At 53.2% G+C, this 57,671-nt stretch carries 52 protein-coding genes and 2 pseudogenes (1 of these 54 running past the window's edge); 29 read left to right on the top strand and 25 right to left on the bottom strand.

Features of this window, described 5'->3' with window-relative positions:
- The 3 genes in view from HDC30_RS23025 to HDC30_RS23015 are tightly spaced (each overlapping or abutting the next) and all read right to left on the bottom strand, a layout consistent with a single transcriptional unit that may run on beyond the window.
- Positions 1 to 778 carry the 5' portion of a rhomboid family intramembrane serine protease gene (locus HDC30_RS23025; protein WP_135295536.1) on the bottom strand. It extends 92 nt beyond the left edge of the window, so 778 of the gene's 870 nt are visible here — the first part of the coding sequence; it begins with the start codon at positions 776 to 778; the stop codon falls past the left edge of the window.
- A complete protein-coding gene (locus tag HDC30_RS23020) occupies positions 775 to 1,749 on the bottom strand; it encodes a metallophosphoesterase (protein WP_372241222.1) in 975 nt (324 codons plus the stop codon). Before HDC30_RS23020 ends, HDC30_RS23025 begins: the two co-directional genes overlap by 4 nt.
- On the bottom strand, positions 1,746 to 2,636 hold the full coding sequence (locus tag HDC30_RS23015; RefSeq protein ID WP_003224174.1) for an NAD(+) kinase: 891 nt from the start codon (positions 2,634 to 2,636) through the stop codon (positions 1,746 to 1,748). Before HDC30_RS23015 ends, HDC30_RS23020 begins: the two co-directional genes overlap by 4 nt.
- Positions 2,637 to 2,751: 115 nt before the next feature.
- On the opposite strand from HDC30_RS23015, the gene HDC30_RS23010 reads away from it, so the two are divergent.
- A complete protein-coding gene (locus HDC30_RS23010; RefSeq protein WP_183785141.1) occupies positions 2,752 to 3,702 on the top strand; it encodes a DUF1853 family protein in 951 nt (316 codons plus the stop codon).
- 130 nt (positions 3,703 to 3,832) lie between these two features.
- Here the strand turns inward: HDC30_RS23010 and HDC30_RS23005 are convergent, their stop codons facing one another.
- Positions 3,833 to 5,116: an arsenic transporter gene (locus tag HDC30_RS23005; RefSeq protein ID WP_183785139.1), complete on the bottom strand. Its 1,284-nt coding sequence runs from the start codon at positions 5,114 to 5,116 to the stop codon at positions 3,833 to 3,835.
- Between the two features lie 160 nt (positions 5,117 to 5,276).
- On the bottom strand, positions 5,277 to 5,834 hold the full coding sequence (locus HDC30_RS23000; RefSeq protein ID WP_183785136.1) for an NADPH-dependent FMN reductase: 558 nt from the start codon (positions 5,832 to 5,834) through the stop codon (positions 5,277 to 5,279).
- Between the two features lie 183 nt (positions 5,835 to 6,017).
- Between HDC30_RS23000 and HDC30_RS22995 the strand changes: the two genes are divergently transcribed.
- On the top strand, positions 6,018 to 6,248 hold the full coding sequence (locus tag HDC30_RS22995; RefSeq protein ID WP_007965845.1) for a hypothetical protein: 231 nt from the start codon (positions 6,018 to 6,020) through the stop codon (positions 6,246 to 6,248).
- A gap of 85 nt (positions 6,249 to 6,333) precedes the next feature.
- The gene (locus HDC30_RS22990) at positions 6,334 to 7,227 is read left to right on the top strand and encodes a LysR substrate-binding domain-containing protein (RefSeq protein WP_183785134.1); all 894 of its coding nucleotides are present in this window, start codon (positions 6,334 to 6,336) and stop codon (positions 7,225 to 7,227) included.
- Here the strand turns inward: HDC30_RS22990 and HDC30_RS22985 are convergent.
- The 3 genes from HDC30_RS22985 to dnaQ form a co-directional block, all read right to left on the bottom strand.
- Positions 7,193 to 7,807 (bottom strand): GNAT family N-acetyltransferase, encoded by a 615-nt coding sequence (locus HDC30_RS22985; RefSeq protein WP_096795963.1) that lies wholly within the window; start codon positions 7,805 to 7,807, stop codon positions 7,193 to 7,195. The genes HDC30_RS22990 and HDC30_RS22985 overlap by 35 nt on opposite strands.
- 14 nt (positions 7,808 to 7,821) lie before the next feature.
- Positions 7,822 to 10,077 carry an Orn/Lys/Arg decarboxylase N-terminal domain-containing protein gene (locus HDC30_RS22980; RefSeq protein ID WP_183785132.1) on the bottom strand — a complete coding sequence of 752 codons (2,256 nt, stop codon included), beginning with the start codon at positions 10,075 to 10,077 and terminating at the stop codon, positions 7,822 to 7,824.
- 244 nt (positions 10,078 to 10,321) lie between these two features.
- Positions 10,322 to 11,080: a DNA polymerase III subunit epsilon gene (dnaQ, locus tag HDC30_RS22975; protein ID WP_183785129.1), complete on the bottom strand. Its 759-nt coding sequence runs from the start codon at positions 11,078 to 11,080 to the stop codon at positions 10,322 to 10,324.
- A 94-nt stretch (positions 11,081 to 11,174) separates the two neighbouring features.
- On the opposite strand from dnaQ, the gene HDC30_RS22970 reads away from it, so the two are divergent.
- The 7 genes from HDC30_RS22970 to HDC30_RS22940 all read left to right on the top strand — a co-directional run bounded on the left by HDC30_RS22970 (position 11,175) and on the right by HDC30_RS22940 (position 19,930).
- Complete coding sequence (locus HDC30_RS22970) at positions 11,175 to 12,428, top strand: site-specific integrase (RefSeq protein ID WP_183785127.1); 1,254 nt, start codon at positions 11,175 to 11,177, stop codon at positions 12,426 to 12,428.
- Positions 12,425 to 14,026 carry a site-specific integrase gene (locus HDC30_RS22965; protein ID WP_183785125.1) on the top strand — a complete coding sequence of 534 codons (1,602 nt, stop codon included), beginning with the start codon at positions 12,425 to 12,427 and terminating at the stop codon, positions 14,024 to 14,026. The genes HDC30_RS22970 and HDC30_RS22965 overlap by 4 nt, the downstream gene beginning before the upstream one ends.
- Before the next feature lies 1 nt (position 14,027).
- A complete protein-coding gene (locus HDC30_RS22960; protein ID WP_183785123.1) occupies positions 14,028 to 16,073 on the top strand; it encodes a hypothetical protein in 2,046 nt (681 codons plus the stop codon).
- Complete coding sequence (locus tag HDC30_RS22955) at positions 16,066 to 16,479, top strand: hypothetical protein (protein ID WP_083366139.1); 414 nt, start codon at positions 16,066 to 16,068, stop codon at positions 16,477 to 16,479. Before HDC30_RS22960 ends, HDC30_RS22955 begins: the two co-directional genes overlap by 8 nt.
- 171 nt (positions 16,480 to 16,650) lie before the next feature.
- A complete protein-coding gene (locus HDC30_RS22950; RefSeq protein WP_183785121.1) occupies positions 16,651 to 17,085 on the top strand; it encodes a hypothetical protein in 435 nt (144 codons plus the stop codon).
- 323 nt (positions 17,086 to 17,408) lie between these two features.
- On the top strand, positions 17,409 to 18,665 hold the full coding sequence (locus HDC30_RS22945; protein ID WP_183785118.1) for a hypothetical protein: 1,257 nt from the start codon (positions 17,409 to 17,411) through the stop codon (positions 18,663 to 18,665).
- A gap of 65 nt (positions 18,666 to 18,730) precedes the next feature.
- Entirely contained in the window at positions 18,731 to 19,930 is a 1,200-nt protein-coding gene (locus tag HDC30_RS22940; RefSeq protein WP_183785116.1) for a trypsin-like serine protease, read from the top strand.
- Positions 19,931 to 20,196: 266 nt separating this feature from the next.
- On the opposite strand, the gene HDC30_RS22935 is transcribed toward HDC30_RS22940, so the two are convergent.
- The gene (locus HDC30_RS22935) at positions 20,197 to 20,892 is read right to left on the bottom strand and encodes an HNH endonuclease (RefSeq protein WP_183785114.1); all 696 of its coding nucleotides are present in this window, start codon (positions 20,890 to 20,892) and stop codon (positions 20,197 to 20,199) included.
- A gap of 702 nt (positions 20,893 to 21,594) precedes the next feature.
- Between HDC30_RS22935 and HDC30_RS22930 the strand changes: the two genes are divergently transcribed.
- Entirely contained in the window at positions 21,595 to 22,722 is a 1,128-nt protein-coding gene (locus HDC30_RS22930) for a ParA family protein (RefSeq protein WP_183785112.1), read from the top strand.
- Between the two features lie 153 nt (positions 22,723 to 22,875).
- Here the strand turns inward: HDC30_RS22930 and HDC30_RS29380 are convergent, their stop codons facing one another.
- Together HDC30_RS29380 and HDC30_RS22920 are read right to left on the bottom strand one after the other, a co-directional pair.
- Entirely contained in the window at positions 22,876 to 25,002 is a 2,127-nt protein-coding gene (locus tag HDC30_RS29380; RefSeq protein ID WP_183785110.1) for a HAMP domain-containing sensor histidine kinase, read from the bottom strand.
- Positions 24,990 to 25,667 carry a response regulator transcription factor gene (locus HDC30_RS22920; RefSeq protein ID WP_183785108.1) on the bottom strand — a complete coding sequence of 226 codons (678 nt, stop codon included), beginning with the start codon at positions 25,665 to 25,667 and terminating at the stop codon, positions 24,990 to 24,992. The genes HDC30_RS29380 and HDC30_RS22920 overlap by 13 nt, the downstream gene beginning before the upstream one ends.
- A gap of 251 nt (positions 25,668 to 25,918) precedes the next feature.
- Between HDC30_RS22920 and HDC30_RS22915 the strand changes: the two genes are divergently transcribed.
- The 5 genes from HDC30_RS22915 to HDC30_RS22895 all read left to right on the top strand — a co-directional run bounded on the left by HDC30_RS22915 (position 25,919) and on the right by HDC30_RS22895 (position 30,856).
- On the top strand, positions 25,919 to 26,929 hold the full coding sequence (locus tag HDC30_RS22915; protein WP_183785106.1) for a CBASS cGAMP-activated phospholipase: 1,011 nt from the start codon (positions 25,919 to 25,921) through the stop codon (positions 26,927 to 26,929).
- On the top strand, positions 26,923 to 28,119 hold the full coding sequence (locus tag HDC30_RS22910) for a CBASS cGAMP synthase (protein WP_183785104.1): 1,197 nt from the start codon (positions 26,923 to 26,925) through the stop codon (positions 28,117 to 28,119). The genes HDC30_RS22915 and HDC30_RS22910 overlap by 7 nt, the downstream gene beginning before the upstream one ends.
- A gap of 1 nt (position 28,120) precedes the next feature.
- Complete coding sequence (locus tag HDC30_RS22905; RefSeq protein WP_183785102.1) at positions 28,121 to 29,839, top strand: ThiF family adenylyltransferase; 1,719 nt, start codon at positions 28,121 to 28,123, stop codon at positions 29,837 to 29,839.
- Between the two features lie 26 nt (positions 29,840 to 29,865).
- Complete coding sequence (locus tag HDC30_RS22900; protein ID WP_183785100.1) at positions 29,866 to 30,297, top strand: Mov34/MPN/PAD-1 family protein; 432 nt, start codon at positions 29,866 to 29,868, stop codon at positions 30,295 to 30,297.
- Positions 30,298 to 30,391: 94 nt separating this feature from the next.
- The gene (locus tag HDC30_RS22895; protein ID WP_183785098.1) at positions 30,392 to 30,856 is read left to right on the top strand and encodes a hypothetical protein; all 465 of its coding nucleotides are present in this window, start codon (positions 30,392 to 30,394) and stop codon (positions 30,854 to 30,856) included.
- A 902-nt stretch (positions 30,857 to 31,758) separates the two neighbouring features.
- Here HDC30_RS22895 and HDC30_RS22890 read toward each other — a convergent pair.
- The 5 genes from HDC30_RS22890 to HDC30_RS22870 all read right to left on the bottom strand — a co-directional run bounded on the left by HDC30_RS22890 (position 31,759) and on the right by HDC30_RS22870 (position 34,263).
- Positions 31,759 to 32,229: a hypothetical protein gene (locus HDC30_RS22890; protein WP_183785096.1), complete on the bottom strand. Its 471-nt coding sequence runs from the start codon at positions 32,227 to 32,229 to the stop codon at positions 31,759 to 31,761.
- On the bottom strand, positions 32,226 to 32,462 hold the full coding sequence (locus tag HDC30_RS22885) for a hypothetical protein (protein WP_183785094.1): 237 nt from the start codon (positions 32,460 to 32,462) through the stop codon (positions 32,226 to 32,228). The genes HDC30_RS22890 and HDC30_RS22885 overlap by 4 nt, the downstream gene beginning before the upstream one ends.
- A 20-nt stretch (positions 32,463 to 32,482) precedes the next feature.
- Complete coding sequence (locus HDC30_RS22880; protein WP_183785091.1) at positions 32,483 to 33,175, bottom strand: ImmA/IrrE family metallo-endopeptidase; 693 nt, start codon at positions 33,173 to 33,175, stop codon at positions 32,483 to 32,485.
- A gap of 418 nt (positions 33,176 to 33,593) precedes the next feature.
- A complete protein-coding gene (locus tag HDC30_RS22875; RefSeq protein WP_183785229.1) occupies positions 33,594 to 33,812 on the bottom strand; it encodes a hypothetical protein in 219 nt (72 codons plus the stop codon).
- Between the two features lie 142 nt (positions 33,813 to 33,954).
- Positions 33,955 to 34,263 (bottom strand): helix-turn-helix domain-containing protein, encoded by a 309-nt coding sequence (locus tag HDC30_RS22870; protein ID WP_183785089.1) that lies wholly within the window; start codon positions 34,261 to 34,263, stop codon positions 33,955 to 33,957.
- Positions 34,264 to 34,383: 120 nt separating this feature from the next.
- On the opposite strand from HDC30_RS22870, the gene HDC30_RS22865 reads away from it, so the two are divergent.
- From HDC30_RS22865 to HDC30_RS22855, 3 genes are all read left to right on the top strand, one after another.
- Positions 34,384 to 34,902, top strand: coding sequence for a hypothetical protein (locus tag HDC30_RS22865; RefSeq protein WP_183785087.1), 519 nt, complete (start codon positions 34,384 to 34,386; stop codon positions 34,900 to 34,902).
- A 385-nt stretch (positions 34,903 to 35,287) separates the two neighbouring features.
- Positions 35,288 to 35,509, top strand: coding sequence for an antitoxin Xre/MbcA/ParS toxin-binding domain-containing protein (locus HDC30_RS22860; RefSeq protein WP_183785085.1), 222 nt, complete (start codon positions 35,288 to 35,290; stop codon positions 35,507 to 35,509).
- A gap of 24 nt (positions 35,510 to 35,533) precedes the next feature.
- Entirely contained in the window at positions 35,534 to 35,713 is a 180-nt protein-coding gene (locus HDC30_RS22855) for a hypothetical protein (RefSeq protein WP_183785083.1), read from the top strand.
- A 15-nt stretch (positions 35,714 to 35,728) separates the two neighbouring features.
- Here HDC30_RS22855 and HDC30_RS22850 read toward each other — a convergent pair whose 3' ends face one another.
- A complete protein-coding gene (locus HDC30_RS22850; RefSeq protein ID WP_183785081.1) occupies positions 35,729 to 35,917 on the bottom strand; it encodes a hypothetical protein in 189 nt (62 codons plus the stop codon).
- Between the two features lie 82 nt (positions 35,918 to 35,999).
- Positions 36,000 to 37,154, bottom strand: a pseudogene (locus HDC30_RS22845) (IS3 family transposase).
- Between the two features lie 55 nt (positions 37,155 to 37,209).
- On the opposite strand from HDC30_RS22845, the pseudogene HDC30_RS22840 reads away from it, so the two are divergent.
- Positions 37,210 to 37,380: pseudogene (locus tag HDC30_RS22840) on the top strand (DUF4113 domain-containing protein); the annotation flags it as partial.
- A 159-nt stretch (positions 37,381 to 37,539) separates the two neighbouring features.
- Here HDC30_RS22840 and HDC30_RS29640 read toward each other — a convergent pair.
- The gene (locus HDC30_RS29640) at positions 37,540 to 37,695 is read right to left on the bottom strand and encodes a hypothetical protein (protein ID WP_221303488.1); all 156 of its coding nucleotides are present in this window, start codon (positions 37,693 to 37,695) and stop codon (positions 37,540 to 37,542) included.
- Between the two features lie 154 nt (positions 37,696 to 37,849).
- Between HDC30_RS29640 and tnpA the strand changes: the two genes are divergently transcribed.
- Genes tnpA through tnpC form a run of 3 tightly spaced genes read left to right on the top strand, consistent with a single transcriptional unit; the run spans position 37,850 to position 40,076 of the window.
- Positions 37,850 to 38,167, top strand: a complete 318-nt coding sequence (gene tnpA, locus HDC30_RS22830) for an IS66-like element accessory protein TnpA (RefSeq protein WP_183785079.1) — start codon at positions 37,850 to 37,852, stop codon at positions 38,165 to 38,167.
- Entirely contained in the window at positions 38,164 to 38,499 is a 336-nt protein-coding gene (gene tnpB, locus HDC30_RS29230) for an IS66 family insertion sequence element accessory protein TnpB (protein ID WP_183785077.1), read from the top strand. Before tnpA ends, tnpB begins: the two co-directional genes overlap by 4 nt.
- A gap of 50 nt (positions 38,500 to 38,549) precedes the next feature.
- Complete coding sequence (gene tnpC, locus HDC30_RS22820; protein WP_183785075.1) at positions 38,550 to 40,076, top strand: IS66 family transposase; 1,527 nt, start codon at positions 38,550 to 38,552, stop codon at positions 40,074 to 40,076.
- A 119-nt stretch (positions 40,077 to 40,195) separates the two neighbouring features.
- Here tnpC and arsN2 read toward each other — a convergent pair whose 3' ends face one another.
- From arsN2 to HDC30_RS22805, 3 genes are all read right to left on the bottom strand, one after another.
- Positions 40,196 to 40,642 carry an arsenic resistance N-acetyltransferase ArsN2 gene (gene arsN2 / locus HDC30_RS22815; protein WP_183785073.1) on the bottom strand — a complete coding sequence of 149 codons (447 nt, stop codon included), beginning with the start codon at positions 40,640 to 40,642 and terminating at the stop codon, positions 40,196 to 40,198.
- A 1,026-nt stretch (positions 40,643 to 41,668) separates the two neighbouring features.
- Positions 41,669 to 43,225, bottom strand: coding sequence for a methyl-accepting chemotaxis protein (locus tag HDC30_RS22810; RefSeq protein ID WP_183785071.1), 1,557 nt, complete (start codon positions 43,223 to 43,225; stop codon positions 41,669 to 41,671).
- Between the two features lie 108 nt (positions 43,226 to 43,333).
- Positions 43,334 to 44,092 (bottom strand): hypothetical protein, encoded by a 759-nt coding sequence (locus tag HDC30_RS22805; protein ID WP_183785069.1) that lies wholly within the window; start codon positions 44,090 to 44,092, stop codon positions 43,334 to 43,336.
- 398 nt (positions 44,093 to 44,490) lie between these two features.
- Here HDC30_RS22805 and HDC30_RS22800 point away from each other — a divergent pair, with 398 nt between their 5' ends.
- From HDC30_RS22800 to HDC30_RS22790, 3 genes are all read left to right on the top strand, one after another.
- Positions 44,491 to 44,667 carry a DUF2897 family protein gene (locus tag HDC30_RS22800; protein WP_183785067.1) on the top strand — a complete coding sequence of 59 codons (177 nt, stop codon included), beginning with the start codon at positions 44,491 to 44,493 and terminating at the stop codon, positions 44,665 to 44,667.
- A gap of 159 nt (positions 44,668 to 44,826) precedes the next feature.
- On the top strand, positions 44,827 to 45,825 hold the full coding sequence (gene moaA / locus HDC30_RS22795) for a GTP 3',8-cyclase MoaA (protein WP_183785225.1): 999 nt from the start codon (positions 44,827 to 44,829) through the stop codon (positions 45,823 to 45,825).
- Between the two features lie 33 nt (positions 45,826 to 45,858).
- Complete coding sequence (locus tag HDC30_RS22790) at positions 45,859 to 46,764, top strand: bestrophin family protein (RefSeq protein ID WP_183785065.1); 906 nt, start codon at positions 45,859 to 45,861, stop codon at positions 46,762 to 46,764.
- Positions 46,765 to 46,879: 115 nt separating this feature from the next.
- On the opposite strand, the gene HDC30_RS22785 is transcribed toward HDC30_RS22790, so the two are convergent.
- The 3 genes from HDC30_RS22785 to HDC30_RS22775 form a co-directional block, all read right to left on the bottom strand.
- Entirely contained in the window at positions 46,880 to 49,645 is a 2,766-nt protein-coding gene (locus HDC30_RS22785) for an AAA family ATPase (protein ID WP_409347923.1), read from the bottom strand.
- A 324-nt stretch (positions 49,646 to 49,969) separates the two neighbouring features.
- Positions 49,970 to 50,911: a Dyp-type peroxidase gene (locus HDC30_RS22780; protein ID WP_183785061.1), complete on the bottom strand. Its 942-nt coding sequence runs from the start codon at positions 50,909 to 50,911 to the stop codon at positions 49,970 to 49,972.
- Between the two features lie 103 nt (positions 50,912 to 51,014).
- Positions 51,015 to 53,288: an FdhF/YdeP family oxidoreductase gene (locus tag HDC30_RS22775; protein WP_183785059.1), complete on the bottom strand. Its 2,274-nt coding sequence runs from the start codon at positions 53,286 to 53,288 to the stop codon at positions 51,015 to 51,017.
- 341 nt (positions 53,289 to 53,629) lie between these two features.
- Here HDC30_RS22775 and HDC30_RS22770 point away from each other — a divergent pair, with 341 nt between their 5' ends.
- The 3 genes from HDC30_RS22770 to HDC30_RS22760 all read left to right on the top strand — a co-directional run bounded on the left by HDC30_RS22770 (position 53,630) and on the right by HDC30_RS22760 (position 57,410).
- Positions 53,630 to 55,036, top strand: a complete 1,407-nt coding sequence (locus HDC30_RS22770) for a cytochrome ubiquinol oxidase subunit I (RefSeq protein WP_183785057.1) — start codon at positions 53,630 to 53,632, stop codon at positions 55,034 to 55,036.
- A 37-nt stretch (positions 55,037 to 55,073) separates the two neighbouring features.
- Positions 55,074 to 56,087: a cytochrome d ubiquinol oxidase subunit II gene (cydB, locus tag HDC30_RS22765; RefSeq protein ID WP_183785056.1), complete on the top strand. Its 1,014-nt coding sequence runs from the start codon at positions 55,074 to 55,076 to the stop codon at positions 56,085 to 56,087.
- Between the two features lie 162 nt (positions 56,088 to 56,249).
- Positions 56,250 to 57,410: an NAD-dependent formate dehydrogenase gene (locus tag HDC30_RS22760; RefSeq protein ID WP_183785055.1), complete on the top strand. Its 1,161-nt coding sequence runs from the start codon at positions 56,250 to 56,252 to the stop codon at positions 57,408 to 57,410.
- The last annotated feature ends 261 nt before the right edge of the window (positions 57,411 to 57,671 follow it).

Below are 57,671 nucleotides of genomic sequence, written 5' to 3'. Positions count from 1 at the left end.
TCTGGCCGAAACCGATCATCGAGACCAGTCCGGACATGCAAATCACCAGCCACACCAGCATCATCACCAGCACGCCTCGCGGCAGGCGATACGCCGGGTTCGGCGCCAGCAACTGGAAAATCCAGCAATGGCCGAGCAAACCGTAGAGCACGCCAGACAAGCCGCCAAACAGGCTCGGGCCGCTCCAGGCAAACTGCGCGTAGTTCGACACCAGGCTGAACAGCAGGGTCAGACCGAGCAGGTTGATGCTGCCCTGACGTGACTCGATGCGCCGCCCCAGTTCCCAGTACCACATGCCGTTCATGGCCAGGTGCAGGATGCCGAAGTGCAGCAGCATCGGCGTGAACAGGCGCCACCACTGCCCCGCCGCCAGGCTGTCGGCCAGCGGCGTGAACTGGATGTACTCGCCGACCACGCGGAAGTCGAGGAAGGTCAGCCAGCGAATGGTCTCGAGGTTGTCGCCCAGATAGGTCAGGCCACCGACCAGCAGGCTCAGCAGCAGGATCAACCCGGTGGCCTTGGCGTGTTTGAGTTGCTCGGCGAAGCTCGGACGCTTGAAAGTCGGCGCCAGCGGGATGTCCAGTTGCTGATCGGGATCGCCGGCCGGGAAGCGCTCGTACAGCGAACGCACGTCCTCGCTGATTTCCGAAGGCGCCCACAGCACCTGCTCGCCCGCCTCTTCGCTGACTCGATGCGGCACCTGCATCCGTTGCAGCAGCTTGACGAAACCGCTCAGATCCACCGCCAACGGCAGACGCAATACCGCTACCGCACTCATTGCAGCACCTCCGGCCGCTCGACATCGACCCAGACAAATTTATGCGGATCCAGACGTGTTTCCTGATCCAGACGATAGGCCACCAGTTTGCCGTAGAGCACCGCGCTGTAATCGAGACACGCGAGGTTCGGGCGGATCGGCGCCGGTTTGCCGCTGCGCCAGTAGTGGCCGACGAACAGCAACGGCTCGTCGATGCCATAGCGCAGCAGATTGTTTTTTTCGCTGGAGGTCAGCGGTTTCTGCGCCACCGGCTCCGGCAATGCATCTGGCTGGAAGACGATGTCGCCGTAGGTTTTCGGGTCGTCTTCCCAGAATTTGGTGCGGAAGAACGAGCGCACCAGACCGTCGCCGCTGGTCATGGTCAAGCCATCCGGCAGGCGCATGTCGGTGCCGCGCAGCAAGCGGTCGAACACGGTGCAGGCGAAACTGCCGGGCACGGCCGACGCCTGGAGAAAGTGCTCGTCGATGCGCGCATCGGGAAACAGCCCGCGCAATGGTTCGATCAGGCTGGCATCCCAACAGGCGTGCACCACACGGAAGCGTCCGGCATCAACCACCAGCGGCAGTTCGTAGAACCAGTTGAGAAAGTCATGCCAGTCGCCCGGATGGTCTTCGAACTGGGTCAGGGTTTCATGCAGCAGGCGCGCGTGCCGCGGCGTGTGCTCACGGACGAACTGCTTGCCGCTGCCCGGCAGCGCCGGCGTGCTCCAGCCCAGTGCGTTGAATTCGTGGTTGCCCATGATGCACAGCGCCTGCCCGGCCTCGACCATGTCGTGGACGATGTGCAGTGCCTCGCGGATTCGCGGGCCACGGTCGATGATGTCGCCGACGAACACGGCCATGCGCGATGGATGCCGCCAGACCCCGCCCTGCTTGTGATAACCGAGACGGTCAAGCAAGTGTTCGAGGGTCAGGGCGCATCCGTGCACGTCACCAATCAAGTCATAACTGCGCGCGGGATCGAGCATCAGTCGCCTCCACCACCCAACTTGCTGCCCCAGCCGAGCTTGGTCCGGCAGACTTCGTAGTAGTTGTGGTCGAGCGGGTGAATCAGCCGCAGCTTCTGGGCTTTCTTGCTGACGGTGATGGTGTCGCCCGGCGCGCAGGTGAAGTGGTTCTGCCCGTCGCAAGAGACCTGCGGGTAGATCTGCATGTTTTTCGACACGACGATTTTCAGCTCACTGTTGCCATCGACCACAATTGGCCGGCTCGACAACATATGGGGGTACATCGGCACGATCACAATGGCGTCGAGCTTGGGATGCATGATCGGGCCACCGGCGGACAGTGCGTACGCGGTGGAGCCGGTCGGGGTAGCGACGATCAGGCCGTCGGCCTTCTGGCTGCAGACAAACTGACCGTCGATGTACAGCTCGAACTCGATCATCCGCGTCGATTTGCCCGGGTGCAGCACCACGTCATTCAGCGCATCGCCCTGGCCAATGGCCTCGGCATGGCGGCGAACTTCGGCTTGCAGCAGGAAGCGGTTTTCCACCAGATAATGGCCGTCGAGCACCTTGGCCACTTCGACTTCCAGCTCATCGGGACGAATGTCGGTGAGAAAACCAAGGCTGCCACGGTTGATCCCCAGCACCGGAATATTGTGCTTGGCCAGCGCCCGCGCGGCGCCGAGCAGGCTGCCGTCACCGCCGACGACGATGACCATGTCGCAGACTTCGCCGAGCATCTTGCGTGACGAGGTTTGCAGGCCATGGCCCGGCAGGACTTCGGCGATGGTGTCTTCGAGAATCACGTGCAGGTGACGATCGAGCAGAAAGCGTTTCAGTCGGCGGACGGTATCCAGCACCTGGGAACTGCCCAGGCGACCGATGATGCCGATATTACGAAATTGCTCCATGGGACCTCTGCGGACAATCGAAAACGCGAAAAACACGATTATGGGCGAAAGCCCGCCATAGACAAAATCCTTTCAGCCTCAAGGGGGCGCGCGTGTTTCAGGCTATGCTCGCAAGATGATCCTGTTTCCCGACCTGCTCCAGTTACCACACCAATTACGCCATCCGGAAGTGCGTGACCTGGCGTGGGTGATTCTCGCCCCTCCGATGCTGGCCGCAACGCCGTGGCCGCAGCGCCATCCGCTGGCCGGCAGCGACTGGGTCAGTGATCCGCAGCGCCTGGAGCACTGGCTGCGGCAACTCGATCGCGACAGTTATGGCTTGTTGCATTGGCTGTCGCAGGCGCGCACGCGGCGGCTGGGCCTGTATTACGAACGGTTGTGGCAGTTTGCCGTGCAGCATGCGCCGGGCATCGAACTGATTGCCGCCAACCTGCCGATCCGCCGCGAAGGCCACACCCTCGGTGAACTCGACATGCTGCTGCGCGACCGCGACGGCGTGCATCACCTGGAACTGGCGATCAAGCTCTACCTCGGCCCGCAGGAAGGCGACGGCCACGACCCGGCGCAATGGCTGGGGCCGGGTTGTCATGATCGACTGGACCGCAAACTGGCGCATCTGGCCGAACATCAACTGCCGATCTCGGCGCGCCCGGAAAGCCGTGAGGTGCTGGCGAAGCTGGATATCGAGGTGTTCAGTGCGCAGTTGTGGCTGGGCGGATACCTGTTGTACCCGTGGCCCGGCACGTCTGCCTCACCGAGCGGCGCGCATCCGCAGCACCTGCGTGGCAGTTGGCTGCATCAGAAGGATTGGCCGGCGTTCGTCGTTCAACGTCCGGCCGGGCGCTGGCAACCCCTGCCCCGCCATGCGTGGCTGGCGCCGGCACACTACCCGGCGGATCAGACCTGGAGTGCTCAACATCTGCAGATGTGGCTGGACGACCTGGAACCGATGGCCCCGGCGCAACTGCTGGTGCGCCTGACCGAGAATGCGCAGGGCGAATGGGAAGAGGCGGAGCGGTTGTTTCTGGTGGCGGATCTTTGGCCGAATGTGCCGGGCCAGGCCTGAAAATTTCAATGCCTGACCCGGCCTCTTCGCGAGCGGGCTCGCTCCCACATTTGGACTGCATTTTCAAATGTAGGGAGAGGCGCCACACTCCCTGTGGGAGCGAGCCTGCTCGCGAATGGGCCGACTCGGTCTAAAGGGATAACCGCAGCGCCAAAGCCGCCAAGGTAATCAACAACACCGGCACCGTCAGGACAATCCCGACCTTGAAGTAATACCCCCAACCAATCCGGATATCCTTGCGCGCCAGCACATGCAGCCAGAGCAAGGTCGCCAGACTGCCGATCGGGGTGATTTTCGGCCCCAGATCGCTGCCGATCACGTTGGCATAGATCATCGCCTCCTTGACCACGCCACTGGCCTGACTCGCATCAATCGACAACAAGCCGATCAGCACTGTCGGCAAGTTGTTCATGATCGACGACAACAGCGCGGTCAGCACCCCGGTGCCCAGCGCCGCACCCCATACGCCGTACCCGGCGAACACATCCAGCCAGCCAGCGAGATACCCGGTCAGCCCGGCATTGCGCAGGCCATACACCACCAGATACATGCCCAGCGAGAAAATCACGATCTGCCACGGCGCCTCTTTCAGCACCTTGCGCGTGGAAATCTTGTGGCCACGGGCGGCGATCCCCAGCAGCAGCGCCGCACAGACCGCCGAGATCGCGCTGATCGGGATGCCCAGCTGTTCGAGGAAGAAACAGCCGATCAACAGAATCACCAGCACTACCCAACCGGCATAGAACGTGGCCTTGTCGTGGATCGCCGTGTGCGGCTGTTCGAGCTGTTCGGGGTGGTAGGCCTTGGGGATGTCGCGGCGAAAGAACCACAGCAGCACGCCCAGGGTCGCGGCCACGCTGACGAAGTTGACCGGCACCATCACCGCGGCGTAGCGGTTGAAGCCGATGTGGAAGAAGTCCGCCGAGACGATGTTGACCAGGTTCGACACCACCAGCGGCAGGCTCGCGGTGTCGGCGATGAAACCGGCGCCCATGACGAACGCCAGGGTCGCCGCCGGGGAAAAGCGCAGCGCCAGCAGCATCGAAATCACGATTGGCGTGAGAATCAGCGCCGCGCCGTCATTGGCGAACAGCGCCGACACCAGCGCGCCGAGCAGCACCATGTAGGCAAACAGCTTGCGCCCACTGCCCCGCCCCCAGCGCGCCACATGCAGCGCGGCCCAGGCGAAGAAACCGGCTTCGTCGAGCAACAGGCTGATGATGATCAGCGCAACGAAGGTGCCGGTGGCGTTCCAGATGATTTGCCACACCAGCGGAATATCGCTCAGGTGCACGACGCCGAAGATCAGCGCCAGCACCGCGCCGAGCGTCGCGCTCCAGCCGACCCCGAGGCCTTTGGGTTGCCAGATGACAAGGGTGATGGTCAGCAGGAAGATCAGTGACGCAGCGAGCATTCGCGACAGCCTTCAATTATTCAATGAGTGGAGATCCAAATGTGGGAGCGGGCTTGCTCGCGAAGGCGGTGTGTCAGATGACAACTTTGTGTCTGACACACCGCCTTCGCGAGCAAGCCCGCTCCCACAGGATCTCTGTTTTATCGCAGCTCTGACCAGATTATTTTTTGTGTTGTTCCACAAATTTCCCATACGCATTGATGAAATTCTGCAGGAACGGTTTGACCGACTCGCTCAACTTGCCCGCCTCGTCAAACGCCGAACCCGCGCCCCCCAGATACGCTTCCGGCTGCTGCATGCACGGCACATCGAGAAACACGAAGGACTGGCGCAAATGCTGGTTGGCGCCAAAACCGCCAATCGCCCCCGGCGACACGCTGATCACCGCACCCGGTTTGCCGCTCCAGACGGCTTTGCCATACGGCCGTGAACCCACGTCAATCGCATTCTTCAAAGGCGCCGGCACCGAGCGGTTATATTCCGGTGTGACGAACAGCACCGCGTCGGAAGAACCGACTTCCTGGCGGAAAGTGCTGTAGGCTGCCGGCGGTGAATCGCCGTCGATGTCTTCGTTATAGAGTGGCAGGTCGCCAATTTCGACAATCTTCAGTTTCAGGTTCGCCGGTGCCAGTTCGGCCAGCGCCAGCGCGACTTTGCGGTTGATCGATGCTCTGCGCAGGCTGCCGACGACTACAGCGACGTTGTAGACATTGCTCATGGAAGACTCTCGACTGTCGGTGGGAAGAGCCAGTAGTTATAGATGATTCGATGACAGTTTCACCAGCGAGCAAGGGAAATTCCTGCGCGCTGATTATTTTTTTCCTGTAGGAAAACTTACAGGGCTTGATGACGGTCTACCAAGCCGCAAATCAAGCGTTTTATCTCCAGAGGTTCTAAGCAGATGGCAGCAGTACTCGTCGGTCAGTTCCATGCAAGAGATGCGGAAGGCCGCGTTTATTCCGTGCATGAGTTCCAGGAATCCACCCCGTCGGCAGACGGTTCCACTGGCTCGGAGCCGATTTACAAACTGGCCATTGGCGATCGCGTCAACAAAGTCAGTGACACCGAGTTTCTCCTGGTTCAGTCAGGTATCACCCTGACCCGCGAGCCTGAGACAACCGTCGCGTCATAACTGGCCGTTATGAGCAGAAGTCATATGCGCAGACTTGGGGTAGGATTCAGCCACTGACCCCACCTGCTGAACATGGACTTCACGCATGCGTTTACGTCATATCGAAGTGATTCAGGCGCTCTTGCAGACCGGTCACCTGGGCACCGCCGCCGAATGGCTACAGCTCCCGGTGACCGAGGTCGAAGAGCGTTTGCGCGAAGCCGAGAGCGAGTTGGGGTTCATGCTGTTCGCCAGCGTACGCGGCCGGCTGCAATCGACGCCTGAAGCGCGGGCGTTGCAGGTGGAAATCGCTCATGTCTATCAGGCACTGGAACCGGTGCAGCGTCTGGCAAGCAGCCTCAAGCAATACCTCGCCCCGCCCCTGCGCATCATCGGCACCCCGCCGCTGGCGCAACAGCTGTTGCCGCAAAGTATCGCGCTGCTGCGCCGGCGGCTGCCCGATGCACCCTGCCGTTTGCTCAGCTCTGCGACTTGCGACATCGTCCGTAGCCTGCTGCTGCGCGAAAGCGATCTGGGCCTGAGCCTGCACGATCCGGAACACCCCGACATCCACTGCCAGCCATTGGCCCACGGCAAGCTGCAACTGCTCGCGCCCCACGGCTGGCTGCAACCGAAGCAGAAATACATTTCCCTGCAGGATCTGGCTGGCCAGGCAATGGTCGGCCTCGAAGGCCACGACCCGTTGAGCCCGGCGCTGGAGAACAAACTCCAGGCCCTGCGCCCGGCACCGAGCATCCAGACCCGAGTGCAAACTCATCAGATGATGCGCAGCATGGTCGAGGCCGGCGAAGGCCTGGCCATCGTCGACCCGTTCACCGCCCTCGGCGCGCGGACGAGCGGACTGGATGTCTGCCCGTTGTCACCGGCGGTGCCCGTCAGCCTGTATGCCCTCACCTACCGGCACAGCGCCACGCCGGCAGCGATTCAGACTCTGTTGACGATTGTCACGGAACAAGCCGAGGCGATGCTGGCGAGCTGAGCGGGTGTTCCAGCGGGTTATCGAACAGTCGATACCAGAACAACGCAATTTCCGCGGTGTTCGGATCAATCCCGCGATAACGCAAATGGTCGATACCGCCAATCTCGTAGCCACAACGCTCATACAAACGGCAGGCGCCGAGGTTGTTGTTCTGGGTTTCGAGCATGATCCCCGGCAGTTTTTTCTTGCGACTCCAGAACTGCGCGACATCCAGCAGCGCCTTGGCCACACCATGCCGGCGCGCCGGTGCGTGTACCGCCAGCTCATCGATATGGGCGAAGCCATTCCAGTTGGTGCTGATCACCAGATGACCGACCGGCTCATCATCGAGATACGCCATGAAAATCGCGCTGTCGGCGGCATCGCGATAGCTGCTGAACTCTTCAGGATCAATGCCGTAGCACTTGCGGTACGGCACGATCGGCGTCACCGCCCAGCGCTCGACCGGTTGACCAATGACGGCGGCACCGTACGCGGCCACCTCGAAACTGAAGTCGCTGCCCCAGATGTACGCCGCGAAACCATCGTCGGCGACGCGCACCGACAGCCCTGGGTATTTCGGATTCATGACCGGTTGCATACTCGGAAAAGTCCTCATTCCTTGACGCAATCGACGGTGTACTGCCGTCCATTGCCCTCGTCTTCATGTTGCAGTCCATGCACATCAGCGACAAAACCGGGGAAGCTGCTATCGAACGTGCGGGCGAACTTCAGGTAGTCAATGATCGAGCGGGTTGCCTCGGTAAAGCGCTCGCCGGGCATGATCAATGGAATTCCCGGTGGATACGGCACCAGCATCACCGCCGCGATCCTTCCTTCCAGCTCATCGATCGGCACCGCCTCGACTTCGCCGCGCACCAGATGATCATAGGCATGGGCCGGCTTCATGGCGATTTCCGGCAGCACCGTGTACATGCGTTTCAGATGTTTGGCGGTGGCGTTGCTGCGGTAACAGGCGTGCAGTTGATCGCACAGGTCACGCAGGCCCATGCCGCGATAGCGCGCGGTGTCTTGCTGCGCCACGCACGGCAGGCAGGTCGCGAGACTGATGTTGGCGTCGTAACTGCGCTTGAACTCCAGCAACTCGGTGAGCAGCGTGCTCCACTTGCCTTTGGTGATGCCCATCGAGAACAGCACCAGGAACGAATACAGCCCGGTCTTCTCCACCACCAGCCCGCGCTCCCAGAGAAACTTGCTGACCACCGCTGCCGGGATGCCCTTCTCGCTCAGCGCGCCACCGGCATTCAACCCGGGCATGACCAGGGTCACTTTGATCGGGTCGAGCAGCACATAGTCGTCACTGACTTCGCCGAAGCCGTGCCAGTCGGCGTCCGGCTGCAGCAGCCAGTCTTCAGTCTGCACCCGGTCGATGCCTTCGACGCCGGGCGGCTGCCAGATCGAGAACCACCAGTCGTCCGCCGCAATGTGCTGGCGCAGATTGGCCAGCGCCCGGCGAAAACTCAGCGCTTCATCGAAGGTTTCCTGCAACAGCGAACGCCCGGCCGGGCCTTCCATCATGGCCGAGGCCACATCCAGCGAAGCGATGATGCTGTACTGTGGCGAAGTCGAGATGTGCATCATGAACGCTTCGTTGAAACGGTCACGGTCCAGTTGCCGCGCTCCGCCGTCCTGCACATGAATCATCGAGGCCTGGCTGAACGCGGCGAGCAGCTTGTGCGTGGAGTGAGTGGTGAACACCAGCGGGCTGTCCTCGGTGCGCGAGGTGGCCATGCCATAACGCCCGGCGAAGAACTCGTGAAACGCCGCGTAGGCGTACCACGCCTCATCGAAATGCAGCACTTCCACGCTATTGCCCAGGCTCTGTTTGATCAGCTCGGCGTTGTAGCACAGGCCGTCGTAGGTCGAATTGGTCACCACCGCCAGTTTGACTTTCGGCGCCCGGCCCTTGGTCAGCGGGCTGGCGTCGATCTTCGCCTGAATCGATTCGCGACTGAATTCGCTCAGCGGAATCGGGCCGATGATCCCCAGCTCATTGCGCTCCGGGCACAGATACAGCGGGATTGCGCCGGTCATGATGATCGCGTGCAGCACCGACTTGTGGCAGTTGCGATCGACCAGCACCAGATCATCCCGACCGACCATCGAGTGCCAGACGATCTTGTTGGCGGTCGAGGTGCCATTGATCACGAAAAACGTGTGATCGGCGCCGAAGTTGCGCGCGGCGCGCTCTTCGGCTTCGGCCAGCGGCCCAGTGTGATCGAGCAGTGAACCGAGTTCCGGCACCGATACCGACAAGTCCGAACGCAGGGTGTTTTCGCCAAAGAACTGATGAAACGCCTGCCCCACCGGACTCTTGTGATAGGCCACGCCACCGCCATGCCCGGGGGTGTGCCAGGAATAGTTGGAGTCGGCGGTGTGCTGCACCAGCGCCTTGAAAAACGGCGGCAGCAGACCGTCCAGATACTTGCGCGCCGCCCGCGCCACTTGCCGCGCCAGAAACGGCACAGTGTCTTCGAACAGATAGAGAATGCCGCGCAGTTGATTGAGCTCGGCCATGGCATCGGCGGGGGCGTTTTCCAGAGTGACCTGTTCGCCGAGGGCAAAGATCGGCAGATCCGGCGCGCGCACCCGGGCCAGACCGATCAGTTCGGCCATGTTCTGCAGCAGATGCGAGTTGGTGCTGGCGTCTTCGGCAGCGATCAGCATGCACACCAGACCATGATGGGTGGAGGCCACCAACCGCCCTTCGGTGTAGTCGATGGCCGAAACGATATTGAAACCTTCCTGCTCCAACTCCCGGGCGATGCCACGGATACGGTCACCGGCGACCGTGTCGGCCTTGATGTCGCGGTGGACGATCAACACCGGAAACTTCAAATCTTTGTACATGAGGCTCAGTGTCCCGAGGCGGCGGATCAAAGTCTGCCAATGCACTCAGGGTAGAGGGTTGCAGCGAAAGTGGCGAGGGTGGCCAGTTGGCTTCACTCAGCCTGACTCGGCTTTTGTGGCGAGGGAGCTTGCTCCCGCTGGGGCGCGAAGCGGCCCCCAGTATTCGTTCAGCATCAATAGTGCATTCAGGTTTTATGACTGCTTCGCAGCCAAGCGGGAGCAAGCTCCCTCGCCACAGAGGGGGTCAAGCTTGAGCATCAGCCTCGGCGATCTGCGTCCACAGCGCCGGACCGCCCGCCGACTTGGCGATGATTTCCAGCCGCGCCATATGCGCCGCCAGTTCCTCTTCCGTCGCCCGAATGATCCGCGCAGGCTGACGACTCGCCGGCAGACGACGGATTTCGGTGGCGGAGTTGTCCGCGCCCTCGCCCGTGCCATTGCCGTCGGAAGCGTTGCCGGCCAGCGACAGACTGGTCTGGCCACCGGTCATGGTCAGGTAGACGTCGGCGAGAATCTCCGAGTCGAGCAAGGCGCCGTGCAGTTCACGGCCAGAGTTGTCGACGCCATAACGTTTGCACAAGGCGTCGAGGCTGTTGCGCTGCCCCGGGTGACGTTCCCGAGCCATCATCAGGGTGTCGAGGATGGTGCAATGCTGGGTGATGTCAGCGCGATCGTGCTGACCCATCAAGGCAAATTCGTTGTTGATGAAGCCAACGTCGAACGCCGCGTTATGGATGATCAGTTGCGCGCCGTTGATGAACTCGAAGAACTCGTCGGCCACTTCGGCGAAGCGCGGTTTGCCGACGAGGAATTCGTTGGTGATGCCGTGAACGCCGATCGCGCCCTCGTCACTCTCGCGATCCGGTTGCAGGTAGACGTGAAAGTGCCGGCCCGTCAGGCGCCGACCGATCAGTTCGACACAGCCGATCTCAATGATCCGGTGACCATCGGTCACCGGCATGCCGGTGGTTTCGGTATCGAGTACTACTAACCTGTTAACCATAAAGAGTAAATAACCTCGACCTAGAAGCCCTATGGTAGCAGCCCGTGAGAGAGATCTGCTTCCAAAATCCGGCTAAAAAATGTAAAAACCAAAAATGAAAAATACAAAGTCCGATCAAAAACGTAAACAGACACTGAAGGTGAAGGATCACATTGCCAGGAACGGCAGGCGCTTCTCCCTCCTCTATGATACCGATGGTGACGGTTTTCCGCTGTTCTATCCAACGGCCTACACCACCCTTCGGATGGCAAGCCTTACGGCGAACACCCAAAGGTCGAACCTCTACGTCCTGAAAAGCCTGTACACCTGGGCCTGTAACCAAGGCATCGACCTTGAGCTACGGTTCGCCACCAAGAAGCTGCTATCACTCCCAGAAGTGGAGTCCCTGACCCAACACATCTCCGTTAGCAGCCGCGAGGACGATGGCACTCAGGTGACGGGCAGACGCATCAACAACTCTCTGAAGGTGCTTGCCCGTTATCTACTTTGGCTCTTTGGTCACCTCACCCAGGACTCGAACGCACCGGAAAACTATGCGCTCATCGAGAAGCTTGAGAAGAGTCTATTGGAGCGCAAGGTCAAACCTGGCTCCTCTTCAGCAGCAAAACAAAAACAGCTCGACAAAAAGCTGAATGAGGTCACTCGGAAAGCGTTGCTGGAGATGTTCGCCAATCCCTACGATGACGATGCAACCGCATTTGATAAGGGCATTGCCTTTCGCAACGCGCTGGCACTCTACATTCTTTACGACACTGGCATGAGAGCGGGAGAGCTCTTAAGCCTGAAGTTAGAGCACTTCCTCCCCGCCCGGGGTGGTGATCATCCCTACATTGTTGTTGAGCGCAACCATGATGATCGGTATGACCGCCGTCAAATGCAGCCTGTCGCAAAGACATTAGGGCGAGATATCGCGATCTCTCCCGAACTTGAAAAGAAGATCCTTGAGTACTTGGGGACTTGGCGCGCCGACATTCCCAATGTGGGCTTTGAGAAGACTGCTTTCATTTTCGTAAAGCACAAAAAGGGAGAGGGTCAAGGACGAGAGATCACTTTGAATACTTTCAGGGCCGCTCTTACGGAGATGATCAAAAAAGACGCGCGCTTGAGGCATCTTCACCCTCATTTGCTCCGCCATGATTGGAACTACCGTTTTTCACTTAAGTGTGAGAAAGAGGGTTTGAGTGAGGCAAAAGAACGCTCTGACAGAGAGTATCTCATGGGGTGGGCGGCAGGATCAGAATCCGCCAAAGTCTATGATCGTCGATACGTGCGCGAGTCCGCATTTAAAACAGGATTGGCAATTGCTGAAGATACAGCAAAAGACAGTAAAAGCAGGAAGAATAAATGAGCGCCCGTGAAAAGCTTGAAGTCCCGGCACAGATTCTGGACACACTTGAAAAATTTGACAAAAGCAGTGTTAAAAGCAAAAGAGGGTTTATTGCAGAGTTTAATGACGAACGCTTGGTCGTTGTTGGTCATTACGGAATGAACATTGCTCCTATGGCTGCCATGAGCGAACAAACCGTTGACGGTTTCAAATCAATGGTAACAACCGTTGGCCGCACCGGAAAGCTGTCCGCCAACTCAATTCGCGGACAAATCCGGTGCTTGGTAAAGGTTCTGCGAATCACCCCAACGCTAACATTTACACCGGACTCCTACGCAAAGCTCATTGCGAATGAAGATAACGTAACCACCAACAAAATCGGAAATCTGCTAATTACTTGGCATTCACTTGGCATCCCTGGTGTTAGTGACGAGGTGATTGACACTGTTCATAGGCTTCACCGCCCCTACCACAAGTCTAATAGTAGAGCCGTCGCGGGAAATATCGATACAGGCTGGTACTCGGAACAAGAATATGACGACCTTGTCAGTACGTTGTGGCACGACTATGGTACGGGGCGGGTTAGCCTACAAAATAGCGTAGCTACGCTATTAAATGCTCAATACGGTAGACGCCCCAAACAACTTTCATACTTAAAAAACATGGATTTTGAGTCGACGGGATCGACATTTGGGGTATCTGGAAAGCGCGTATCCTTTCCTAGCGTAAAAGATGAGCAATCCGGGGAGTTTCGCGACGGAAAATTTGAAGTTCACCCAATGGGTGATGACCTCTGGGATATCTGTCAACTTCAAATTAAAAACTCTATCGAAGCCTTTGAGCATTTTTTTGGAAAAACCTTAAGCGAGACCGAGCGAGGCCAGCTACCTTTTTTCCTCACACTTCATGAGCCGGCGCTTAGGAGAAGAAAAAAGTTGGCAGACAAATATGCCACTGGCGACGAGTACTACTATTCGTTACTTTGGCACAAAAGCTCGTCGTCGATGTGCCAGATCCTTCAGAGAAAAGACGGTAGCCCCGTATTCTCCGAGAGGACAGGAAAACTGCTTCACGAATTTGCGTATCGGATGCGGCATACGCGCGCCCGTCAATTGGCAAGGTTGGGAGTACCGAGGAAGGTTCTTCAGTATTGGTTGGGCCACGAATCTCCAATTTCTCTCGATTCTTACTATGACGATCCAGCTGAACGCGCGCGAACCCTCAACAACGACGTTGGGACGCTGCTTGCTCCTCTGGCACAAGCATTCAGCGGAGTAATCAGGGATGACGAGTCCCACGCTATTCGAGGCGATGATCCAACCAGCCGAATTGAGTTGGATGGACGCAAGGGTGTGGGCACTTGCGGCGAATCAGGGTTTTGCTCCGCTTCGGTACCGATCCCCTGCTACCGGTGCAGCAAATTTCAGCCCTGGGTGTACGGGCCACACGAAGAGGTCTTGATTCGGCTCATTGATCGCCAAGAAGAAGAAAACAATATCCACCTGCCGAGCAAGTCGCGCCGCATGTTGGCACCTCTTCAGCTTGACAAGGATATCAGGGCCGTCAAAACGGTTATTGCATTGTGCGAGAAACGCAAAGCTGAATTGGGAAAAAAATAAAATGTTAACGCCAACGCCTTTCAAATCAAAAGCCACTATCGCGAACGCTCAAAACCTTGCCAACTACATCTTCAATGCAAGGCATGTGAACCCAACATATGCCAGTCTCTCAAGCTTTAACTGGAGCGACAACGTATGGGTACTACCTCGTGGCAGGCTTCGCTTTTTGAACTTGCAGAACGCGGGGTTGCATAAGAGCGTCACGCCCTCGGCAAGCCAACAACTAGCACCAGAGTTTATTGAGTTCGCCAAGGCCTACATCGTGGAAACGCGACGAGGAAGCGCCGCAAAGGTGCCCGCAAAAGACTTCTCTATAATAATGGTCGTTGAAAAAGCGCTCATTGAAGTAGACGGATATGCAGACATTACTCGGCTTTCGGAGCAGCACCTTGATCGCGCCTCTGCCATCATCAAGGAGACCTATGTCGATCTTTTAGGTATGGGCGCGGCGCTAAAAAACTTGGTTGATGAAGTCACCAAGCACAACATCACCTCTAGCGGCATTCGCCACTGGCAGCACCCTTTCCGAGGCCTACGAGAACCTGGCGCTACCTACGACCGAGAAACGAAGCTTCCCCTTGACGAAACTCTGTTGGCGCTCGCCGAAATCTTTGCAAACGGCCACACAGGTGATCTGAATGATGAGGCAACCTACATCACTAGTATTACGGCCATCTTCCTTTCGGCACCTTTTCGCATCAATGAACAGAGCTGGCTGAAGCCCGTATCGCTAGAAGAGGACTTCGACACTCTCGGCCAACCTCAGAAATTCCTGCGGCACTACTCTCCAAAGATAAACAAAATTGTTACGAAAGAGATTCCGCAGGTGATGGCAAGCCACTGCGAAGAGGCTTTCCGACGCTTGGAAAAAATCACTGAAGAAGGTCGAAAGCTCGCGCGCTATTATGAATCAGGCGCGAAGGACTTCTATCCGCACGAAACCTGTCCTGATATTCCCCCCAATCAGGTTCTGACACGCGACCAAGCCGTCGCAGCACTGGGTCGCCCTACCCTCAAGTCAGCAGAAAACCTGATGAAATGGATGGAGGGCCATCGAAGGTTGGCAGGGTGGACGCTTAGGACACTGTGGGCATCCGTGGTTGAGTATCACAAAAAGAACAACCCGTTCTTCCCTTACCAGGTAGACCCGAGGCTCTGCTCCATCACGCCGCCCAAAATGTCGGAATCACTCCTTTGCTTCCGCGAATTCCAATTGGCGGATGGCTTCGCGACGAGCCCGATTTTCCTGGCCCCCATCAATGGTGATTACTACAACAAGCGTCTGTCTCAGAACAACGTGAGCAAGCTCAATGGCAAGACGTACCCCTCTTTCTTGCACCGACATGGTTACGAAAACATCACCCTGAAATCCCATCAACTCCGGCACTTCTTGAACACCGCCGCTGAAGAGGCGGGTGTTGCCATCGAACGAATTACTGCATGGAGCGGTCGCGCATCTGTTCAGCAATCACGCACGTACATGCATAAAGACCCGAAGCGGACTGCACGGGAAATTGGTGATCGTTTGATACCGGTGACGGATACCACACACACACCTATCACGGAGGAGGAATACAGCATCCTCGGCAAGGGGCCCCACATAACGACCCGGTATGGCATCTGTACTCATCCATGGACGGTATCAGCCTGTGAGAAGGCTGCAGACTGTCTGAACTGCTCAGAGCTGCTGCATTGCAAAGGGCACAAGAACTCCCTGAAGGCCGTGGAGCGCGAGCGCGCGCATGTTGCGGAAAACCTGGAGGCAGCACTCAAGGAAATCGAGGCAGGCAATCGTGCGGCGACACGCTGGGTCGATCGCCATCAACTGTACCTGGTGCGCCTGGATGAGATTGTGGCGATGCACAAGAATCCAGCGATTCCGGATGGTAGCCCGGTGCAAATGGTGGGTCATGACTTCACACACGCCAAGCGCATATTGACGACCAAACACCCTGAACTGCTTGAGTCCAGTGGGCTCAGTGACGTCTACAGCGACGATTTGTTAAGCTGCCTGAAAGAATTAATGGAAGAAAACAACGATGCCTAGCGCGTTCACCGCGAAGGAGCTTAAAGCTATAACGGCCATTATCAGAGAGTGGCCGTCGAAGAAAAAGCTGACTTGGGAGGCTATATGCGAAGCCTCTCAATCGGCCTTGGGCTTTGTTCCAACCCGCCAAGCGCTGGCCGGGAAAGCATTGGTTGTTAACGCTTACAAAGTTAGAAAAGCGGAGATCACTTCAGACCGGGATCGCATGGCAAGTATGCCGTTGCCGAAAAGCCTCACCGCTGCAGCTGAGCAGATTCTCAGACTGCAGGAGGAGAATAATCGGTTGAAAAAAGAGCTCCAACTCATGGCCGAAACTGCTCAGATCTTCATTCACAACGCGGCGCTGAATGGATTGACTCGGGACAAGCTGATGAACCCGATTCCTAAGCCGGATAGAAAAGGTTAGCCGAGAGGAGGCTTTTCACCAGACAGCGAAGTCGCAGGTGTTGGTTCTGCGCCCTTCTTTCCATGCCCTCATTAGCACAAGCGCAGACCGTATTTTTTTGACCCTGGTTTGGGATGATCGACTGAAAGACTTGTGAGAGGATCCTTCGTATCCCATCACCGAGGAAGCATCATGATTGCTGCACTCAACAGTAGGTTGTCACACCACGGAATCGATCCTCCCAAACGCTGGGTTTATCTATCGCTTGTCGCGGCCTCCCCTTGCATGGCACTCGCAGCCTTATGGAATCAGGGCGACCTAACGGTTGTAAGTTCATCAATCACCTTGTCGGCGACTGCTTATCTTTATTTGCGCTTGGAGACGATACAAAATCGTTTCCGACCCGCATGGGCAGAAGATTATGAAAGGAAGCGCGCGGCTCTCATGGCGCAACTTTCTTCTGAGGGGCTTTCTGTATTTGATCGACGGAAGCTGCTGAGTCAATTAGACGATCTAAACGATCGCTATCATCTGGTGACCTCGTCGCAGGTGACCTATCGCTGGGTCAAGCGACAAGCCTATGCAATGTTGGTTATCGCCAGGCTGCTACGCCTCAATATTCGCTAACAATCATGACTTTCACAATGACCCGTCGTGAAGCTCTAAAAATCTAAGCAGCATGCCAGACATTTCGGAAAGCAGCCGCTAGCAACCCTCCCGATGCCATCCAGCACCGAGTGCTGGTGGCCTATCATTTCCGATGTGCTGGGTGAGCAAATCATCGGGGACATCGAAATGATCACGACAGCGTTCGGGAACCACAAATAGCTTCTACCTTTCTTCTAACCAGTCCCAATAAATAAATTTTTTGAATGCTCAGAGGTTTTTTTAAAAAAGTCGCCAATACTCTGTCGAGATAGCCAATTGCCACATCAGGGATGGGGAATATCGTGTCCAATAAAAATCGGATGATCGTATTTCTTTGCGCCGGGGTAGCCGGGTGCACTACCTCACTAGAACATGAACGGATACAACCTGGCGCTCAGCCCACGAAACCGGGAATAACTTATTTTTTACCTAAACAACGCTACCTCGTAACCGCCACGTATGAATTGAAGAGCTGCCCTGATATCAATGCGAAAGTACCCGAGCGAAATGTGAAGTTGGTAATTTCTCAAACTGCAACTATCGCAGAGCTCACTATGGCGGACGAGACTGAAAAGTATTCTATTCCACTGGACACACTATCATCCGGATGGAAGACCACATCACTGGTTGCAACACTGTATGACAACCAAACACTTCACACACTCAATACAACAGTGGAGGACAAGACAGCTGCGGTGGCCAAGGCCGTGGTTTCCACAGCACTCAGCACGGCGAGAGTTCTTACGGGAACACCAGCGGCTTCAGGCGAACCGTCTCTATGTCATGATTATGTGTACAAGGCACTACAGACGGTCAACGATGGCACAACCAAGCTAATGGATCAGTCCTTGGATGAGAAAACTCGCGCTAACTGGGTTGCGAGTATCACGTACGCAAAATCAATTCTGCAGTTCTCAGAAACATACGTATTTGATCCGGACAAGAGCAATACGCCTATATCAAAAACGCCGCGAGACAGTTACGTCGAAAGCTGGATTGCCAACTTCTCGGAAATTAAAGCTGCAACAGAAGAAAACAAGCGGCGATTCAAACGGTTGTTAACGACTGGCATACAACTTTCAGCACCGCCCCCAGTTGCAGCGTTACCGCCTAGTGAGCTTTCTGAAAAAGGAATCATTTACAGAGAACCCATCAACGCTACCATCAAGGTTAGCGCTGGGGCCCATGATGATCCAAAATCGGAAACGATTGCGATCTTCAGCACCCAGATTGCGCAGTTGGGCCGTTATGCCATTCTCCCTTTGAAGAACAGGCCCTTTGAGAAAAATAATATTGCTGTTTCGTTTGCCCCCAATGGGCGACTAGAAAGTGCTACTTACGGAGCCGAAAGCCGATTTGAGAAAATCGCTTCAACGGTTTCTGAGTCGGCAACTGCCTATGAAGGCTATGCAAGCAAAAAACGCAGTACTGAAGCTGCTGAGGACGCTGCAGAAGCCAGTGCACCTTTGCAAGCTGTAAAGGCTGAGACAGAAATGCTGAACGCTAAAGCCGACAAAATTGAGGCTGAACGCAGGCTTACCGGGTTGGGTGGCCAATGAAACCGGGAGCGCTTTTCTGCTTGGTAATAATTTTGTCTGGATGCCAAGCCATTCAAAGCACACCAGTGGCTACCCCACCGTCTCCGACTAACGATGTGGTCGGTCGGACATTGATAGAGCGACTGCAACAAAGAGGCTCTCTTTCAAAAGACGATTCCAAAGTCATCACCACGGCGGCGGCACTGAATCCTGGGCTTTTGATAGGTGCTACAAACAAGGCGCTGGGAACGAACACGTCGACCGCATTCTTGTCCCGAGCAAGCGACGAAGATATCGAAACTTTCCGTACAGACCTGCTCAACAGATCAGCCTTGCAAGCGATAAACTCAGGAATTGTGATCTCACCTCCTACACTTAAAGATGAAATCAAACCAGCTCTAGCAAAAATCTCTTATGCCGACATGCCCACTGTGATACTGCCTGAGAAATTGAGCGGCGATATCTATAAAATACTACTAAACCAAGTATTCGTAGCAAACCCCGCGTGTGATCATAGGATAGGGTTGTTAGCCAAGTCACAACCCACTCGATGCCAAGAGATCGATTGGGACAGGAAACAATTTGTGTCAGTGCTAAAAATTGAAATATCCCCACACTCCAAGTGCACGGGAGTTTTCATAGGAGGAGGCAAAATTTTAACGGCAGCACACTGCGTGATCGACAGTACTGGAATGCATGATCGACTCATAGACGCGTCTCAAATAAAAGTAATTTCACCCAGCGGAAAAGCCCTTTCGCTGATCTCTGCGCCCATGGTTCCTGATGAGGTTTTGAATCATAATTGTTCATCTACATGCGGCGACAATGATTATGACTTTGTCGTCCTAAAAGTTGCCGAGGCCGACACAACAACATGGGTACCCATTGCCAATTTGGCCGCTGCCCCCTCCTCAGGCAGTAGAAGGATAACGATTGCGGGCTATGGTGAAAGTAACTACAACGGAGGACAACCCGATGGCTTACTTATCGGCCCCTTGACAGTTAATCTCTTGACACCTCGCCAATCGTTCGTTTGGGATTTTGATGCGGCTGCCACCCCCACTGATAGCTCCTTCTGTCGGGGTGACAGTGGAGGGCCTATATTTGATGGCGAGCCGATGAAAGTTGGTGACACTCTTCAGTTGATTGGTCTGATCAGCCGCTACGTCTCACCCAATAACACGTGCCTGAAGGCGCAGGCCTATGCAGTCAACTTTAGCCAGCCGGGGCCTAAAAAGAGACTATGCAGTTTTATTGATTCCAAAAATTCTTTTTGTGCGCCTTGATCTCATCAGACAGGGGCTGAGCCGTGTCAGGCCTTCTATTCATTGAGCTCTCTCTGATTCTCACAATCAGTCAGAAGCGACCGAACCAATCAGTCGACCTTAACGATCGCTATCATCTGGTGACCTCGTCGCAGGTGACCTATCGCTGGGTCAAGCGCCAAGCTTATGCAATGCGGGTGATCGCTTACGTTCTGCGCCTCAACGTTCGCTAACAATCCAGAGCTTCACGATGATCCATCGTGAAGCTCTAAAAACTCAGGGCAGCATCAAGCCGGCGGTAACGGATTTCCCTGCGCTTCCTTGACGTATTCTTTCAGCGCATCGACGCCATGCAACTGTTCATCTGTGTGAGCGAGTCGGTGACAGTTGGCACACAGCAACGCCAAATCTTCCAGCCTGGTCTTACCCATGTGATTTTCATGAGACAGTGGAATCTGATGATGACACTCGATGACCCGAAAGCCAGCCTCGCCATAAACTGCGAAGAAATCGATAGCACAGGCTTCACATTCAAGTTTTCCGGTTTGATCAAAACGCTCCCACTTCAAACGCAGCGAAAGGCCTTTGGCACGTTCACGCCGGCGATGCTGGGTCAGCAGTAAAGAGCCTTCCGTGTACTCTTGAGAAGAAAAGTCATCCATCGCCTGCAAGAATTTGAAACGGAGTGCCGTAACCTCTTCCGATTTCGCGGCCAGCCCTGGCAAATCACCTTGGTTGTAGAAATCAAAATTTCTCAGGACATGAACGAAAACCTTGGCTGAGTCATCACTCAGTGAAGACTCTCTCCAACGATCGGAACATACCTTCCCATCAGGCCCTTGGCCGTCACATTGCCCATAACCAGGACACGACGTCAAACATTCCAAGTCACTCTGCAAGTGCCAACCATCCTGACCAGGCATAACTGAATCCAAAATCTGGTGTTCTTTTATTGTTAGTTTTACGGCCTTTTGTACCAGCATTGTTGCCTCCATGAGCCTGCCGCCTTGACCATTAGTTGATTAGTGACTATATCGTTTCTTCATTCAGCCACCTGCCGTTGAATCAGATGAATCGACACCATTTTATCTCCAGGAAGCAATCCTTTGCTCTGATCTCCCTCCTGATATACCGAAAGAGTCTGAGTCTCTCTTGCCGAAGGCCGCAGGGCGTACGAGCACGCCAGAACTTACTCTGAAGAAAATCATCCACCCTCTGTTTATCAACCACTTCTACCCGTAAAACTCGCAGCAGTCCCTTCGGTATATGCTGAGTAATAGCGACCCTCCACGGATTGAAATCGATACAGGTCGCAGGGGGAAGAGGCGTATAGGAGCTCGGGTTACCCCTGACCGCAGGCGTGCCATACCAGGCGACCACGATGTCTACGCCTGTTTTTGTAATGTTACTGGCAAGATTTGTCTGCTGATCCCAAAGATTCATGCAAGCATCCCCGTTCAGAGGGTCTTCGCTCACAGGGTTGAAATAACCATCCTGCAGAATGCTTAACGCACATTCGATGCTCGTCCTGTGACGGTAAATGGCAGTTGGCGTTAAAGCCATACCCCTTCCTCTCTTCTAAATTACCGACAAGCCGTGACTGAGCTAGGAGCAATGCTCCTAGTTTTTTCGGCTGGAGACATTAGCTAGTCTTCCTCTCACCAAGACAGGGCCTGAGAAGACCAATGAGAGACGAGCTTCGCATATTACTTAGAACACTTCGCAAGTCAGCAAAGATCAGCGTCGCACTGGCAGCGAAGCGAGCATTTGTGGACGAGCGGACTTGGCGCTCCTGGGAGACCTTGAAAGGTGCAAAGTATGACCGCCAGCCATCCGAAAAAGCACTGTGGAGCTTCTTTCAACGCTCCGGAATCGAGATACCCCCAGAGTTCACAGCTCGTCCGAATGGAAAACCACTGGGGCGTGTGTTGTCTATCACCAGCTACAAAGGTGGTGTTGGCAAATCGCCCATCACGATTAACGTTGCAGCACAGCTAGCGGCGCAGCACTTGAAGGTTGCTGTTGTCACAGACGACGGGGTTTTTCGCGGGATGTGCCATGACGGTCGGGGGCCGGCTACTGGCACCCAAGTCAGCAAAATTGACTTTTACGATGAGCTCGACCTTGTAACCTCGCCGGCGGATCTCAAAAAAATGAAAAAAGAGATTCGCGAACATGTCACCCATCTACCCATTGAGGAGCAACAGATGGGCCGCTTTATCTATGGTCACGTTTTCAAGGCGATTGAGCGCAAGGCTTTAGCCACCGAACGGCTCAGCGATCTGATTACTCGATACGACTACGTTTTTCTGGATATCAACGTGAAGACCGAACTGATCCGAAGACACGCCGACTTGGTGGCGATTGTTCTGGACAGCAACTGCTACTACTCAATTCAGAGCGCGGAGGCGTTTCTCGCAGCCCAAAGAGCCATCAAGTGTCGTAAGGCTACGCCAGCCTTTTTTGGGCTGATTACAAACTGCGATGTGGGCGGGGTCAGCAGAGAGCTGCAAGAGTTCGTAGGAGACCTCCCAGGCTTGAGCGATGAGACTCGTGATGATCTCCAGCAAGCCAAGCGCGAAATATATTTGCGTCGTGAGCGCTTGAGCCAGCTCATTCATAAGCTGGATTTGCCGATGCTGACAACGGAAATGACAGCATCTCACAAGATCGCGATCGAGCTTTATAATGAAGGCCGGAATTTTCTGGATGGGTACTGCTATTTCCATTCGCTCATCGATATAGCTCCGCACTCACCTGCTGCCAGTGAAATTCGTCGTCTTACGTCAGAACTGATCAATTATCGAGTATAAGGCCTTGGCGTAGGAAGCTGATTATCCTACAAAAAACTCGAACATTGTTATGTGCTGAGCATTTATCAAATTTGTTCGCATTCTAGATTGTGAATATATACTAACAATCTAAGCGTTAGACTTTCCAGCGATCTCGACAGGCATGACAGAAGCTCACGAGCGCTCTCCTAATGGTACCCACTCAACGCAGGGAAACCTCATTTCAAATCGAACTCCGTCTACAGTATTGACTGCACTTAACGTCCCACCCATGAGCGAAACGTACGTATTAGCCATATAGAGTCCTTGCCCCAAATGCTCATCCCTCCCTGAGCGCGCAGACACCCCGTATTCAAAAATTTCTTCAATAGGGTTATTTGGAACGCATGGGCCTGTATTATGAACAGTTACAAGCACATCGCCCCCCACAAGCTCGACGCTAAAAAAAATAGAAGTACCAAGCACTCTAAAATCATTTGCATTATTTAAAATAGCCGTGAGAGCGGACTCCAGCATATCCCCGTCTGCCATGACAATCGCAGAGGAAGCTTGCCCGACGTACACAACATCACTGACTGACGACTCCGAGGCATTAACCAAATACTCAACAACATCTTCCTTGGTAATATTGCCATTTAATGAACTCATCGCTTCCTGAGGGGTTTTCAGATTTAGATTGTCACCATTATCCTGCCCCAACGTGCCGCCATATAAATTTTGCACTGCAAATGAAATCCTGCGAACATAACGAGCACTCGGATCACTTTCATCATTATGACGCAGCAAAAGGTCTTGCAGGGGAGACCTGATCTCATGACCAATGGCTTGCAGGAGCTTCTGTTCCGACTTCGCCCGTTCGACAGCGCTACGACTGTAGGCCAATACCTCTTCATGCAAATCTAAAATATTTCGCCACAATACACCGACTTCACTTTGGCTTTCCTTGATTTCGAATGGGAGCGTGAGGTCTTGGCCAATTTTAAACCGCTCTTTTATATGCAAGGTATTTCGCCTAACACGGTAAAGCGGTGTCAAGACGAATACGCGAAGAACAATATAAGCCACAATGAGCGCTATCATCAAAAGAATCGAAAGCATGATGATAGACTGGGCAGCCGCACGCCATCCGCCCAAGACGCTAGACGCATCTCCGTGAATAGCCACGCTCCGCCCACCCGGCAAAAAAGCGACTTCATTAATTTGAATTTTTGGGACGATAAATTTTATAATTAAATCTGTTAGTCGATCTAAAATCCCAAATGGGAAACGCTGCCCTACTACCGGGCTGTCTGTATCCGAGTGCTTTACCAAAAACTTGCTGCCATCAGACAAGTTGAACGTTAAAGATTCTCCTGGCGACAAGTAGTTTCCCATTTTTCTAAAGGAGAAAACCGTATCTGGATCTGCCATCGATGAGTCCAACACAATCCTGCTCTCACCGTTCGCCTCCTTACCAATCAGCTTTACAGAAACTCGCGCCTCGGATAGATCCTTGGGTGGCCAAACGGCCCCCTCAGACGCTTGATAAGCATATACGGCGTCATCCGCAAAAGCAGATATCGGAATTTGAAAAATGAACTCGAAGCGATCATTTCCGATCTTATCACTGACTTTAAGGGCCCGCCCCCTAATTTGCTTCTCACGCGAGTATGCCCATCTGTCCCTAGTGCCAATTTTGAACCCCGTCAAACTCCAAGCAGGAGATAAATAGGGAACTTTAGAGTTACTCTGTCTATTAACCTCATCAAAGGTTATGACGAATTTACTTGCAACACCTCGTACATTAACTTCTACTAGGAAATAATCACCCGTACGAGGATCCTCAATATAAGCCGGAGAGGACAACCCGTTACCCTTATCGAAAGATCCCCGAACATATGCAATAGCACCTAGAGCCTTATTAGAAAGCACGCCCACGCACAGTTTATCTTGGGGTGAAAGAAGACTTGAAAAGCTACATCCAAGCAGAGGTCTTATGTCTTCCACATGCCCAGGAGTAACATTTATATATTCCAGCGGAATTTTAAAAACCGGTACGCCAAAAATATCGGGAGCTGAATGCCCTGCATTATCCAGCTGAATTCTCCCATCAATAGAATCAAACTCATAAACAATTCGCTGAAGATTTCTTTGAACGTTCGATCTATATTGTTCAAACACAGAGCCAAAGCTCACATTGAGCGCAAAATAAGTCCCAAAAATCACAAGAAAAAACAAAATAACAAGAACACCAACAATATAAATCCTGAAAGTGGCCTTATTTAAATTATTTCTTACCTTCCGTAAGTCTAGTCCACCCACCGCACGCCCTTCATTCTGACGACATGAATATGATCCTTGACCTCGCCAACATCTTTCAGTGCGTCACGGATATTTTTTATATGCTGCCGGATCGCTTCTTTATTTTTACCAGTTTTCACTAGATCAAAAAGTGCCTCATAGGAAACGAGTTCACCCCTAGCCTTATAAAAGCGATTCAACATTACCTTAGCGGTTTCAGGCAGATTCAGTCTCTTCCCCTTATAGCTCGCTTTTGCCGTATCAGGATCTATCGAAAATTCATCTTCAACATTTTCAACCTGTGCGCTTTGCTCGGTTCGCAGCACTCGCATAGCTGCAGCCAAAAAAGACTGGCCATCTGGCGCAATAGGCTTTTCCAAATAGTCCCACACATCAAGTTCATACATGATTGAGCGATAGACGGATGAATCCAGCCCCGAAACGACCATAACAGGACTTCTAAAGCATTTTGAATTTTCGCTTATAATACCTACACCAGCATTTCTCTCGGGAGGAAGTTCAATATCCAAGACTATCAATGAATAATTATTTTCTTTGACCGCAGCCTGCGCAGAGGCTCTGTCAAAAAATTGATCTACCTGAGTTTCGCCATTGAGCTTACGGCAGAAATCCGCAAGAGCATTGTTCACGGTCTCCGAATCTTCAATTATCGCAATTTTGTACATCAGGCCTTCCTCAGAAAAAACCGCTCCATCCTATAGTTCTTTGTATTCCTTGCCAAATCAACATACAAAACGTGAGCAAATACTCACGCTCAGTATATTTCGATCACATTGCGTAGTTTCATGAAGGGAAAGACAGCCGACGCAGACGAAACTTACTAAACACTACACCAAACTCCATTTTTCACTCACGATGATCCCGGTAAATTGCGACTAATCGTGCTCCCCATACGCAGCACCGGAGATTAGTCTAAATGTCATCAGATCGCTTTCAGGTTTTAGCACTATCAGGCGGGGGGTACAGAGGACTGTATACCGCGACCATATTGGCAGAGGTCGAACGCGAAATCGGCGGCCCCATCGCTCGCCATTTCGATCTCATTGCCGGAACATCGATTGGCGGCATCCTGGCACTCGCCATCGCATCAGAGATTCCTGCTCAAGCAATCGTAGACCTCTTTAAAAAGCATGGAGAGGCGATCTTCAACCCCCGCACGAGCATGCCTATCTTTAAATCCACGTTCAGCAGCGATGAGCTTAAAAAGCAAATATCAACGCCTGAAATGCTGGGCACCAAGCTTCTTGGTGATTGCCTGCACCCGGTCGTCATCCCGTCGATCAATTATTCGACGGGCAAGCCAGTGCTGTTCAAAACCCCGCACCATGAAAGCTTTCGCCGTGACCACCAACACTCAATGGTGGACATAGCCCTCGCCACCAGTGCGGCTCCAACCTACTTTCCGCGTCATCAGTTCCAACACAACCAATACGTCGATGGCGGGTTGTTTGCCAACGCCCCTGGTCTTCTCGCGCTCCATGAAGCCGAAACGTTTTTCGACGCAGCCAGCTCGGACATTCATCTCCTGTCCATCGGGACGATGTCGTCCAAATTTACAGTGAACCCAAAAAACAACCGTGAGGGCGGTGCCATGGACTGGGGCGGAGGTAATCCCCTGAAAGCAGCACAACGGCTGTTTGGCTTGTCGATTTCCGTTCAAGAGTCGCTCTGCGACTTCATGCTGCAGCACAAGCTCGGCTCACGCTACATGCATGTCGACGAAGATCTGACAGACGATCGCTCCAAGGCGGTCGCCCTAGACAAAGCGGACATCCACGCGCAGGAAGTGCTCATCGGCTCTGGCCTTGAGAAAGCCAAAACATGCCTTGGAAAAACGGACTTCATGAAGTTCCTTGCGCACCAAGCTCGTCCAATAAACTTTTACTACGGCAACAACGCAACACGTCAGGAGCCTGAAACATGCTGAACCTTACGAAGCTGTTTTTCTCTTCCGCTGACGATATCGTTTTCAGCGACAAAATCGCGCCCACGGACGAGCAGCGTGACTTTCTGACCCAATGCCGCACAAAAATTCGTGAATATTTGAAGCCCGCGATTGCCGACGCGACCGTCGCTGTTTTGGGCATGGAAAAGCGTGTGGAGCCCCGATTTAGGACGCAAGGTTCTTGGTCATATAAAACCTGCATTCAACCCGCGCACACTGACAAGCAGGAAATTGATTTGGACTATGGCGTCTACCTGCCTGTGGATGTTTGGCAGGAAAACGGCCCGCCAGCGGCGATGGCTAAAAAATACTTCGACCTTGTTGAAACGCTCTTGCAGGTGCTTTGCGCTCAGGAAAGATGGACGTTGATAACCGGCTCCGATGCCAAAGACACCTGCATCCGGATAGACGTCTGCTCGTGGGCACACATTGACATTCCGCTGTATGCGGCTCCACTTGAGGAGTTCAGCAAGATTGTCGAGCGCACAGTCGCACTCAACAACGAACGACGCTCGATGGTTTTTGACAGTGTTAACGGAAACGAAAGTTTTGAGGTGTTAGCGAAGGCTATCGCTCAGACATGGGACGATCTTGACACCATTATGCTCGCATCTCGGTCTGGTTTGTGGAGGGCATCAGACCCTGAAGATGTTGCCAAATGGATCAGAGACCAAGTCGTACGCTTTGGTGATCTGGGTAATCAGTTCCTTCGGGTATGTCGCTACGCCAAAGCCTGGCGTGACTTCCACTGGAAATCTCGCGGGCCAACCTCTATTTCGTTGATGATCGCGATTGCGCAGAGCTTCGAGGGTAAACGGGGCCGCGATGACATTGCTTTCGAGAATGCTGCCAACGCTCTGTCCACAGCACTGAGTGCTGAGATTCGCGAGCCCGGCATTGATGACGGCGCAGAGGATTTCAACCGCTTAAACGAGGAAGAACGCGACGAAGCCTCAAGTAAAGCCGAGGATCTGGCCGTGGCGCTCAGAAGAGCCAGAGGGTGCCAGGAGTACCAAAAGCATCAGGCATTGCAGATCACCTTAGGTCAGCTAGGTGAGCGAATCTCATTGAACACGAACCTGATCGATGTTGAAAGCGCCACGGAAATTGTGCGTTCCAGCGCACCTGCCGTAGTGCCAGCCCCTCGTGTACCGAACACTTCTGCAGGTTGATATGGAATTTGAAGGCCTTGGCGATGTGCTTCGCTACATGCATGGACTGGGTTTCAAAACCCGTCCGACCAAGAATGGGGTGCGCCGTTTTCTTGGAACATTGACGTCCATCGCCGGGCCAGTTCCCATTGAATTGGCCGTGGCCGATTGGAATTTTCTTGTCTACCCGAAAATCCAGATTACAGAGAAGCCTTCTTTTTTGCCGATTCGAATGGCGCACTCAGTAGTCGGTGGCGACTTTTGCTACTTGGCTGAAGGATCTGTAGTGCTCGATCGATACAATCCGGCTGGAGCAGTCGCTTTTTGCTTGCAGCAAGCCACAAGCCTTATCGACCAACTCATCAGCAACCCCGCAAAAAGCCAAGCTGACATCCAAGCAGAGTTTCAGTCCTATTGGGCCGGATCGAGCGCGGGGACACTGCTCCCAATTGGATTGTCTGAACTAACATCAGCAAACGACACAGCTAAGGTATACAGACTGTCCCCCAAAGGGCCATTTGGCGACATCATTACAAACAGCAAAGAAGCTGCGGATCGGATCGCCCTTTCTTGGGGTGCAAGCGTCCAACCACTTGAAACACAATCTTGCTGGCTTTTCCGGACGACTGCGCTACCGGACACATCCGTTGCGCTCCCTTGGACAGTCAAGGAGACGTTGACTTGGCTGAAAACGTGGGACAACTCACTCTATGCCGCAGTGCAAAGGCGGATTGAAGCTGACACGTCGATTTTGAACTCAAGCCGAATTTATATACTGGTTGATTCGCCTGTAGGGTGGATCGGATTTGGCTTTACAGTCAACAAGCGTTACATCACCAAAGCAACTACCAAGGGGGCTGCGGGGAGCCGTAAATTTGCGGGTAAAGCATACTTTCAATATCTCCATCGAGTCGGCGGATCAGAGCAGATATTACGTCTCCTTACGACAGATCTCAGTGCGAACTTTGTACACACGCGAAACCTGTCGGGCTCACTGAAAAACGGGCTGTCCGGGCTGAAAATCGCACTACTTGGGTGTGGTTCGGTCGGAGGATATGTCGCTCAAGCATTGACGCGACTGGGCGCTGGTACAGAGGGCGGCCTGCTCACGTTGATCGACAGTCAGTTTTTGGCGCCTGAAAACATAGGTCGCCACGCTCTCGGGTTTAACGCGCTGCTCAAGCGTAAAACTCAAGCCTTGAAGGATGAGCTTGATTTGCAGTTCCCCTACAGCAACATCGAGTCTCGGCCTATCGCAATAACACCCAAGCTCGATTACTCCAGCTTCGATCTCATCATCAATGCGACCGGTGAAGAACCACTTTCAGAAATGTTGAATGCGCTACGCATTAGCAATGAAAGGACGTTTCCTCCTATCTTGCATGCATGGATCAAGGGTAATGGCGAATGTGTTCAAGCGTTATGGACTGACTCATTGAAACACGGTTGCTTCCGCTGCTTGCGGCGGTATGCCCCTGGGAACGAAATGACGGAACGATTTCCAGTGCTCAATAACGATGTCGAAAAGGGATTTCGCGCTTGCCAACATTTTACACCGTACGCAGTGTCCGCATCGCTATCTGCTGCTGCCTTGGTCGCAGACATGTTGATTGACTGGAAAAAGAATGGCAGCCCAAGCCCTAGGTTTCGAACCAGAGCAGTGGAAAACGCAGACACCCGCAAAATAAAGAACCAAGACATTACACCGCTGAGTAACTGTCCCGCATGCGCGAAGCAATAATTCTCACGGCCCCGGAGCTACAGGGGATGTACATCCTCGTCGAAAGCAATGTTCTGGACGTCATATGTGCTTATCGCCAAGACAGTAAAACGAAGCACGAAGCTGGAGGTACGCTGATGGGATATCGATCAGGTCAGCACCTTCATGTCTTGCGCGCGACAGTACCCATGCCCCTAGATCGAAGCTCACGGGTCAGTTTTGAACGCTTGGATCCTGGTCATCAGCTTGCCGTGACAAGGGCTTGGGAAGATAGCCAGGGCCGCATTGATTACCTGGGAGACTGGCATACACACCCACAATTCAATCCATCACCTTCTGGCATCGACTACAACGAGTGGAAAAAACTCGGCTTGTCCCTAAACAAACCACTGCTCTTCATAATTGTGGGGGAGCGTGAGAAGATTTTTTCAGCCTATCACGTGAATCAAAGAACAGTACCTCTAACTCGTAGCGGATAAAGCGAGCCCTATGTGTTATTTATCTTCTCTACCGTTTAGCTAGTATTTTTTAAAGTTACTCAAAAATTTAATCCCCCCCTGATGGAGAAGCTAAATGAATACCCTGCCACCACCCTCAAAAGTCGCACAGTCTGAAATCACTCCAACGACGAGCTCCGCCTCAGGAGTGGTAAAGCTTCTCTCCACAATCTTTGACAAATCCACCTACTCTGGGCTATTTAAAGCCGGCACTGTTTCAATAGGAGTTTACTTGATTGGAATTTCGCAAACCGCATTGACGTTATATGACAAAGAAATTGACGCATACACCGAAAAGTATAAATTTGAAGCAAACACTCAGCTCGTTTTGGATCAGACAGACTGCAGAACGCTTTCTAGCTACCGAGCTGAATGCCTTATCGCTCAGCATAAAATTAAGACGTCTAGCGCATCATTGGAAGCACTCAAAGCTGTAACTGATGCAGCCAAAACTGCTAGCATTTTTTGCTTTTCTTTTTCAGTTTTTTTCTTCCTATCCACACCATTTGTCAGCTTTATTCGCCCTAAAGAAAACTCATGAACTCAAAAATAAGTCTTTAGCTCAAATTGCCGTAGTCCCAGATCAGCCCTGCAGAGCTGTGGCCATCATCAGAGCAAGCTTTGCGCTAAAGAGCTCTGTCACGATGTCGTGGAGGACAGGGAATCCATCACCTTCGATTTAGTGTCAAACCTGGCCGTGAAGATTGCCGTCCATTGGAGGTTGGCGGTTATCAATGCGACACCTTTCGGCTCAGAACTCGCCTTCAGTCAGTTCCGAGGAGATACTGCTTGGCAACGCAATGGAGGCACGCGATACCACTGGAATTCCTGGTAAGACTGCGCTGAACAGGGGATGGGAGATTCGATTAGCTGCGGAACACAGCATGCTAAGCATGCCGGTTTCCGTAGCCACGATCGAGATATACAACTGTCATATTGCTCAGCTACGCTCGGTCGCGTAGTGGCACCATAACCTCAATAAGCCACTACCCTTCAGGAAATCGGACATGGGTAAAATTGCGGTTGCGTTGACGTTGGTAATAGCCGTTTTGGTCTATGCCTTGGCAGAGGGGCCTCAAGCGGCTCAACCGCCTTTATTCATGGCCATTTTGGCATGTACGACTGCACTCGGCGCTCTAATACATATTTATGGGCCTCCCTCTACTGACTGAGAGAACGCTGGCAACACCTAGCAAGATGAACTCTGGCAGGTGCGATCCACTAGTGCGTCTTCTCCAGTCCAGTTGCAACACATCGCGGGATGGCTTACTAGCTGCCGCGCTACCTGGCTGACCTCGCGCAGATATCCTTAATGCCGACCTTTCGGAACGAGCTCTGCTGATTGCGGTAGAGGATTATCTGCAAGATCGGCACTTGTAGAGAGAGGCGCACCCCTCATTCACATAGGCAGCCGTCTGAATGTCATGGCCCTAAAGTTCAGCGCTATGCCTGAGAAACCCAAAAAACCTCGGATTCCCCTCTCCCATTCTCCGTCGTCCATCTCAACTTGACCTGGTACCGAAGCGGGCTCGACAGATTAAAACTCGCCAAGAGTTTCACAGTGCTACGAGGCTTGAGCTCGGGACATGGCAAGAGATTACGCGCCGTGACCAACGGATTATCGGGACAGTCGATCAATTCCAGATCAACATCGAAAGCGCTCCCCTGCCCCGTGTTCGTGATGATGAAATAGCTTGTTTTGGCCAAGCTCTTGATATGCACGCCCAGCTGCGGAACCGCTTTCTCCAGCTTGGCGGTTTCGAGTGAATCGATTTGTCGCAGAGCGAGCTCTGAGGTGATCTTGGCCAGATCTTCCTGCACATGACCCAATTTACGACCGCGAACCAAAGACACGGTGGACACCACGAGAGCGAGGAGAGACGCCAATAGCGTCAACGTCTCATACAAGGTCATTTGAACTTGCCCTTGAACAGGCCTTCCAGCATTTTTTGAACCTCAGCTTTGATTTCGGGAATCACGACCTCCATCGCTTGGTCGATCCCCACCTGACGGATGTCGCCCAATGGAAAAGACTGCGTGCAAGTCACGCAGGTGACCCAATCACCATCGCTCAAAACCTGCGGCTGCTCGAATTCAATACCACCGCATTGAGGGCATTGAATGGTGTGTTGTTCGGGAATATTCATGCCGATCTCCTGGTTGGATGTCATGGCCACAGCACCAACCCCAATTCTTTGATTCGAAGCGCCATCGCGCTGTCGGAGACCCGAAATTGTTTTGCCAGTGAATTCATTCTTCGGCTGCCGAAGTTTTCACAGCGAGCCAAGGCGAACTCGCGATCCAGGGAGCCCTGCGAAGCATATTGCAAGGAGTCGGGATCGTTATGGCTCAGGTAGAAGGATGTCGTCTCGGTAAACTTGAAGGCGCCTTTGCATCCAAACTGCGCTTCAAAATGTGCCGTCAGAAGGTTCGGCGGCATGAGAAAGCATGCCGCGAAATAATCCGCTTCGCGTTCAATATCTGATCTATGACCCGCATTGGCAGAGCCGTCCAGTGGACGGTCACGGTGCATGATTTGGCCCTCGTGAAGCATGAAGTGTCCCACTTCGTGAGCGCCGGTGAAACGCTGAACTTGCTCAGGGTAGGCCATCGAGATGGCAATCTTGTTGGCTTGGCGATCAATAAGCCCTGCGATGCCAGGGCCTCGGCCAGAGCGCATGAATCTGGAGGATCCCAAGTTTGGAAGCATCAAGTATTCAACATCAAGCAGGTACGCTGCCGCATCGGGTTCCAGCATTTGTAGGGGCATTAGCTGCTGATCGGGCCACAGCATTTCCTTCTGCTTCCAAATTTCCCGGTGCAACAGGGCGACGTCTTGTTGAATGCTCGATCTATTCATGAAAAACACCACATGATGTGCATTTTATAGAATTAAAGCACAACATGTAGCCATGGCAACTTTTTTGGATCCGTCTTTAGCGTTTTTTTTATCGCAATCCGTATCATGAATAGCGAGACGCTCTAGCTGGCGACTCAAGGCTCGATACGAAGGCGCGCAGGCATTGCCAGGGGTTTCAACGTGACGATCACACGGCGAGGCGAGCCTCGAACTCCAGGCGTCTATAGACAGACGCTCGTTGGCTCGACGGTGGGGGGCTCTAATGCACCGGATGCCCTGAACAATCGCTCACACGCCCATGAGTCATGTGAACTCTGGGACTAAGGCCGGAATTGTTATAAAGGTGGACGACTGATGAAGCTATTAAGTGTCTGAAAGAGCCAAAACACCCAATCCTAAAGTTAACAGCAAGTACGGCTCAAGGTTTGCGGCTGCGCTTGAATGCGACGAGTGCCTCAAGCGCCTGAGCGACACTCATCCCTTCTCGCTCTTTATTGATAACAAAGTCCGCATCGAACGTAGCAGGATCACTCTCCGTAAAGTCTGGATAACCCGCTTCGGCATGCTTTCGTGCGTTATCAATTACCGATTGCAGCCCCTCACGCTCCGCGAGTGACATTGTCTTTGCACGATCCAATAGCGGTGCTCCAGTCAATGATCAGGAGCCAATCATAGAACAAGCCGATCGGAGTGGGATTACAGAAAATGGCAGGCCGAACGCAACGCGATTGTTTGCCTCACCAGCGTGGGCAACGCGACAAACTTTGTCCAACCTTCAATCAGTGATTGAAGGCCAGCCGCTCAACCAGATCAACCACATCCTTGCGATCCTCAGCTTTCAATGAATGAAAGCACTGCAGCAAATGCGCCGTCTCATCGTCCTCGCAGTAAAAGTACGGCACCGGTAAATTCAGGACGGCAGCGATCTGCTTCACGACGTTGTCACCTGGCTGATGAACCCCCTTCTCGTACTGATTCATCCTTGCCGACGCCGACGCTGGCTCAATCCCGGCATCTATTCCCAAGCGTTCCTGGGATATCCCTCTTGCCTTGCGCGCCTCTTTCAAACGCTTGCTGAACGTCGTCATTTCTCATCGCCGAAAGGCTAAGAGATTCTTAGATTGGGCTTGAGCAGATACTAAGTATTCCTTAGCATTCGACAGAAATATCCTTTTGCCATCACTCCAAACGCAAGGACAGGGATCAAAATGAAGGAAATGCAGATCACAGACGGGCGACTCGACGAAAAATCGCGTGGCTTCGGCGGGGACATGGTCAGCTACCACTACTGGAAAATTGACGGCAAGAAACTCGAAACGCTCGAAATCCCGGATACGCTTGATGCGCATATAAAGGCGGGTGATCGAGTTCGAGTGACCTCCCAATACGGCAAAGACAAGGTCAACAGAATCTGGGCGATTCAGGTCGACGGAGAACCAGTCCGCTCGGTCGTCAATATCCCGTTCATTGCTGTCTCCCTGGGAAGGCTCAGCATCCTGCCTCTGATGGTCGCCATCTTCACGATCTTCGTTGCCTATGGTTTCTGGGAGAACAGCGCTAACCATCGGGGCTTCCACGGCTCGTCCTACCAATTGGGCTGGATCGCACTCAATTTGTTCGTCAGCTATCGCTACATGATCAAGCCAATGCTGATCATCACGCGCGGCATCAAGGCGTTTCGCGAATATTGCGCAAAGGCCCCCGCATCAGCCTCCACGTCCAATTAAAACGAGCGCACAGCGGCACACATTCCTAGAGCCAATAAAGTGAATCAGGTTGAGATGAGTCCAGACCGAGGCCAATGGGCATTTGGCAACCAAGCGAAAATCAATGACGCAGGCCTTCTCGCGGATTCAAGAGATTTTCAGATTCGGGCTGAGGGTAGAGGTGTCTTGCTAGGCCCATCAGCGAGCGCTTGGAGGGAGTACTTTGGTGATACATCAGCGCATTATATTGCGCTAGAAGCCAAGAAATGAGGGGGCTTGGCGCATTATAATGCGCTGACCATATACCCATCACCCTCTCAATGCCTTTAAAAATGACGAAGACTCTTGGCCTGATGGCTGAGATTTTTCAAAGTCTGAAGCGAATGCTTTGAAGGAGGTGCCTTTCATGGATTCAAAACAAAATCACGGCCAAGACTCAACGACGCCAGAACTTATCCATCGCCTAGCCGAGCAGATTTTTGGCAACAAAAAGAAAGCCGATCATTGGCTGAACCAGCCGACAGTTGAAACCGGTGATTGCTCGCGGTTGCAAATGGCTCAAAGTCGAGTGGGATATGAAGCCATGAAAGCAGAACTCGATAGGCTCAATCATGGGTTCGTCAGCTAATGCGCCCCTTTGTGGAGGATCGACATGATCACTTTTGATCTCAACACAAACGACGCCGAAGCTTTGCTTCGGCATGCGCAAACATTCGAGCCGGATTCGGGCGATGCTCGTGAAGATCAGCGACTGCGTGAGGCGCTGCTCGATCTGGGCGACGCGCTTTTATCGCATCTACAGAAGCAGACACACGAGACAAACCATTCCTGATTCAAACAGAGCCACTCAAGCGATAATTGACGTCTCAAGGAATCGGTCAGCCGACTCCATGTAAGTTGCCAGGTCGATTATTTGTCGAAGGAAAACGACAACCTCAAGTTTCTGTTCGTCGTCGGGCAGCCCTACCCGTTTTAGCATTGCTTTCGCGTCCTCTTCGATCGCTGCTAGCGCATCAATATCGCTCTGCAACCTCATTTCGGCCTCCTGCCAGTGTGAGATCAGAGATACATACCTCACTTCTACTTGCCATGCTAGGCGCTTCGCGCGAGTGTAGTGGTCAACTAATCCCGGACACGACGTTAAGTTTTTTCTCGGCCTGAGCCGGGGCCAGCCCATCGTTGAACTGGTGCGGTCGAATCCAGTTGTACCGATGCATCGGGTAATGACTGATGTCTCGGTGCGCTTCTTGAGCCGTCATGTAGCCCACGGTCGGTATCCATTCAGTTTTCAAACTGCGAAACACGCGCTCCATCGGCGCATTATCCCAACAGTTTCCACGACGGCTCATGCTTTGGCGCATGCGGTAACGCCACAGCCGTTGGCGAAACTGACGACTGCCGTATTGCGAGCCCTGATCCGAGTGAAACAGCAGTCCTTGAGGCCGGCCACGCTGCTCGTAAGCCATGTCCAAAGCCTTGATCACCAAGTCCGAGTCCGGTTTGCTCGACAGCGCCCAGCCCACAATTCGGCGCGCGTAGAGATCGAGCACGACAGCCAGGTAATGCCATGTCCCTTGAGCCCAGATTTAGGTGATATCGCCAAACCAGACATGGTTGGGTGCCGGCACTTCAAACTCTCGATTCAAGATGTTCGGAATATCTGGTCGCTCAACCGTCGCTTGTTTGTAGGCATGTGATCCAGGTTGTTTGCTGACTAACGCCAGTTCCCGCATGAGGCCACGCACCTTGAATCGTCCGATTTGCTCGCCATTTTCCTTCATCATCAACACGATGCTGCGGCTGCCGGCAGCGCTTCGACTCTGCGTGAACAGCTCATTGACTCGACTGCGTAACCGAAGTCGTTCAGCGTCCGGAGTTCGACGTCTGAGGCGATGGGCGTAGTAGCACGAGCGAGTGACATCAAAGACCACGCAAAGCCAATCAACCGGCTCTTGGGTGCTCAGTTGATCAATCAGCGCGTGCTCTTCCGACATCAAGAGCGCGGTAGCCATTTTTAAAATGGATTTCTCCCGCTCAAGACGAGCGATCCGGGCTTCCAACTCCTGGATCTTCTGTTGCTCGGGCGCCAGCGCTTTTGTCTGCGGAGTAACACCGCTGCGCTACTGCTGGAGTTGGTTCACCCAGCGACGCAACGCAGACTCGAACACCCCGAGTGACCGGCAGGCCTCGATATGGCTATAGCCTTGATCGAGCACGAGAACTGCGGCTTCGCGTTTGAATTCAGCGGAAAAGGAACGACGTTGCTTGGTCATCAGATACCTCTATCTGGCGAGCATTCTCGCCTAAATGGGTGTCCGGTTTCATTAGACCACTCCAAAGGTCATGAGTGTTCTAGATGAGATCAATAACCGCTGGGGAAAGGGAGTTGTCCGGTTAGCTAGTGTGCCTGCGGCGCCTGAATGGGCGATGCGTCGAGACCTAATGAGCCAGAGTTACACGACCAAGATAGATCAACTGTGGACGGTGAAGGCTGGATAGCAGGCCAGAAGCAGCTACTCGTAAGCGACATTTATCGACACTGGCTGTCCTTCGCGGCAGGTCGCTACCGGTCATCAGCGACATTACCGTGTCGCCCTGCGCTAGCTGCACGCTGCCAACCTCACCCCCCGCGAGGAGCCCATGGCGAGCGAGGCGCGGTTACTGGTCGATCAACTGCGCACTTTTCACCGCACGCTGCTTGAGAGTACCCAGCGCTTTGGAGGTCTGTTCGAGAAACGCTTCAATACCGGATGAGCCAGTGTTGATGACTGCCGAAGAGCCAGAGAAGCTTGCGGCGGATTTGCGGCATCGCATTGACTCAATTTTTCGGTTTGACCCAAGTCTTTCTTGGCTTTACCGGTGCTGTATGTAAGCGTTCCGGGAATACACCTTCCGTACTCCAGCATTAAGGGCGATGGTGTCCGCATATTTTTTAGCGGACGCGATTACCCTTATCGCCAGGAATTCCATGCGCCAACGAAGCTCTTATCCCAAACCCTTCAAAGCCCAAGTCGTTCAGGAATGCCTGCAACCGGGCGCCACAGTTTCCAGCGTCGCCATCAGCCACGGCATCAATGCCAACGTGATTCGCAAATGGCTACCGACTTATCGAGACCAAGCCCACGCAGCCCTGCCAGCATTCGTGCCGCTACAAGCGACCGCCAAGCGGCCAACTGACGAGGCTGTGGTGATCACGTTGCCGCTGGGCGACAAGCCCATCACGATCAAATGGCCGTCCTCAGACCCAGACGGCTGCGCACGCTTTATCCGTAGCCTCTCGCAATGATCCGCATCGACGCGATCTGGCTCGCCACCGAGCCCATGGACATGCGTGCCGGTACCGAGACGGCGCTGGCCCGCGTGGTTGCAGTATTCGGTGCGGCGAAGCCGCACTGCGCTTATCTATTCGCCAACCGCCGCGCCAATCGGATGAAAGTGCTCGTGCACGATGGCGTGGGCATCTGGCTTGCCGCACGGCGGCTGAACCAGGGCAAATTTCATTGGCCTGGCATTCATCGAGGTCTGGAAGTCGAACTCGACGCCGAACAACTTCAAGCGCTGGTGCTCGGCTTGCCATGGCAACGGGTCGGTTCGGGCGGTGCAATTACAATACTCTGAACCTCGCCTTTTAGCTGTGACAGGCGGGCTGCTTTGGTAAAATCCACGGCATGACTTCCTCGCCCAATCTCGACCAAATGGCCGCCGACCAACTGCGTGCATTCGCTGCGCAGTTGCTGTCGAAGGTCGACACAATGGGCAGAAAGATCCACCGTGACGAGACGATCATCGAGCAGCTCTCTCACGAGATCGCCATCCTCAAACGCCACAAGTTCGCCAAGCGCAGCGAGCAAATCAGCCCGGCGCAAGGCAGCTTGCTGGATGACCTGCTCAACGCCGACCTCGAAGCCATCGAGGCAGAACTGAACGCGCTTCGGCCTGAGCCTGCTGCAACAGAGCCACGGCAACAGCCCAAGCGCGCTCCACTGCCGCCGCAGTTCTCACGTACCGTGATCCGTCACGAGCCAGAGAACACCCAGTGCGCCTGCGGCTGCCAGCTTCAGCGCATCGGCGAAGACGTGAGCGAGAAGCTGGATTACACCCCGGGCGTGTTCACCGTTGAGCAACATGTGCGTGGGAAGTGGGCCTGCCGTCAGTGCGAAACACTGATTCAGGCGCCGGTGCCATCCCAGGTAATCGACAAAGGTATTCCTACTGCCGGCCTGCTGGCCCATGTAATGGTGGCCAAGTTCGCCGACCACCTGCCGCTGTACCGGCAAGAAAAGATCTTTGGCCGCGCAGGCCTGGCCATCCCGCGCTCGACGCTGGCTCAGTGGGTAGGCCAAACCGGCGTGCAGCTGCAACCGCTAGTGGATGCACTGCGCGAGGCAGTGCTGGCTCAGCGTGTCGTGCACGCTGATGAAACACCCGTGCAGCTGCTAGCGCCCGGCGAGAAGAAAACGCATCGGGCCTATGTATGGGCCTACTGCACCACTCCGTTCTCGGCACTGAGGGCCGTGGTCTACGACTTCAGCCCCAGCCGCGCTGGCGAACATGCACGCAACTTCCTGGGCACATGGAACGGTAAGCTCGTCTGCGATGATTTCGCGGGTTACAAGGCCAGCTTCGAGCTGGGCATAACCGAAATCGGCTGCATGGCCCACGCCCGCCGTAAGTTCTTCGACCTTCATGCAGCGAATAAAAGTCAGCTGGCAGAACAGGCGCTTCACTCGATTGGCGGGTTGTACGAAGTTGAGCGCCAAGCCAAAGAAATGAGCGATGAAGATCGCTGGCGATTACGCCAGGAAGTGGCGGTACCCATCGCAGGAAAGTTGCGTGAGTGGATGCTGGCTCAGCGCGACCTTGTGCCCGAGGGATCGGCCACGGCCAAGGCTCTGGACTACAGCTTGAAACGCTGGGTAGCGCTGACGCGCTACCTGGATGATGGTGCTGTGCCCATAGACAATAACCCGGTCGAAAACACGATCAGGCCTTGGGCGCTTGGGCGTTCCAATTGGTTGTTCGCCGGGTCACTACGCAGCGGAAAACGGGCGGCGGCGATCATGAGTTTGATCCAGTCTGCGCGCCTCAACGGACATGATCCGTATGCTTATTTGAAAGACGTGCTCACGTACCTGCCGACGCAGCGGGCGAGTGAAATCGATCAGTTGCTACCGCACAGGTGGCATCCGGTTTAGTTGAGTAATTGCACCGACTTGACCACCCATGTGCAGTCGACTTGACCAGCAATATCGTGCAGACATAACCACGTGGCAACGAGTCAAATCCGACTGAGCTGATGCGGATGACTGGGCTTTTACAATGATTTGTACATGTAGAAAGCAGAAGCAGGACACAGGTCTCTAAACTGTCTTGTTTGGGAGATCAGAAGCGGCTCGGCACCTCGTTGGCGCACCTCGTACCCATGCTGCCCAAAGAAGCTCGAGGCGCTTGTTGTAAGCAGGTGCAGTCGTGTCACACGCCGATCAGCGGCAAAACGCTCAATGACCTTAAGTGTTGCGCTTCCGACTCCTTTCGAACGATGGTCGGGGCTAACGACCATCGATCTTAGCAATCCATCCTCGCCATATGCTTCAAACCCTCCCCATCCAACGGTTATGCCGTCCAACGCGAACTGAAAAAAAGACCGACCCGGCAGATCGATGTCGTCAGTTGGTAAACCGGCGGACTCCAGAGCAGTACGAAAAAATTCCAATGTTTCGCCTGTCATTTCAGTTACCTGAACATTCATCACGCTTTCCATACTTGCACCTTCTTGGTTTCCGCTCTTATCGAATGGGGGCCAGTGTGGTCAAGCACAATGCAAACGCCTGGTCAGTGCTGATGCAATCGGGTGGTCAGGTACGGTGCAATTTCCCATTAGTCACGCAATGTTTGATTGACCGGGCGCATCCGCACAGACGCACATCATACAAATTATCCATGCTCGTTTTTTCACATGAGGTCTAGCATTAGACGTGACGATGCTGACACCTTGAATAGGATAAGAAACTGGCCATGGATAGGAGAATGCGAGATGAGTTTGAGGCTTCCAAGCCTCGCAGCTTGCTGGATCGGTCAAAGAGTGGATATTTAGATGCGTCCACAAACCGGGATTGGGCTATCTGGCAGCTCGCATGGAGGGCGGCGCTGAACTCTAAATCATCGTCGACTGTTGAATATTCGCCAACACATGATTTGAGTAATGAAGAAGTCGAGTTTCTGAAGCAGGTGTTTCGTTATTCCGATAGGTAGGGGATATGAAATCACCTCGTGGTTCGGCGGAAAGATACGTATATCTATTTCAGGCCTCGGCATTCGCCGGGGTTCTATCGTAGTGCACCATGCCTGTGGGGGATACGCTGGCGACTTGGAGGTGACAGTCCTGTATCCCTGCGTAACCTCCGAGAGGTACTACGTTTAAGGTTCAACGCTGGTCTGTCCGTGCTCAAAATTGCCGCCAGCATTCGCATCAGCGGTGGCAGTGCCGGCATTTACCTGCATAGTTTCAATGCCTAAGGGCTCGCTTGGCCACGGCCATCACCCGCGCTATAGCGGTGTCAGTGTCGGCGGGCATATCCATGGGCTCAGTTGTAAATTTCGCTGACACCATCGTCCTTAGTTGGATTAGCGGGAAGGTGTGTTCGCCGGCTGCTTACTGCTGTATCACTTTTCAAGCTTGATGAAACGTTTCATCTCAAAACTCAAAAGGTACTGGCTCATCGCGCCTCCTCCCAAATGCGCATGAGCCAAGCCAGACTGATATCGGAAAGCCATTATCGCCAAATAGTCAGACCTTGAAGCGCGCAACCAAATCTTCAAGCTCATGACCTAGGCGTGCTAGCTCTACACTTGCAGAGGCAGTTTCATCACTCGCACCTGCGGTTTGCTCGGAAATATCACGCACGTTAATCACGCTGCGATTGATCTCCTCCGCGACGGCTGTCTGCTGTTCTGCCGCAGCAGCAATCTGCTGATTCATTAATTGAATGGTAGAAACCGAACTGGTTATGTTTTCCAATGAGGTGCCTGCTCGGCGTGTGAACTCTACGCTGTGTTCACTCAATAACAAACTCGTCTTCATGCCCGCCGCCACAGCATCTGTGCCGGTCTGTACTCCTGCCACTAGACCTTCAATTTCTTCGGTGGACTGTTGGGTACGTAAAGCTAAGCTTCGCACCTCATCTGCAACCACCGCAAATCCTCGCCCTGCCTCACCAGCCCTAGCAGCTTCGATGGCGGCATTAAGTGCAAGCAAATTGGTTTGCTGGGCGACAGCCTTAATAACATCCAATACACCACCAATCTTATCGCTTTGCTCCTTCAGATGACTTACAGCCTCCGAAGAACTTCCAATTTCCAATGCTAAGCGTTCGATCTGCTCGATTGCCTCCCCGACAACATTGTCACCTTCGCGTGCCTGTTGATCCGCGATCAAGGTTGCCTCTGAAGCCTCTTCGGCACTACGCGCGACCTCCTGAACAGTTGAAGTCATTTCATTCATTGCAGTTGCGACATGATCAGTTTCAATTCTCTGACTGTTAACCCCAGTACTCGTATGCTTCGTCACTGCAGACAACTCTTCCGCTGCACTTGCGATCTGGATCACACTGCCAGTGATTCCACTTATGAGCTTCCGTAAGCTGGTGGTCATTTGTTGCAGACCTTTCTGCAATTGCCCCAATTCGTCGCTACGATCAGCGGCGACATCTTGGCTCAAGTCGCCCGATGCAATACGATCAACATCTTTGAGAGCCTGCCGAAGTGGAGCAACGATTTGCTGGGTAATCATCCAAGCTACAATTGTGCCAAGAAGCAAAGCGAGTACTGCTACGGTCGCGAGAAGAGTTTTAGCAAAGGATGAGTCAGCCTCTCTTTTAGCCGCTTGTGATGCTATCAACTCACGAGTTGTGTCGAGCAAGATATCGCCCTGGGTACTCATCCGAGCAAAAGCTGAGGGCAGATCCGCACCTGGTTGCCCAACAATACCCAGCTCATCGCGATACATCTTGACGGCCTCTTTCTGTTGATCAATTAGCGCTTCATCACTAGGCACGGTCAGCAAGATTCGCGCAGCGTTCAAGTGAGTTGCCAATTTATCAAGAGTATTGAGGAGTAGCTGAACACTATTCCCTTTAGGGTTTAGCTCCATTCGAACCCGCTCGACTCGCAGTTCCATCGTCATGTCGTTGATGCGGGCAATACTTTCTACCTTTACGCTTCGTGAAGCGAGGACGTTAACCGCCACCCACCCCGTAACAACCAGTAAAAGTGAAAGTATAAGCACCAAGCCGAAACCCAACCCCAGCTTAGTGCTGACACGAACGTTACGAACCCAGCCAAGCATAATAAACCCCAATAAATTAAAAAAGCCTCTCTGCCAGCAACAGAACCAGCAGGTTATTAAAGCACCTGCTAAGAATCAGGCAAATGCTGCGTAGCGCTTTAGAGCAAGTTAGATTAACTTTAGAGTCTCAAACTCCGTTGGCGACTCGCAGCCGTCGTCCGACAGGAAGCAGAAAGCAAAATCACTGGATGGAGAAATACTAACTCCATTCGGCACGACCTCCAAAATCGAGCAGCTTTTATCAAAAGAGCCTTTCCACCCTTGCATAATTGTCGGATTATCGCGATGAGTTAAGGCCAAGCCTTGAAAACCACCTTTGTCGTTTTCGCACCATAGAGAAATGGCAGCAGTCATGACAGCTTCCAAATGTTCTTTTTCCAACGCACCAGCATAGTGGGAGTTTTTCAGCCAGCGGTAAAGAACAAGGTGCTGAGTCCAGTCAAAAACTAAGCCGCTGTAATTATAATGGCGGATAAAGTCGCGAAACAGTCTCTCACCTTGAGCGTCATCGAGCGACAACAACTCCGGACATAGATCAAACAAAGCATTTTTATGAGATAAGAACCCTTTTCCTGATCGATATTTTAAGTCTCTAATAAATGGCATGCCAGCATCGAGCCTGCTTTTCTTTGCAGAATGAGGGAGCCGAGAGCCTCTATATGCTTTTGGGGAGCCAACATTTTCAGCTTCGACTAATAGATGATCACCTCGATCGAAAGTGGCAGGATTGAACAACTCTATTATATCTTCGAGTCCTTTCCCGTAAGAATTCATCAGTCCCTTTAAGCTTTTCTCAAAGCCGCTCTCTCGACTACCATTCCTACTCTCATAGAAGCGAGCTCTGTCAGCGAAACTAATAGATTTCATTCACAACAACTCTAAACATTATGTTAATCAGTGATTGGCGAATCATCATGCCAGCCCGACGCCTAAAAAGCCAAAATCCACCGAGGCGAGATTCTATTTATAGTAATTAATAAAGCTTAATATCCACGCAATTATTTTGTCCAATCACAAATAATTACTACCTGATCGAGTAAATCTATCAGACATTGATATGCACCAATGACTTGATCCAAACAAAAACCAAGAGTGGCCCTTTGAGAAAGTCAACGTCTACAATTAAAGCTCTCGTATTTACCCATCGAACAGGGCACCTTATATAAGGTGACGCATCTGCCACCGGTCTAGACTAAAGAAAGAGCGCCCCAACCAATTAATGGGCGCTTGATCGGAAATACAACGTACGAACACAGGAGAGCGTCATGCCTTGGTATGCCTGGTTGATTATGGCAATCGCGTTTTTATCGATCATCGGAGGCTTGCTGATTCTGCGAGATATCGCGCAGAGGATTGAGCTGACCGATGAACAGCGTAAACGAGTGGAAGAGCGTAATGCCGAAATGGACGCCAAGGACGCTGGAGACGACGAAAAACGCTAACGAACAGTGGGTCGCCGAACCTGGAATATCGTGCCGTTTGACGCCTCTCGGACGCCTGCCTATGCTTAAATTTCACCTCCTCCTCTCCTAGATTGGCTCCAAAACATGCTTTCGCCTCGACACCGATAATCACAATGAAAAGGTACGGCAAAAGTGGACATACCGGACAACGAGCTAGCAGACAGCTTTAATCGAAAAATCACGTACCTCAGGATGTCGGTGACTGATCGCTGTGATTTCCGTTGTGTTTACTGCATGGCAGAAGACATGCAGTTTCTACCTCGCCAGAGCATTTTGACGTTGGAAGAGCTGTTCCAGATAGCACAGCAGTTTGTGGCTTTGGGCGTGCAGAAAATTCGACTGACGGGCGGAGAGCCACTCGTACGAAACGGCATTGTAAAGCTGTGTGGCCAGATCGCCACATTGCCAGGCCTGAGAGAGCTGTGCATGAGTACTAATGGCTCGCAACTCACCCACATGGCAAAGCCCTTGCGTGATGCTGGCGTATCTCGCCTGAACATCAGTCTGGACAGCTTGAATAGCCAGCTTTTCAAATCACTGACAAGAACAGGCGATCTAAGCCGAGTGATTGCTGGAATCGACGCTGCCCTTGCCGCCGATTTTCGTCACACTAAACTTAACTGTGTAGTGCTCAAGGGACGTAACGATACTGAAGTGGTTGACCTAGTGCGATTTGCCATCGATAGACAGCTAGATATTTCCTTCATTGAAGAAATGCCGCTGGGGGTCATCACTGAGCACCAGCGCAATGAGTCCTACTGTTCAAGTGACGAGGTTCGAGCGCGCCTGAGCGAAGTCTTCACTTTGATCGAGTCAGCCGAGTCCACCCAAGGCCCATCCAGCTACTGGCGGATCGCGGAAGCACCCAATATCAGAGTTGGCTTCATTTCACCCCATAGCCATAACTTTTGCGGGAGCTGCAATCGGGTGAGAGTAACGGTCGAAGGTCGACTGCTCCTGTGCCTGGGTAACGAACACTCCAGCGATCTGAAACAGATTCTTCGCAGCTACCCTGCAGATAGCGAGCGGCTTGACAGAGCCATCCGTGAGGCTATGACGCTGAAGCCCTACAGCCACCATTTCGAAACCAATGGTGACGTCCAGATTCTGCGCTTCATGAACATGACGGGTGGTTAACTTCCAATCCTTTCATTCGTTTGCGGGGTAACCATGATCGTTCATCCCAAACCAAACATGCTAAACGTTTTGGTTACGCTGAAAGGATCTATCGCTAAACGTATCGTTCGGCGAAGCATCATGGTCACCGTCCTGGCCTCCATCATCGTATTGATTGAAAGCATGCATCCTGCGTTCTTCTCACGCGTCAACGCCACACCTTTCACCCTACTAGGCCTGTCACTGTCCATCTTCATGAGCTTTCGCAATTCCGCTTGTTACGATCGGTGGTGGGAGGGACGCAAGGAATGGGGAAGAATCATCATCGAAGTACGCTCTTTCATCCGCGAGAGCTGTGTCATTCAGGACGCTGAGTTAAGGGAAAGGATGTTGTTGGGATTGTGTGGGTTCGCTCATACGCTTAACGCAAGGCTTCGCAATGAAGATGAGCTGAAAGCTGCTCGACCCTGGGTACCAGGCCTTCTGATCAAGATCACCCCGACCTTCAACATCAGCGATGGCATTTTGCAAGAAACGGGTAGGGAGTGTTCACGCCTGGCTCAAGAAAACATAATCAGTGAGTGGCGATATGTGACGCTGGAGCAGCGATTAACGGGCTTGTGTGAGGCCCAGGCAATTTGCGAGCGTATTAAAAACACCCCCCTTCCCTTTCCATACACATTGCTCCTGCACCGCACCATCTATCTCTTTTGCATACTGCTGCCCTTCGCGCTGGCCGAACCTTTGGGGTGGATTGCGCCAATTTTCACCGCGATAGTCAGCTATACATTTTTTGGACTTGATGCCATCGGAGATGAGTTGGAAGATCCTTTTGGACGGGATGAAAACGATCTTCCCACTGATGCTCTTGTTCGAGCGATTGAACGAGATATCTTGAGTGCCATTGGCCGCACCTATATCCCCCCTCCACTCCAACCTGTTGACTATGTCCTAAGCTGAAAGGCGGTCTGTGAACCACCTGAACTTTTCGGCTAGCAATACCTTGATGAAAAGCGAAGCAGGCCTGTGATCAATACCTCATCAGGCCCGCTCCTCGGTCGATATTGGTTTTACGTCAAGTTCCAGTGCCCGCCGTAGAAGCTGAATCATCGGGTTGCTTTGGCTGATCTGCCGGTGGACTAGTCTTTTCAGAAGCCTTAGGCTCATCAACCTCGACCTTGTTGAAGATCACTTCATCACGCCCCTTGTCATAACCCAACTCAACGCTGTCGCCGGCTTTAAGTTTGTCGGCAAGCATCTCCTTGGCAAGTCGCGTTTCGACGGTTTGGCGAATCTGCCGTTTTAATTCGCGTGCGCCAAATTCGGGCTGGTAGCCAACGTCGGCCAAGTGGTCAACAAGCGAGTCATCGATTTTCAACGTGATGCTCTGTGCTGCGGCGGTTCGAGTCACTCGGTCGAGCTGAATGCCCACGATGGCCCGGATATTGTCGCGGCTCAAGGCATGGAACACGATGATGTCATCGATACGGTTCAGGAACTCGGGGCGGAAATGTCCCTTGAGTACGTCCATCAATTCATCACGCAGGGCTTTCTCAGTGAGGCGTTCATCCTCCGGCCTCTCAAGATTGTCCATGATCACGGACGAGCCAAGGTTGCTGGTCGCGATGATGATGGTATTGCTGAAATCCACGACCCGCCCCTTTCCGTCTGTGAGGCGCCCATCATCGAACACTTGCAGCAATACGTTGCTCACATCGGGATGCGCTTTCTCGATTTCGTCAAGCAGGATCACGCTGTAGGGTTTGCGGCGGACGCGCTCAGTCAACTGACCGCCTTCGTCATAGCCTACGTATCCGGGCGGCGCACCGATCAGTCTTGCCACAGCATGCCGCTCCATGTACTCGGACATGTCGATGCGGATAATCGATTGCTCGTCGCCAAACACCGCCTCTGCCAAAGCCTTGGCCAGTTCGGTTTTACCGACACCGGTAGGGCCAAGAAACAGAAACGTCGCAATTGGCCGATTCGATTGTCCTAACCCTGCACGGGATAAACGCACCGCGTCGCTGACGGCCAGAACCGCGTCTTCCTGACCAACCAGGCGATCACGTAGGGTGTCTTCCATGTTCAGCAGTTTTTGCCGCTCTTCCTGCGTGAGTTCGGTGACCGGGATACCCGTCAGGCGCGATACGACATCGGCAATCGAGGCCATTGTGACCTCAAGAGTTTCAGAACCGGTCTTGCGCTGCCAGGCTTCGGTTTCTTCTTCCAGCTGTGCTTGCTTCTGATTGATGCGCTCTTCAAAACCCTTGGCTTCGTCGAAGCGTTTGCGTGAGGACGAATAGTCTTGTTCGCGCTTCAGCTGGGTAATTTCAGCTTCGAGTTCCTGGATGCTTGCTGGTCTTGAACTGGAGCTGATGCGAACGCGCGCAGCCGCCTGGTCGATCAGGTCGATGGCCTTATCAGGCAAGTAACGCGAGGTGATGTATCGATCCGACAGCTCGGCGGCGGCAACGAAAGCTTCATCGGCAAATGTCACTTGATGGTGCGCCTCAAGCTTATCGCGTAGGCCACGCAAGATAATGATGGTCTGGTCGACAGTTGGCTCTGGTACCAACACCGGTTGAAAGCGCCGTTCAAGCGCGGCATCTTTTTCGATGTGTTTTTGGTACTCATTAAGCGTTGTCGCACCAATGAGGCTGAGCTCACCCCGGGCCAGCGCAGGCTTGAGTACGTTGGCAATGTCCAGCCCGCCCTCCTCTGCACCCGCACCGACGATGGTGTGCAACTCGTCGATGAACAAAATCAGTTCTGAATTCTTCGCTGTGACCTCATCAAGTAACTGCTTGGCCCGTTCTTCGAATTCCCCGCGATATTTTGAACCAGCAACCATCGAGTTCAGATTCACTTCAACCAAGCGTCTACCACGCAGAATCTCCGGAACATCGCCCTTGATGATTCGCTGCGCAAGCCCTTCAACGATCGCGGTTTTACCGACACCAGGCTCGCCGATGAGCACCGGGTTATTCTTCCTACGGCGGGCGAGCACCTCAATGGTGTTTTCGATTTCCTGCGCACGCCCGAGTACAGGATCAAGCTTGCCCTCACGGGCCAACGCCGTCAGGTCTCGACCGAACTTGTCGAGCGTCGGCGTCCCAGTCGGGGTGTCCACCCGACCATCCTCGGCGCCTTTGCCCACAACCTTGACGACTTTCTGCCGTAAGGCTTCGGGGGTGACCCCATATTTTTTCAACAGAGTGCCGGCAATACTCTCCGGTACCGCCGACAACCCAATCAACAAATGCTCCGGCCCTACATACGAATGCCCGAGGTCTCGGGAGGCCTGGAACGCAAAATTGAAGACCTTCTTGAGACGTGGTGAGACGGTCATCTGATCGACTGGCGACCCGACATTGCCGCGCTGCGCGTGTTGGTCGATGTAGCCCTTGATCTCGTCTGGAGAGAGCTTCAACTCCTTGAGCAATGCCGTGCCCACATCGGTATCCGCCAACACATACAGCAGATGCTCCGTGTCGAGTTCGCTGCGGTTGAGTTCCTGGGCCTTCTCAGCAGCTCGCTGGAGGATTTCCATCGTCTGGGAACTGAAGGCATCGGTTGCGTCAACGGACTCTCTGGGCACCTGTGCTGAGAGCCTCAGATCATCATCTCCTTGATCCAAGTGGCCACCCACGTTGTCAAAGAAACGGGACATCCCTCCACCCAGTAATGAGTCAAACGGATTCAGCATGCTTTGATGACGGACGAGTTGGCGGTAGTCGTGATCGCAAATGGACATTGTTTTCGCTTGGCCATTTTGCGAGACCGTCACCCGCGCGACGGCTGGTCTCGCATTACATATTTCGCAAAGTGTCGCCATGATGAGTTGTCTCCAAGGGTGGATAACACAGGCTCAATCAAATGGATCTACTTCCTTGTAAAGGTACCTACCGAAGCCAGGTATGAAATCCGCGTTGCAGTGAGATTATTCATAAGCCCTTCGCAGGGAGTGGCTGCGTCATCGCCGGAGAAGCAGCCACCCGATCAAGATAGTCGGGTTCTCATCAAAGCGCTCTATGAGTCAACTGTGATGCCGACGAACGAGTTACAGGCACTGTAGCGTTCGCAAATAGATACGGAATCGTGCATCACCGACGCCTTACCCTAGCGAGAGCAAAGCGAAGAAAGGGAGGGTTTATATCGAAGGTTATCGATCAGCCAAAGCCTCAAGCAAATCCGATGACGGCACAAAAAACAGGTTGCCTGTAACAGCGGTACTGAAGTCGAGCAACCTGTCGTAATTCCCTGGTGGTTTGCCGACGAACATATTTTCAAGCATCAGTTCGAGTGGTTCGGGTGAACGAGCGTAACCGATGAAAAAAGTCCCAAACTCACCTGCACCAGGCCGTCCAAACGGCATGTTGTCCCGCAAGATTTTCACCTCCTCACCATCCTTCGTAATCGTCGTCAAAGAGCTGTGCGAATTGCTTGGTTTGACCGACTCATCCAGTTCGATGTCAGAAAGCTTTTTCCGCCCGATCACATGCTCCTGTGCTTCGACAGATAGCTGATTCCATGCCGTCATGTTGTGCAGATATTTCTGTACCATCACGTAGCTTCCGCCACTGAAGGCAAGGTCTTCATCCCCTACTATCGTGAAGTGGGAGGCCTTGCGACCTACTGGGTTTTCGGTGCCATCGACAAATCCGATGATGCTGCGCATGTCGAAATATCGAAACCCATGAACCTCATCGATGACCGTGATGGCATCTCCCAGCGCCGATGTGAGCTGCGTCACTAACTCAAAACAAAGATCCATCTGATCAGCACGAATATGCAAAAGGATATCGCCAGGGGTGGAAACAGCACGTCTCCCGTCAACGCCAAATTCGCGAAACCCGTGCAGTGAAACCGGGCGCGGATTTGCGAACAAAATGTCCCAGGCATTGGAGGAAAATCCACAGACACAAGAAAGATTGCCCGCAGGTACTCGCTTGCCGACAGAGCGTGTGATCGCCGCAATATCAGCGCACCAGTTCTTCACTTTGTCTGCGGATTCTTTTCCAGCCTTGAGGGTTGCCACGATGAAAATAGCGCTGCTGGTGATTGGACTGCATACCGCTTGTGGTTCAGGAGCTTCGCTGCTCATCACTGAAATATTCCCCATAAAGCTTCATCTAGTGGAACAAAAAAGGAGGCGCAAAACGCGCCTCCTTTGATTTAAGAAAGACCAACCGGATACCGTTACGTAATCAATTCAGCTCCGAGCGCATCACACGCACGGGCACCGACTTGTACGACGGCGTTCCACTGTCTTTGTCGATGTAGTCCAAAGGTACCAGTGTGTTCGCCTCGGGATAGTATGCTCCCACTGAACCAGCCGATATTTTGTACTCAATAGCCGTTATTTTTTCGTAGCGCAGTTTGCGTCCAGAAACGACCGTTTCGATATCCACCAAATCACCATGTGCCAGACCTCGTGACTGGAGATCGGAGGGGTTCATAAACAACACATCCCGTCGCCCAAATACGCCACGATAACGATCATCCAGTGCGTAAATCGTCGTGTTGTATTGGTCATGGCTGCGCAGAGTGATCAGCCGTAATACATCGTCTCCATCGACCTCTTTATCTTCATGTAAACCAGGGAACACAAAGAACTCTGCTTTCCCTGAAGGCGTCATCCAGATACGCTCTGTCGCGGGCAGCGGCATGCGGAAGCCACCAGGAACGCGAATGCGTTCGTTGTAGTTCTCAAAGCCTGGAATGGTTTTTTCAATCAGATCACGAATTTTGTCGTAATTCTGCGAGAGTTCCATCCACCGCACCTTGCTGTCAGGCAGAGTGGCAGTCGCCATACCCGCTATGATGGCAGGTTCCGATCGCAAAAACTCGGATGCGGGCATCAACTTGCCAGCCGAAGCATGAACCATCGACATTGAGTCTTCGACGGTAATTGATTGGCGCTCTCCGTTCTGTACATCGAGTTCGGTGCGACCCAAGCAAGGAAACAGATACGTTTCCTTGGAAACCAGCAAGTGGGTGCGATTGAGTTTTGTACCGATGTGCACAGTCAAGTCCAGTTTACCCATCGCCGGAAAACACTGGCCTGGATCAGGCAATGCGACGACAAAATTTCCCCCCAGACAAAGCAGCGCCTTTGACTCGCCTGCAATCATTGCTTGCATGGCCTGCACTGAGTCGTGGCCGTGCTCAACTGGAGGTTTGAAACCCAGCACTTCTTCAATCTTGCCGAGGAACTCACTGGAAGGTTTCTCGGTAATACCTACGGTTCGATTTCCTTGTACATTGGAATGCCCGCGCAGCGGACATATGCCCGCGCCGGGCTTACCGATGTTGCCTCGCAACATCAGAAGATCGCAGATCAGTCTTACGTTGGCCGTTCCTTCGTTGTGCTGGGTTATCCCCATTCCATACGTCACGATCGTGGCATTGGATTTCGCATAGGCCGCCGCGACTTTTTCCATGTCAGCTTTGAGCAATCCACTCGCAAATTCGATGTCGGGCCATTCGGTGGCCAACAAATCCGCCTTGAGCGCCTCGAAGCCGTTGGTATGTTTTTCAATGAAATCATAATCAAGCACTTGCCCTACTGATTCTTCCATTTCCAACAAGGACTTCATTACACCTTTAATGGCTGCTGCATCACCACCGGCCTTGACCTGCAAATAAGTAGACGCAATACGGGTCGAACCATAAGTGGCCATTTCAATCATGTCTTGCGGGTCGGCAAATCGCTCTAGTGCACGCTCACGCAATGGATTCATCACCATGATTGGAACTTTACGCCGGGAAATCTCGTGTAGCGTCCCCATCATTCTTGGATGATTGGTGCCTGGGTTATGTCCGATAGAAATAACCAGTTCGCACAGCTCAAAATCGTCTAGCGATACAGATCCCTTGCCCATACCGATGGAACGTGGAAGCCCAACGCTAGTTGGCTCATGACACATGTTTGAACAATCAGGAAAGTTATTAGTACCCAAATTACGCGCGAACAATTGCCACAAATAAGCTGCCTCATTGGACGCTCTGCCTGAAGTGTAAAATTCGACTTGATTGGGCTGCAGTCCGCGCAATATTTCACCGATTCGTGCAAACGCGGTCTCCCACTCGACCGGCTGATAGGTATCAGTTGCCCGGTCGTAAACCATCGGATGTGTCAGTCGCCCTAAATCCTCTAGTTCGTAGTCGGTACGTTTAAGCAGGGTGGCAACCGGATGTTTGGCAAAAAATTCAGGAGGTACGCGTTTGTTGGTGGCCTCCCAAGTAACAGCTTTCGCGCCGTTTTCGCAGAACTGGAAAGTTGATTTGTGCTCTTTGTCTGGCCATGCGCAACCAGGGCAATCAAACCCGTCTGGCTGATTGGTTCTCATCAACGTAAGAGGAGCTTTGAGCGTATCCATTTGCTCGCGCACCGCCGTCGCGGTGGCCTTAAGTGCTCCCCAACCTCCTGCGGGGCCATCGTAATTTCGAACACCGGGTACTTTGCGCTTAATAGCCATGATCGCTCCAAGTACGACTCATAACTCTATGGCGAGAGTCGATGGTTGCATATCGCCTGCCGCTATAGTGCGGCATTACGTAACTCTCTACCCTCTCAACGAGAAAAGTAAACGTCACAGTCACACAGCACAAAACAGAACTAGTGAATAGGTCAAGTTCTGAGATCAATTCTCATTACGATAGTGAAATATTTGCTCACACTCCTCGACCGTGATCTAAAATCTAGGCGGCAAGCACCACCATGTCAAGGCAACGGACAGCCTATAAACCGGGTTCGCGTAGTTGCCTTCCCCGCTGTATTCCCAGGCAAAATTTGCCCCCCCCCTGAGAGGCAGAAAGCATGGACATAATCGATTCAACAGCAATTGATTTAGCGCGAATTCAATTCGCGTTCACTGTTGGCGTCCACATCGTTTTTCCTGCAATAACAATAGGCTTGGCCAGTTTCCTTACAGTACTTGAAGGTTTGTGGCTCAAAACGGGGCAAGATGTATATCAAGATCTTTACACTTTTTGGGTAAAAATATTTGCCATAAACTTCGGCATGGGTGTGGTATCGGGCCTAGTGATGGCCTATCAATTCGGTACCAACTGGAGCGGCTTTTCCTATTTCGCTGGCAGTATCAACGGGCCGCTACTGACGTATGAAGTACTGACCGCCTTTTTTCTTGAAGCAGGCTTTCTAGGCGTCATGCTATTCGGCTGGGAAAAGGTTGGCCGTGGGCTGCATTTTTTTGCTACCGCGATGGTGTCCTTGGGTACCCTGATATCAACGTTCTGGATCCTGTCATCCAACAGCTGGATGCATACGCCACAGGGATTCGAAATCGTTGGCGGTCGAGCGGTACCTGTTGACTGGCTAGCAATTGTGTTCAACCCCTCATTCCCGTTCCGGCTCGCGCACATGGCAATTGCGGCCTTTCTTGCGACAGCATTTTTCGTGGGTGCATCAGGCGCCTGGCACCTCCTGCGAGGCCACGACACGCCGGCAGCGCGCACCATGTTGTCGATGGCGGCATGGATGGCTCTCATCGTCGCGCCGATCCAAGCAGTCGTCGGTGATGCACATGGCCTCAATACCCTGGAGCATCAGCCGGCAAAAATCGCCGCGATTGAAGGTCACTGGGAAAACGTTCCCGGAGAGCCCTCGCCGCTCATCCTCGCGGGTTGGCCGGATATGAAAGCGGAAAAGACCCGCTACGCGATTGAGATCCCGGTGCTGGGCAGTTTGATTCTCACCCACAGTCTCGACAAGCAGATCCCAGCTCTCAAATCATTCCCACCAGAAGACCGACCTAATTCAACTGTGATTTTCTGGACGTTCAGATTGATGGTCAGCATGGGGATGCTAATGATCCTTGCAGGACTTTTGAGCCTGTGGCTGCGACGTGGCCAAAAGCTCTACACCTCACGTCCATTCCTGGTGTTCTGGCTCTGCATGGGCCCTTCTGGACTCATTGCGTTGCTGGCCGGATGGGTCACTACCGAAATGGGTCGTCAGCCATGGGTGGTGTACGGCTTACTGCGGACGGTTGATGCAGTATCGCCACTGACTGTTTCACAAGTCAGCATCAGCTTGGTGTTGTTCGTTCTTGTTTACTTTGCCTTGTTCGGGGCAGGTATCGCTTACATGCTCAAACTCGTGCACAAAGGGCCGCAGGCTCATGGGGTGGAACCTGCTCCGGAAGGCGGCGCAGGCCAGCATCGAACACCATCCAGGCCAATTTCGGCTGCGGTTGAAAAATGATGTTCAAAAAATTATCCGAGTTTGAGGAGCGAGCGCTATGGGCGGCATCGACCTAAGTTTGATTTGGGCATTGATCATCATCTTCGGCGTCATGATGTATGTCGTAATGGATGGCTTTGATCTGGGCGTTGGATTGCTCTTTCTTGCGATCAAAGACAAAGAAGAGCGAGATGTCATGATGAACACGGTTGCGCCCGTATGGGATGGCAACGAGACGTGGCTGGTACTCGGTGGCGCCGCACTTTTCGGAGCCTTCCCATTGGCTTATTCAGTCATTCTCAGCGCGCTGTATTTGCCCCTGATCATCATGTTGCTGGGCCTGATTTTTCGGGGTGTTGCCTTCGAGTTCCGGTTCAAGGCCAGTGACCGCAACCGGCATTGGTGGGATAAGGCTTTCGTCGGCGGTTCTATCGTTGCCACTTTCAGTCAAGGCGTTGCGCTCGGTGCCTTCCTTGACGGTATCCCGGTCGTCAACAATGCCTACGCGGGTGGCAGTCTCGACTGGCTTCGTCCCTTCCCGCTGTTTTGTGGTTTCGCACTGCTGGTGGCCTATGCCCAGTTGGGAAGCACCTGGCTGATCATGAAAACTGAAGGCCGATTGCAGGAGGATATGTACCGATTTTCGTCCTACTTTATCTATGCCCTGTTATTCGTCATTGCAGTGATCAGCATCTGGACGCCGCTCGTCCATCCGGAGATCGCGCAACGCTGGTTCACGATGCCGAACCTGTTCTACTTCCTGCCTGTACCCCTGCTATTGCTGTTCTGTTTCATTGCAACACTGATTACGCTTGCGCATCGGGCAACCGCAAGTCCGTTTCTGTTAACCCTGCTTGTGATTTTCCTTGGCTACAGTGGCTTGGGTATCAGCATCTGGCCCAATATCGTGCCGCCTTCCATCACGATGTGGCAGGCGGCCTCGCCGGTGGCAAGCCAGCTGTTTGCGCTGATCGGAGCACTGTTTACGCTTCCCTTTATTCTGGTCTACACCGCGTGGAGCTATTACGTTTTCAGAGGCAAAGTTAAATTGGGTGAAGGCTATCACCACTAGGTGCCAAACCTGTTAGGCCCGGGTGTCCAATCCTGAGTGCACGGCTACATAGATGGCCTCAGTTGGACACCTTCCCCCTTTCACTGCCCCTGGACGACCTACAACCCAATCGCTTTATCCCGGCTGAACCGAAAGTCATACGACACACGGGAGATAAAGTTCATGGCAAAAATACTTTGTGTTCTGTATCCCGACCCTGTTGATGGCTATCCACCTCGTTATGCAAGAGATGAGATTCCAACCATCACGACGTATGCCAATGGCCAGACAGCGCCGACGCCAATGGGCGCTCTCGGTTTCAAACCCGGTGAACTGGTGGGCTGTGTCTCAGGGGCGTTGGGTCTTCGTAACTATTTGGAGCGAGGCGGCCATGAGCTGATTGTGATCAGCGACAAGGACGGGCCGAACTCTGAGTTCGAACGCCTTCTACCTGACGCCGAGGTGGTTATATCTCAACCTTTCTGGCCTGCTTATCTGACCGCAGACCGGATCACCAAAGCAAAAAACCTGAAAGTTGCACTCACCGCCGGTATCGGCTCTGATCATGTGGATCTTGCTGCAGCGGCGCGCGCTAATATCACTGTTGCCGAGGTCACTGGTTCCAACAGCATCAGTGTCGCGGAACATGTGGTGATGATGGCGCTGTCGCTGGTGCGCAATTATTTGCCTGCTCATCAAACAGCCATTGATGGCGGTTGGAACATCGCGGATTGTGTTTCCCGAAGCTATGACATCGAAGGGCTGCACTTCGGCACTATCGGCGCTGGGCGAATAGGCTTGGCCGTACTGCGTCGGCTTAAACCATTCGGTTTGCACCTGCATTACACCCAGCGTCACCGCCTGGACTCAACCATTGAAAATGAGCTGAACCTAACATTTCATTCAGATGTGCAGTCGCTGATCAAGACTGTCGACATCATCAACCTTCAGATCCCCCTCTATCCGTCCACCGAAAACCTGCTCGACGAAGCGGTACTGGCCCAAATGAAGCGTGGTACTTATCTCATCAATTGCGCCCGCGGCAAACTGGTGGAGCGCGATGCACTTGTCAGGGCTTTAAAATCAGGACATATCGCAGGTTATGCAGGAGACGTCTGGTTTCCTCAGCCCGCCTCACCCGAACATCCCTGGCGAACCATGCCGTTTAATGGCATGACACCCCACATGTCCGGCACGTCTCTCTCGGCTCAAGCACGTTATGCTGCGGGCACATTGGAAATTTTGCAGAGCTACTTTGAAGGCACTCGAATTCGCGAGGAATATCTCATCGTAGATAGCGGAAACCTTGCTGGTACAGGAGCGCACTCTTACGAGCTCGGATGAGCTCCACGCGACAGCCCTTCCATGCTGACATCGCGGGCCAGGGAGGCCGACAGTCAACCACTTCCAATCCAACTGATACTTGCGTAACTCAGGGTAGCGCGCAGCGCGTCTGCAAAAGGAAAGCTGGAAGCGTCGACTCCATAAACATGCGGAATCATCTGTTTGATCGTAAGCGTCTGCCCAACTCACGTTGCGTAAGTCAGACAGATACCCACTGATGCGGCAGCAGTTGGTCGATCTCACTCGCCCGTTGCGTCGGCA

Origin of the sequence: Pseudomonas sp. JAI115 (genome assembly GCF_014200835.1) — a bacterium.
Classification (GTDB): domain Bacteria; phylum Pseudomonadota; class Gammaproteobacteria; order Pseudomonadales; family Pseudomonadaceae; genus Aquipseudomonas; species Aquipseudomonas putida_A.
The sequence above is the reverse complement of the archived record's forward strand: the minus strand, read 5'-3'. Positions and strand labels throughout refer to the sequence as shown.

Excerpts from the sequence above, each read along its gene's own strand:
- tnpA (WP_183785079.1), top strand. The coding sequence starts at position 37,850 with ATGCGCCAACGAAGCTCTTATCCCAAACCCTTCAAAGCCCAAGTCGTT.
- HDC30_RS22935 (WP_183785114.1), bottom strand. The coding sequence starts at position 20,892 with ATGCTGGTACAAAAGGCCGTAAAACTAACAATAAAAGAACACCAGATT.
- HDC30_RS22790 (WP_183785065.1), top strand. The coding sequence starts at position 45,859 with ATGATCGTTCATCCCAAACCAAACATGCTAAACGTTTTGGTTACGCTG.
- HDC30_RS22770 (WP_183785057.1), top strand. The coding sequence starts at position 53,630 with ATGGACATAATCGATTCAACAGCAATTGATTTAGCGCGAATTCAATTC.
- HDC30_RS22990 (WP_183785134.1), top strand. The coding sequence starts at position 6,334 with ATGCGTTTACGTCATATCGAAGTGATTCAGGCGCTCTTGCAGACCGGT.
- HDC30_RS22960 (WP_183785123.1), top strand. The coding sequence starts at position 14,028 with ATGTTAACGCCAACGCCTTTCAAATCAAAAGCCACTATCGCGAACGCT.
- HDC30_RS22775 (WP_183785059.1), bottom strand. The coding sequence starts at position 53,288 with ATGGCTATTAAGCGCAAAGTACCCGGTGTTCGAAATTACGATGGCCCC.
- HDC30_RS22920 (WP_183785108.1), bottom strand. The coding sequence starts at position 25,667 with ATGTACAAAATTGCGATAATTGAAGATTCGGAGACCGTGAACAATGCT.
- HDC30_RS22810 (WP_183785071.1), bottom strand. The coding sequence starts at position 43,225 with ATGCTTGGCTGGGTTCGTAACGTTCGTGTCAGCACTAAGCTGGGGTTG.
- HDC30_RS22855 (WP_183785083.1), top strand. The coding sequence starts at position 35,534 with ATGATCACTTTTGATCTCAACACAAACGACGCCGAAGCTTTGCTTCGG.
- HDC30_RS22760 (WP_183785055.1), top strand. The coding sequence starts at position 56,250 with ATGGCAAAAATACTTTGTGTTCTGTATCCCGACCCTGTTGATGGCTAT.
- HDC30_RS23010 (WP_183785141.1), top strand. The coding sequence starts at position 2,752 with ATGATCCTGTTTCCCGACCTGCTCCAGTTACCACACCAATTACGCCAT.
- HDC30_RS22950 (WP_183785121.1), top strand. The coding sequence starts at position 16,651 with ATGATTGCTGCACTCAACAGTAGGTTGTCACACCACGGAATCGATCCT.
- cydB (WP_183785056.1), top strand. The coding sequence starts at position 55,074 with ATGGGCGGCATCGACCTAAGTTTGATTTGGGCATTGATCATCATCTTC.
- HDC30_RS22850 (WP_183785081.1), bottom strand. The coding sequence starts at position 35,917 with ATGAGGTTGCAGAGCGATATTGATGCGCTAGCAGCGATCGAAGAGGAC.
- HDC30_RS22860 (WP_183785085.1), top strand. The coding sequence starts at position 35,288 with ATGGATTCAAAACAAAATCACGGCCAAGACTCAACGACGCCAGAACTT.
- HDC30_RS22910 (WP_183785104.1), top strand. The coding sequence starts at position 26,923 with ATGCTGAACCTTACGAAGCTGTTTTTCTCTTCCGCTGACGATATCGTT.
- HDC30_RS29640 (WP_221303488.1), bottom strand. The coding sequence starts at position 37,695 with ATGCGATGCCGCAAATCCGCCGCAAGCTTCTCTGGCTCTTCGGCAGTC.
- HDC30_RS23015 (WP_003224174.1), bottom strand. The coding sequence starts at position 2,636 with ATGGAGCAATTTCGTAATATCGGCATCATCGGTCGCCTGGGCAGTTCC.
- HDC30_RS22865 (WP_183785087.1), top strand. The coding sequence starts at position 34,384 with ATGAAGGAAATGCAGATCACAGACGGGCGACTCGACGAAAAATCGCGT.
- HDC30_RS22870 (WP_183785089.1), bottom strand. The coding sequence starts at position 34,263 with ATGACGACGTTCAGCAAGCGTTTGAAAGAGGCGCGCAAGGCAAGAGGG.
- tnpB (WP_183785077.1), top strand. The coding sequence starts at position 38,164 with ATGATCCGCATCGACGCGATCTGGCTCGCCACCGAGCCCATGGACATG.
- HDC30_RS22970 (WP_183785127.1), top strand. The coding sequence starts at position 11,175 with ATGAAAAATACAAAGTCCGATCAAAAACGTAAACAGACACTGAAGGTG.
- HDC30_RS22985 (WP_096795963.1), bottom strand. The coding sequence starts at position 7,807 with ATGCAACCGGTCATGAATCCGAAATACCCAGGGCTGTCGGTGCGCGTC.
- HDC30_RS22955 (WP_083366139.1), top strand. The coding sequence starts at position 16,066 with ATGCCTAGCGCGTTCACCGCGAAGGAGCTTAAAGCTATAACGGCCATT.
- HDC30_RS22780 (WP_183785061.1), bottom strand. The coding sequence starts at position 50,911 with ATGAGCAGCGAAGCTCCTGAACCACAAGCGGTATGCAGTCCAATCACC.
- HDC30_RS22890 (WP_183785096.1), bottom strand. The coding sequence starts at position 32,229 with ATGACCTTGTATGAGACGTTGACGCTATTGGCGTCTCTCCTCGCTCTC.
- HDC30_RS22800 (WP_183785067.1), top strand. The coding sequence starts at position 44,491 with ATGCCTTGGTATGCCTGGTTGATTATGGCAATCGCGTTTTTATCGATC.
- arsN2 (WP_183785073.1), bottom strand. The coding sequence starts at position 40,642 with ATGGAAAGCGTGATGAATGTTCAGGTAACTGAAATGACAGGCGAAACA.
- HDC30_RS22900 (WP_183785100.1), top strand. The coding sequence starts at position 29,866 with ATGTACATCCTCGTCGAAAGCAATGTTCTGGACGTCATATGTGCTTAT.
- HDC30_RS22965 (WP_183785125.1), top strand. The coding sequence starts at position 12,425 with ATGAGCGCCCGTGAAAAGCTTGAAGTCCCGGCACAGATTCTGGACACA.
- HDC30_RS22915 (WP_183785106.1), top strand. The coding sequence starts at position 25,919 with ATGTCATCAGATCGCTTTCAGGTTTTAGCACTATCAGGCGGGGGGTAC.
- HDC30_RS22805 (WP_183785069.1), bottom strand. The coding sequence starts at position 44,092 with ATGAAATCTATTAGTTTCGCTGACAGAGCTCGCTTCTATGAGAGTAGG.
- HDC30_RS22930 (WP_183785112.1), top strand. The coding sequence starts at position 21,595 with ATGAGAGACGAGCTTCGCATATTACTTAGAACACTTCGCAAGTCAGCA.
- HDC30_RS23005 (WP_183785139.1), bottom strand. The coding sequence starts at position 5,116 with ATGCTCGCTGCGTCACTGATCTTCCTGCTGACCATCACCCTTGTCATC.
- dnaQ (WP_183785129.1), bottom strand. The coding sequence starts at position 11,080 with ATGGTTAACAGGTTAGTAGTACTCGATACCGAAACCACCGGCATGCCG.
- HDC30_RS22995 (WP_007965845.1), top strand. The coding sequence starts at position 6,018 with ATGGCAGCAGTACTCGTCGGTCAGTTCCATGCAAGAGATGCGGAAGGC.
- HDC30_RS22885 (WP_183785094.1), bottom strand. The coding sequence starts at position 32,462 with ATGAATATTCCCGAACAACACACCATTCAATGCCCTCAATGCGGTGGT.
- HDC30_RS22905 (WP_183785102.1), top strand. The coding sequence starts at position 28,121 with ATGGAATTTGAAGGCCTTGGCGATGTGCTTCGCTACATGCATGGACTG.
- tnpC (WP_183785075.1), top strand. The coding sequence starts at position 38,550 with ATGACTTCCTCGCCCAATCTCGACCAAATGGCCGCCGACCAACTGCGT.
- HDC30_RS22880 (WP_183785091.1), bottom strand. The coding sequence starts at position 33,175 with ATGAATAGATCGAGCATTCAACAAGACGTCGCCCTGTTGCACCGGGAA.
- HDC30_RS22980 (WP_183785132.1), bottom strand. The coding sequence starts at position 10,077 with ATGTACAAAGATTTGAAGTTTCCGGTGTTGATCGTCCACCGCGACATC.
- HDC30_RS22895 (WP_183785098.1), top strand. The coding sequence starts at position 30,392 with ATGAATACCCTGCCACCACCCTCAAAAGTCGCACAGTCTGAAATCACT.
- HDC30_RS23000 (WP_183785136.1), bottom strand. The coding sequence starts at position 5,834 with ATGAGCAATGTCTACAACGTCGCTGTAGTCGTCGGCAGCCTGCGCAGA.